This is a genomic window from Peloplasma aerotolerans (genome assembly GCF_030012175.1).
Lineage (GTDB): Bacteria > Bacillota_I > Bacilli_A > Acholeplasmatales > Acholeplasmataceae > Peloplasma > Peloplasma aerotolerans.
In genome coordinates, this window is sequence record NZ_JASCXW010000016.1 from 1 (window position 1) to 45,766 (window position 45,766).

General features: G+C 31.4%; 43 protein-coding genes and 2 pseudogenes. 39 read left to right on the forward strand and 6 right to left on the reverse strand.

The window, feature by feature from the left end; all coding sequences use genetic code 11:
* Positions 1 to 301 precede the first annotated feature (301 nt).
* Positions 302 to 592 (reverse strand): helix-turn-helix domain-containing protein, encoded by a 291-nt coding sequence (locus tag QJ521_RS05625; RefSeq protein WP_282839461.1) that lies wholly within the window; start codon positions 590 to 592, stop codon positions 302 to 304.
* 106 nt (positions 593 to 698) lie between these two features.
* Between QJ521_RS05625 and QJ521_RS05630 the strand changes: the two genes are divergently transcribed.
* The 3 genes and pseudogenes from QJ521_RS05630 (at position 699) to QJ521_RS05635 (ending at position 2,095) form a co-directional block, all read left to right on the forward strand.
* Positions 699 to 869, forward strand: coding sequence for a hypothetical protein (locus tag QJ521_RS05630; RefSeq protein WP_282839462.1), 171 nt, complete (start codon positions 699 to 701; stop codon positions 867 to 869).
* Between the two features lie 39 nt (positions 870 to 908).
* A pseudogene (locus tag QJ521_RS09705) lies at positions 909 to 1,049 on the forward strand (HepT-like ribonuclease domain-containing protein); the annotation flags it as partial.
* Between the two features lie 173 nt (positions 1,050 to 1,222).
* A complete protein-coding gene (locus QJ521_RS05635) occupies positions 1,223 to 2,095 on the forward strand; it encodes an alpha/beta hydrolase fold domain-containing protein (protein WP_282839463.1) in 873 nt (290 codons plus the stop codon).
* Between the two features lie 49 nt (positions 2,096 to 2,144).
* On the opposite strand, the pseudogene QJ521_RS09710 reads toward QJ521_RS05635, so the two are convergent.
* A pseudogene (locus QJ521_RS09710) lies at positions 2,145 to 2,285 on the reverse strand (IS3 family transposase); the annotation flags it as partial.
* 660 nt (positions 2,286 to 2,945) lie between these two features.
* On the opposite strand from QJ521_RS09710, the gene QJ521_RS05640 reads away from it, so the two are divergent.
* The 12 genes from QJ521_RS05640 (at position 2,946) to QJ521_RS05695 (ending at position 15,142) form a co-directional block, all read left to right on the forward strand.
* The gene (locus tag QJ521_RS05640) at positions 2,946 to 3,845 is read left to right on the forward strand and encodes an ABC transporter ATP-binding protein (RefSeq protein WP_282839464.1); all 900 of its coding nucleotides are present in this window, start codon (positions 2,946 to 2,948) and stop codon (positions 3,843 to 3,845) included.
* A complete protein-coding gene (locus tag QJ521_RS05645) occupies positions 3,842 to 4,744 on the forward strand; it encodes an ATP-binding cassette domain-containing protein (protein WP_282839465.1) in 903 nt (300 codons plus the stop codon). The genes QJ521_RS05640 and QJ521_RS05645 overlap by 4 nt, the downstream gene beginning before the upstream one ends.
* Positions 4,737 to 5,624 carry an ABC transporter permease subunit gene (locus QJ521_RS05650; protein WP_282839466.1) on the forward strand — a complete coding sequence of 296 codons (888 nt, stop codon included), beginning with the start codon at positions 4,737 to 4,739 and terminating at the stop codon, positions 5,622 to 5,624. The genes QJ521_RS05645 and QJ521_RS05650 overlap by 8 nt, the downstream gene beginning before the upstream one ends.
* Positions 5,625 to 5,667: 43 nt before the next feature.
* Positions 5,668 to 6,294, forward strand: coding sequence for an HAD-IA family hydrolase (locus tag QJ521_RS05655; protein WP_282839467.1), 627 nt, complete (start codon positions 5,668 to 5,670; stop codon positions 6,292 to 6,294).
* A gap of 53 nt (positions 6,295 to 6,347) precedes the next feature.
* Positions 6,348 to 7,235: a DegV family protein gene (locus QJ521_RS05660; RefSeq protein ID WP_282839468.1), complete on the forward strand. Its 888-nt coding sequence runs from the start codon at positions 6,348 to 6,350 to the stop codon at positions 7,233 to 7,235.
* Entirely contained in the window at positions 7,232 to 7,762 is a 531-nt protein-coding gene (locus QJ521_RS05665; RefSeq protein WP_282839469.1) for a TetR/AcrR family transcriptional regulator, read from the forward strand. The genes QJ521_RS05660 and QJ521_RS05665 overlap by 4 nt, the downstream gene beginning before the upstream one ends.
* A 307-nt stretch (positions 7,763 to 8,069) precedes the next feature.
* Positions 8,070 to 8,885: a patatin-like phospholipase family protein gene (locus QJ521_RS05670; RefSeq protein WP_282839470.1), complete on the forward strand. Its 816-nt coding sequence runs from the start codon at positions 8,070 to 8,072 to the stop codon at positions 8,883 to 8,885.
* 698 nt (positions 8,886 to 9,583) lie between these two features.
* Positions 9,584 to 11,146 (forward strand): LTA synthase family protein, encoded by a 1,563-nt coding sequence (locus QJ521_RS05675; protein ID WP_282839471.1) that lies wholly within the window; start codon positions 9,584 to 9,586, stop codon positions 11,144 to 11,146.
* A gap of 296 nt (positions 11,147 to 11,442) precedes the next feature.
* The gene (locus tag QJ521_RS05680) at positions 11,443 to 11,658 is read left to right on the forward strand and encodes a heavy-metal-associated domain-containing protein (protein WP_282839472.1); all 216 of its coding nucleotides are present in this window, start codon (positions 11,443 to 11,445) and stop codon (positions 11,656 to 11,658) included.
* Entirely contained in the window at positions 11,655 to 13,547 is a 1,893-nt protein-coding gene (locus QJ521_RS05685) for a heavy metal translocating P-type ATPase (protein ID WP_282839474.1), read from the forward strand. The genes QJ521_RS05680 and QJ521_RS05685 overlap by 4 nt, the downstream gene beginning before the upstream one ends.
* On the forward strand, positions 13,495 to 14,178 hold the full coding sequence (locus tag QJ521_RS05690; protein ID WP_282839475.1) for a Crp/Fnr family transcriptional regulator: 684 nt from the start codon (positions 13,495 to 13,497) through the stop codon (positions 14,176 to 14,178). The genes QJ521_RS05685 and QJ521_RS05690 overlap by 53 nt, the downstream gene beginning before the upstream one ends.
* An 85-nt stretch (positions 14,179 to 14,263) precedes the next feature.
* Positions 14,264 to 15,142: an ADP-ribosylglycohydrolase family protein gene (locus tag QJ521_RS05695; RefSeq protein WP_282839476.1), complete on the forward strand. Its 879-nt coding sequence runs from the start codon at positions 14,264 to 14,266 to the stop codon at positions 15,140 to 15,142.
* Here the strand turns inward: QJ521_RS05695 and QJ521_RS05700 are convergent.
* Complete coding sequence (locus QJ521_RS05700) at positions 15,120 to 16,460, reverse strand: FAD-dependent oxidoreductase (RefSeq protein WP_282839477.1); 1,341 nt, start codon at positions 16,458 to 16,460, stop codon at positions 15,120 to 15,122. The genes QJ521_RS05695 and QJ521_RS05700 overlap by 23 nt on opposite strands.
* A gap of 174 nt (positions 16,461 to 16,634) precedes the next feature.
* Here QJ521_RS05700 and QJ521_RS05705 point away from each other — a divergent pair, with 174 nt between their 5' ends.
* Positions 16,635 to 16,970: a hypothetical protein gene (locus tag QJ521_RS05705; RefSeq protein ID WP_282839478.1), complete on the forward strand. Its 336-nt coding sequence runs from the start codon at positions 16,635 to 16,637 to the stop codon at positions 16,968 to 16,970.
* A 10-nt stretch (positions 16,971 to 16,980) separates the two neighbouring features.
* Complete coding sequence (locus tag QJ521_RS05710; protein ID WP_282839479.1) at positions 16,981 to 17,511, forward strand: peroxidase-related enzyme; 531 nt, start codon at positions 16,981 to 16,983, stop codon at positions 17,509 to 17,511.
* A gap of 50 nt (positions 17,512 to 17,561) precedes the next feature.
* Here QJ521_RS05710 and QJ521_RS05715 read toward each other — a convergent pair whose 3' ends face one another.
* Both QJ521_RS05715 and QJ521_RS05720 read right to left on the reverse strand, forming a co-directional pair.
* On the reverse strand, positions 17,562 to 18,983 hold the full coding sequence (locus tag QJ521_RS05715) for a dihydrolipoyl dehydrogenase family protein (protein WP_282839480.1): 1,422 nt from the start codon (positions 18,981 to 18,983) through the stop codon (positions 17,562 to 17,564).
* Complete coding sequence (locus tag QJ521_RS05720) at positions 18,967 to 19,662, reverse strand: Crp/Fnr family transcriptional regulator (RefSeq protein WP_282839481.1); 696 nt, start codon at positions 19,660 to 19,662, stop codon at positions 18,967 to 18,969. Before QJ521_RS05720 ends, QJ521_RS05715 begins: the two co-directional genes overlap by 17 nt.
* Positions 19,663 to 19,817: 155 nt before the next feature.
* Here QJ521_RS05720 and QJ521_RS05725 point away from each other — a divergent pair, with 155 nt between their 5' ends.
* From QJ521_RS05725 to QJ521_RS05830, 22 genes are all read left to right on the forward strand, one after another.
* Positions 19,818 to 20,465 (forward strand): peroxiredoxin-like family protein, encoded by a 648-nt coding sequence (locus QJ521_RS05725; protein ID WP_282839482.1) that lies wholly within the window; start codon positions 19,818 to 19,820, stop codon positions 20,463 to 20,465.
* Positions 20,466 to 20,478: 13 nt separating this feature from the next.
* Positions 20,479 to 21,096: a CDP-alcohol phosphatidyltransferase family protein gene (locus QJ521_RS05730; protein WP_282839483.1), complete on the forward strand. Its 618-nt coding sequence runs from the start codon at positions 20,479 to 20,481 to the stop codon at positions 21,094 to 21,096.
* Positions 21,086 to 21,778 carry a TVP38/TMEM64 family protein gene (locus tag QJ521_RS05735; RefSeq protein WP_282839484.1) on the forward strand — a complete coding sequence of 231 codons (693 nt, stop codon included), beginning with the start codon at positions 21,086 to 21,088 and terminating at the stop codon, positions 21,776 to 21,778. The genes QJ521_RS05730 and QJ521_RS05735 overlap by 11 nt, the downstream gene beginning before the upstream one ends.
* On the forward strand, positions 21,765 to 23,006 hold the full coding sequence (locus QJ521_RS05740; RefSeq protein ID WP_282839485.1) for an ABC transporter substrate-binding protein: 1,242 nt from the start codon (positions 21,765 to 21,767) through the stop codon (positions 23,004 to 23,006). The genes QJ521_RS05735 and QJ521_RS05740 overlap by 14 nt, the downstream gene beginning before the upstream one ends.
* On the forward strand, positions 22,984 to 24,105 hold the full coding sequence (locus QJ521_RS05745) for an NAD(P)/FAD-dependent oxidoreductase (RefSeq protein ID WP_282839486.1): 1,122 nt from the start codon (positions 22,984 to 22,986) through the stop codon (positions 24,103 to 24,105). Before QJ521_RS05740 ends, QJ521_RS05745 begins: the two co-directional genes overlap by 23 nt.
* Positions 24,106 to 24,115: 10 nt before the next feature.
* Positions 24,116 to 25,012 carry an ABC transporter permease gene (locus tag QJ521_RS05750; RefSeq protein ID WP_282839487.1) on the forward strand — a complete coding sequence of 299 codons (897 nt, stop codon included), beginning with the start codon at positions 24,116 to 24,118 and terminating at the stop codon, positions 25,010 to 25,012.
* On the forward strand, positions 25,009 to 25,797 hold the full coding sequence (locus tag QJ521_RS05755; RefSeq protein ID WP_282839488.1) for an ABC transporter permease: 789 nt from the start codon (positions 25,009 to 25,011) through the stop codon (positions 25,795 to 25,797). The genes QJ521_RS05750 and QJ521_RS05755 overlap by 4 nt, the downstream gene beginning before the upstream one ends.
* Positions 25,798 to 25,809: 12 nt before the next feature.
* Positions 25,810 to 26,865 (forward strand): ABC transporter ATP-binding protein, encoded by a 1,056-nt coding sequence (locus tag QJ521_RS05760; protein WP_282839489.1) that lies wholly within the window; start codon positions 25,810 to 25,812, stop codon positions 26,863 to 26,865.
* The gene (locus QJ521_RS05765) at positions 26,862 to 27,578 is read left to right on the forward strand and encodes a TVP38/TMEM64 family protein (RefSeq protein WP_282839490.1); all 717 of its coding nucleotides are present in this window, start codon (positions 26,862 to 26,864) and stop codon (positions 27,576 to 27,578) included. The genes QJ521_RS05760 and QJ521_RS05765 overlap by 4 nt, the downstream gene beginning before the upstream one ends.
* Entirely contained in the window at positions 27,575 to 28,471 is an 897-nt protein-coding gene (gnd, locus tag QJ521_RS05770) for a phosphogluconate dehydrogenase (NAD(+)-dependent, decarboxylating) (RefSeq protein ID WP_282839491.1), read from the forward strand. Before QJ521_RS05765 ends, gnd begins: the two co-directional genes overlap by 4 nt.
* On the forward strand, positions 28,468 to 29,841 hold the full coding sequence (zwf, locus tag QJ521_RS05775; RefSeq protein WP_282839492.1) for a glucose-6-phosphate dehydrogenase: 1,374 nt from the start codon (positions 28,468 to 28,470) through the stop codon (positions 29,839 to 29,841). The genes gnd and zwf overlap by 4 nt, the downstream gene beginning before the upstream one ends.
* Before the next feature lie 16 nt (positions 29,842 to 29,857).
* Positions 29,858 to 30,508: a fructose-6-phosphate aldolase gene (fsa, locus tag QJ521_RS05780; RefSeq protein ID WP_282839493.1), complete on the forward strand. Its 651-nt coding sequence runs from the start codon at positions 29,858 to 29,860 to the stop codon at positions 30,506 to 30,508.
* A 3-nt stretch (positions 30,509 to 30,511) separates the two neighbouring features.
* Positions 30,512 to 30,922, forward strand: coding sequence for an Ohr family peroxiredoxin (locus tag QJ521_RS05785; RefSeq protein ID WP_282839494.1), 411 nt, complete (start codon positions 30,512 to 30,514; stop codon positions 30,920 to 30,922).
* A gap of 316 nt (positions 30,923 to 31,238) precedes the next feature.
* Positions 31,239 to 32,069, forward strand: coding sequence for an EFR1 family ferrodoxin (locus QJ521_RS05790; RefSeq protein WP_282839495.1), 831 nt, complete (start codon positions 31,239 to 31,241; stop codon positions 32,067 to 32,069).
* Positions 32,070 to 32,387: 318 nt separating this feature from the next.
* Positions 32,388 to 32,585, forward strand: coding sequence for a cold shock domain-containing protein (locus tag QJ521_RS05795; RefSeq protein ID WP_282839496.1), 198 nt, complete (start codon positions 32,388 to 32,390; stop codon positions 32,583 to 32,585).
* Positions 32,586 to 32,780: 195 nt separating this feature from the next.
* The gene (locus tag QJ521_RS05800) at positions 32,781 to 33,194 is read left to right on the forward strand and encodes an ice-binding family protein (RefSeq protein ID WP_282839497.1); all 414 of its coding nucleotides are present in this window, start codon (positions 32,781 to 32,783) and stop codon (positions 33,192 to 33,194) included.
* A gap of 699 nt (positions 33,195 to 33,893) precedes the next feature.
* On the forward strand, positions 33,894 to 35,600 hold the full coding sequence (locus QJ521_RS05805) for a DEAD/DEAH box helicase (protein ID WP_282839498.1): 1,707 nt from the start codon (positions 33,894 to 33,896) through the stop codon (positions 35,598 to 35,600).
* Positions 35,601 to 35,609: 9 nt separating this feature from the next.
* Complete coding sequence (locus tag QJ521_RS05810) at positions 35,610 to 37,376, forward strand: ATP-binding protein (RefSeq protein WP_282839499.1); 1,767 nt, start codon at positions 35,610 to 35,612, stop codon at positions 37,374 to 37,376.
* Positions 37,373 to 39,433: a DUF262 domain-containing protein gene (locus QJ521_RS05815; protein WP_282839500.1), complete on the forward strand. Its 2,061-nt coding sequence runs from the start codon at positions 37,373 to 37,375 to the stop codon at positions 39,431 to 39,433. Before QJ521_RS05810 ends, QJ521_RS05815 begins: the two co-directional genes overlap by 4 nt.
* Before the next feature lie 118 nt (positions 39,434 to 39,551).
* Positions 39,552 to 40,409 carry a DUF4007 family protein gene (locus QJ521_RS05820; RefSeq protein ID WP_282839501.1) on the forward strand — a complete coding sequence of 286 codons (858 nt, stop codon included), beginning with the start codon at positions 39,552 to 39,554 and terminating at the stop codon, positions 40,407 to 40,409.
* On the forward strand, positions 40,399 to 43,674 hold the full coding sequence (locus QJ521_RS05825; RefSeq protein WP_282839502.1) for a hypothetical protein: 3,276 nt from the start codon (positions 40,399 to 40,401) through the stop codon (positions 43,672 to 43,674). Before QJ521_RS05820 ends, QJ521_RS05825 begins: the two co-directional genes overlap by 11 nt.
* A gap of 13 nt (positions 43,675 to 43,687) precedes the next feature.
* On the forward strand, positions 43,688 to 44,503 hold the full coding sequence (locus QJ521_RS05830; RefSeq protein ID WP_282839503.1) for a hypothetical protein: 816 nt from the start codon (positions 43,688 to 43,690) through the stop codon (positions 44,501 to 44,503).
* A 193-nt stretch (positions 44,504 to 44,696) separates the two neighbouring features.
* Here QJ521_RS05830 and QJ521_RS05835 read toward each other — a convergent pair whose 3' ends face one another.
* Entirely contained in the window at positions 44,697 to 45,491 is a 795-nt protein-coding gene (locus QJ521_RS05835) for an IS1/IS1595 family N-terminal zinc-binding domain-containing protein (RefSeq protein WP_282839504.1), read from the reverse strand.
* Positions 45,492 to 45,766: the final 275 nt, after the last annotated feature.

Below are 45,766 nucleotides of genomic sequence, written 5' to 3' on the forward strand. Positions count from 1 at the left end.
GCATATAGAGACCCCAAAGTGTATAATCTAGACCAATTGCTTTTTCAAATGTTTTATCGCTCAAAGTCATATTTTCATATTCAACTCGTAGAGATACATAGTAATGCTTCCCATCTTTCTTGATTGTAGCTGCTTTAATCATAGAACATTGAGGTAAGGCTCTATGAAGTTTGATCTTAACCAGTCCTAGTTTAGGCAGTTTAAGATAAGAACCTTCTATACGAATATTATTATTGGTTGTATGCGTTGTATAAGACTGTCTGGGGTTATGTCTGGATTTATAATTGGGTTCATCATGAGATTAGTTAAAGAAGTGACTATAGGCTTGTTTCAGATGTAGCCATGCAGTAGTCAAACTTTGAGAGTCGACATCATACATATATGGAAATTGTTCCTTAATGGTTTTAGGATTCATATACTGATGACTGTTTAGTAGTTCTGGATACTTCCCGTAGAGTTCATAGATGGACTTTCGTTCTAAAAGGAGTAGATTCCACATTTTTCTAACACAGCCAAATGTTTGGTTGATGAGATTGATTTGTTTGGTTGTAGGTTTCAGTCTATAGACATAACCTTTCACGGTTTCATTCATCTCCCACTTAATCCTTTAAAGAGGGAGTTTTCTGAAACATATTAGATAAAATCATATTGTTTGGATCTTATGCAAAAGGTCAAGCTTATCCTTAAGTGATATTGACTTGGCAATTGATGGCTATTTCAAAGGTTTATCCTACTTTGGCCTTTTAGAAGAACTTAATGAGTTAATTGTTAAAGATATTGATTTAATATATATCAAGGAAGTTAATGAAGTTTCTGATACTTTAAGTGAGATTAACGCTGGGATTGTCTTTAGTCTTTTACAAATTTGAGAGTTATCGAATAATAAACCTACTGATGATTTCAAAAAAGCACACAAGCTTATACTTTGGAAACAAATATATGGCTTAAGAAATCGAATTGTACATGGATATGACTCCATTTATGCTCGTTTAGTTTGCCAAACAATTACAAAAACCTTTTCGAATTTGCAAAAGAAGTTGAATGCTTGATTAAATAATCATTCAAATCGTAAAACCAATGATTAAGACATGAACCATCAATCATTATACCTTTGAAGACATCGAGTGGTTTGAAATATATTTTAACGATATATTGGTGACCCATATTATTGTTTGATTTGATATAATAAGTTTAAGATCATAAAGGAAGATAAGGAGTTGCCATGCCAAGTAAGCAAGCCAAAATGGTTGAAAAAGTCATACGTCTTTTAAACTATAAAGAAAATCTAGCCAAAGCACTTTTGAGCCCGCCTTATCGAAATGATAAAGCAATGCCTAAAAAAAGCATGCTTAAATCCTATGATATCAAAACTAAAGGTATGCTCACACGTGAGATTTTAATCTTAAAACCCAAAGAAAACGTCAAAAACGTCGTCGTTTTATATCTTCATGGTGGTGCTTATTTACATGGATTTCAATCGATTCACTGGACATGGATCAATCATCTTTTAAAACAAACTCATGCAACCATTATCGCCCCTGATTACCCTTTAATTCCAAAGACAGTCAATGATGCCTATGATCTTTTAATACCCCTTTATGAATCTATTATAGAAGATTATCCCAATCATAAAATCATCATCATGGGTGATTCCGCTGGTGGCGGACTTGCGTTAGGACTTACTCAAGTTTTAGTTCAAAAGATCATTCAACTACCAGATCATATCATCTTGTTATCCCCATGGCTTGATGTGACACTTGAAGACCTCAGAGTTTTAGAGATTGACAAAAAAGATCCTATTTTAAACATCAACGCTTTAAAAAAAGCAGGCAAACTTTATCAAGGTACCCTAGATCTTAAAGATCCTAAACTCAGTCCAATTTATGGAAATTTCAAGAATTTTCCAGGAATCACTGTATTTTCAGGCACTCATGATTTATTATATCCTGATACATTAAGACTTATTGAGACACTAGGGGATAAAATCACGACCCATCTTTATGAAGAAATGATGCATGTATGGATGTTTTTTGGACTCCCTGAGTCTAAAAAAGCTTTAAAAGAAGTGATTGATATCATTCATAAAGCTCATTAAATAATACATATAATAATAAAGAATTTTGTTACCAAATGAACCGCTCTTGTCAAGTAGAGAGTAAAAATAATTGAATATTTAGTTGATTTAAGACTTGATTTCGATATTCAATCGGAGTTAAGTCTTTTAATTTCTCTTGATATCGTTGTTCATTGTAAAAAATGATGTATTTGTTGATAGCTTCTTTGAGTTAATCGATATCATGAAACTTATTCGAATACTACATCTCTGATTTGAGTGTATCCCAAATATTTTATTTCGGTCCTTTGTCAATACATTTACCCGTTCTAGATACGTTGAGTCTATCACACTGCTTTCATTAAAAAGCGCATAACAAAGCTATTCTTATTGTAGTAACAGAAGCATCTAATCCTCTGAAATGTGGTTAAATGCCTCTTTTTTACTTTATGTCCAATATGGAAACATCAATTTCTTAAAAAAATATATGATTGCAATCTAATGTTTCAACCTAGTTAAGCCATTTTTTGTGTGATATGTTCCCACAACGATTGATGCATTTTTTAAAAACTCTAAATGGCGTTCATTGAACTCTTTGTCGAAATAATTCTTGGGTTCCTGTGATACAATAAACAATCTCATTTGGCCTTACAGAGATTATTTTGTATATGATTGAACGCAAAATGTCTAGCTCTAATTCATCAATCACAAGATGCTTTTGTCCTAATATTTCATTGATCTTACCCATGGTTTACTTGAAGTCATAGTTTTTAACTGTTACAAATGTAAAAAGTGTTGCAAATGTAACATCTGAATGATATAATGCTAATAGAAACTTTACTGACTACAGTAGAGTTTCTGAAGATAAGATTATAATAGGAGAATTTAAAAAATGATAGAAGTGAAAAATCTAACAAAAGATTTTGGATTTAATAGAGGTGTTTTTGATATATCATTTGAAGTTAAGAAAGGCGAAGCATATGGTTTTCTTGGACCGAATGGAGCTGGGAAAACAACTACTATGCGAATGCTCATGGGCTTTTCTCAACCCGGAAAGGGTATTGCAACAATCAATAATAGCGATTGTTGGAAAAATTACTATGATATTTTAGGTGAAGTTGGATATATTCCTGGAGAAGTTGCTTTGCCTGAGGGATTGAGCGGACTAGAGTTCATAGAAATGATGAAAAAAATGAAACATGCAGATGATTCTCGAATCAGTTATTTGCTTGATATGTTTGAATTAAACCCGGATCAAAGTATGAAGAAAATGTCGATTGGTGACAAACGTAAATTAGCCATTGTTTCAGCGTTTATGTCAGATCCTAACATTTTAATCCTTGATGAACCCACAAGTGGGTTGGATCCAATCATGCAGAATAAATTTATTGAATTAATTAAAAGCGAGAAAAAAAGAGGAAAAACTATTTTACTTTCAACACATATATTCGAAGAAGTTGACGCGTGTTGTGATCGATTATCAATTATCAAGGATGGAAAAATCATTTCAACGACTGATACTGATACGATAAGAAATAACGAAAACAAGGTTTATAAAATTGAATTTTTGCAAGATGAAGATTTTAATCAATTTATGAAATCAAATATGAATATAGTTTACAGTAATAAAACCAAAAGAAAAGTAAGGGTTGCAATTAATGACAAAGAAATAAATCGGTTAATCAAGATTATTTCTACATATCAAATAAAATATTTCTCTGAATCACAATTTACTCTTGAAGACTATTTTCTAAAATACTATAAAGACAGAAAGGGTGAATCATCATTATGAGTATTATTGAAGTTCGGAACTTGACGAAAGATTATGGATTATCGAAAGGTATTTTTAATATTAATCTTGAAGTTAAACAGGGTGAAATATTTGGCTTTGTTGGGACAAATGGAAGTGGAAAAACAACAACAATCAGAAACTTGATGGGGTTTATCAGACCAAACTCTGGAAATGTATATATTTTAGACCAAGAAGTGAACTACAACACAACACAAATTATGAAGCATATAGGCTATGTCCCTGGAGAGATATCATTCCCTGATATCGGTGATGGTGATGTTTTTATAAAAAGTCAGGCCGAAATGATTGGGTTAAAAAATATGGATTATGCCAATTATTTGATCAAGAAATTCGGATTAGACACAACAGCAAATTTAAAACATATGAGTAAAGGTATGAAACAAAAAACAGCTATTGTATCTGCGTTTATGGCTAAACCAGATATTTTGATTCTTGATGAACCATCTACTGGACTTGATCCTTTGATGCGAGAGATTTTTGTTGAGGTGTTAATTGAAGCAAAGCAAAGAGGTTCAACCATTTTTATGAGTAGTCATGTATTCGAAGAAGTGGAGAAAACATGTGATCGCATAGCACTTTTACACAATGGTAGAATTGTTGATGTCGTTGACATGAAAAAGATCCGTCACAACGAGTTAAAGACATATAAAATAGGATTTGAAAATGAAATAGATTATCAAAAATACATGAATGAGAATATCTATTTGACTTCTAAAAATAATAAATATTTACAAACAACAGTTGATGTTAAGGATGAACAAATTAATGAATTTATGAAAGAATTATCTCAATATAAAGTGAAATACATCAAAGAGGTCAAATATACGCTTAAAAAATATTTTTTAAAAAAAATAAGTGAGGATAAAAAAAATGATTAGTATTCCATTATTAAAACAAACAATTAAATCAAATTGGGGGCTATGGTTAGCAACAACACTTACTTTAACCTTGCTCTATATCGTTATTAAAATTGCTATGGGATTGATAACTGTTTCAGGAGATACTGATCCAAATATTTTAATTCCATATATCATAGCGTTAAATGAAGCTGGATTAACGCTGGATGGGCTTTTTGTTGCAATCGGAATCAATCCTGATATCTTAACTGGATTTGCATCAATGGATTCAAATGTTTTGATTAGTTTCATTTTTTATCCAGTCGTATCGGTATTAATGCCTTTGGTCTATACGGTCATAGTTGGAAATAAATTGTTTGCAAATCAAATTGATAGAGGATCTATGGCGTTTGTTTTATCCACTTCGATTAAAAGATCAAAGATAGCATTGACGCAAATGTTCTTTTTGGTTATGTCATTGGTACTAATGTTTTTCGTTACTACCTTAGTAGATGTTACATTAGCATTAACCATTGAAAATTCTTTAGCCATTGATCAAGTTTTATTACTCAATGTGGGTTTATTATTATTCTCTGTTGCGATGGGATCTATTACGTTTATGTTTTCTGCGGTTTTCAACTACACCAAACACTCTATATCTTTAGGTGGAGGAGTTGCCTTAATATTCTTTATTTCAAAAATATTAGGATTGTTTGGCTCCGATCTTTTTATGAATATGGGCATTGGAATTGAACCGATGGGATACTTTAATAATATCACGATGATAACACTGTTTAACACGCAATCAATTCTTGATGGATCAACATCTTACTTGGTACAATTTGCAATATTGCTAATCATTTCAATAACCTGTTTCACAGTTGGCTCTATTTGGTTCACAAAGAAAGATATTCCGGTTTAGGTTTCTCTTGATTACTAGATTACATAAAAGAAGAAGGTAAAAAATGAAAAAAATAGTTATTTTCGATTTAGATGGGACATTGAGTAATAATGTAAATCAATCTGAAATTATATATCAACGCATTTCTGAACGCTATAATATGAAGAAACTATCAAAAGAAGAGATTCGTGAACTCAAGACGAACCCAGGATTAAAACGATTGTTTGAGCTGGGAATTCCAATCCATAAGTTACCTAAAATGTACAAAGAATCGCGTGAAATAGCTTCTGAGTTTGTCGATGAATGCAGCCTAATTCCTGGCATGAAGGAACTTTTAATTAATCTGAATGATAAAAAAATCAAATTAGCAATTGTTTCTTCAAATAGCGTTTCAAATATCAATAAAATTCTGGCTAATAATGAGATCAGCATATTTTCCTTCATAGAGGGGAAAGCTAAAATGAAAGGTAAAAAACGCAAGATAAAGAAGTTGTTAAAAAAGAGTGGGTATAAAACAAATGACGCCATCTACATCGGTGATGAAGTCCGCGATGTGTTAGCTTGTCAACCTATCCCCCTAGAAGTAGCAGCGGTAACATGGGGATTTGAAACGAAAACGAAATTAGAAGAATCAAATCCAAATTATATTGTAGAATCTATAGATGAACTTTCTCAATTGCTTTTGAATTAATGTCTGAAGTTGTAAAAATAAAATAAAAATGATACTAGAAAGGTTGATAAAATATGGAAAAAAGAATCGTAATTGACACATCAACTGGAGGATTAGATTATTATCCAGTTGAACATGGAATTGAAATTTTACGCATCAAAATTTATATTGATGGGAAAGAGTATGAAGATGGTTCGACACTTAAAGCTGATCAATTCTACGATATGTTAAAAAACGATAAAGATTTATTGCCTAAGACTAGTCAACCATCTGTTGGCGAAGTGATGGCATTATTTCAAAAATACTTAGATGAGGGTGTTGAAGAAATCTTGGTGGTTACGATTTCAGCAAAGATGAGCGGAACATACAATTCCTGCATCATGGCAGCTCAAGAATTTGAAGATAAGTTAAAAATTAAGGTGTTTGACTCAAAGACAGTTTGTTTTTCAGAAGGTATTTTTGCTTTGGAAGCAAAAAGAATGATTGATGAGGGATTTTCACTTGAAGCAGTTGAAAACAGGCTCAATAATATGATATACACCAACACAATCTATTTTGCTGTAAACTCTTTGAGCTATCTCGTTAAAAATGGTCGTTTGAGCAATGCGAAGGGATATATTGGCAAGCTCTTAGACATCAAGCCTGTTCTGCAAGTAAAAGAATCTGGAGAAATCGTTTCAATTGGGAATAGACGAACAATTAAGTCGGTTTTGTTATCAATAACAGCATTGGTAAAGGAGTATGTAAATAATCAGCCTTATCAAGCCTATTTAATTTATACAGGAAATCCTAATTTGAAACAGTATTTTGTGAGCATTATTAAAGATAATCTAGGATTAGAAAATTTATATGAGTCACCATCTACTCCAGTTGTAGGTGCACATGTAGGTCCAGATGTAATTGGAATTGGTATTTTTCTTAATGACGATGAGAATTTAAATATAAATGGGAGAAACGTATGAAAGAAAATATTCAAGTCACTAGAAGCAAAGAATGGCTATATAATGCATTGATATACTTGCTCAAAAAAAATGCGTTCAGAAAAATTTCAATTGAAGATATTACAAAAAGAGCGGGCGTCGCAAGACCAACATTTTATCGTAATTTTGGATCAAAAGAAGATATTTTGATTGATCAGGGACGAAAGATATATGAAAGATTGATGATTGATCTTGAATCAGGCATGAAAGAAGGTAACGTTACATATAATTCAATTAATAAAATGATTCAAGTTTTCGATGAGTACTCTGAATTATTCGAAGTGCTTATAAAGAACAATTTGGAATATCTTATCTTTCAATCTTTTGAAGTCGAGATTTCTCATTTGCTAAAAAAAATATTTGGTGTTGATAAAGAAGATAAATATAAAACCAAATTTTTTGAAGGAGCGCTTTTTTCTATAGTGGTTGAATGGATTAAAAACTCAAAGGCTGAATCCGTTGAAGAAATGACTGAAATCATTTATAATCTCGTCACATTCAATAAATAGTTCATAGAATTAAATCATGTGATAAGTATTGAAAATGTTATATGGGATTGAATCACTGAAAAAAAAGCGCGATCTTGACTTACCCGAATTATATTGTTCATACATGATCAACAATATCATCATTCTCGATTAGTGTAGCAAATACATTGTTGCAACTACTTATTTTATAGAGATAATAATGTGAATTTCGAAGTATTCTGAGTTAACAATCGTCATAACAATATTATACATATTTAGAGTTCTTCGTAGATATATAATAAATAATTTCGTAGGATGGTAAATCTGAGGTTTCTGAAAGGATATTATTATGAAAAAAATTGGAATTTGTTTATCGGGAGGCGGCGCAAGAGGTGCATATCAAATTGGTGCTCTTAAAGCGCTAGAAGAATTAGGTATATTGCAAAAAGCGAGTGCATTTTCTGGAACTTCAATTGGAGCGGCCAATGTTATTTTTGTGGCAACAGGTGCAATGGATGTTGCTAAAGAGATATGGTTTAATGTTCCAGAAAACCCTTTAGGTGATAATCCATCAATTGTTAAGACGCTAAGAGATCAAAAGCTAAAAGTAATTGACAGTGGATTGTTTTCAATTAAGAAATTGAATCAATTACTAGATGAAAATATTGATTTTGAATTGTTAAAAAATCAGGATGTTTTCATTGCAATAGCAGACAGCGGAGACTCTGACAAAGGAATAATTGATTTATTAAAGTCTACTTTTTCTCATTATATTCAAAAAGATTCTCAAGTCCAATATATTTCACTTAAAGAATTAAATAAGGATTTACAAATTGATACAGTGGTTGCGTCCTGTTCAATTCCAGTTTTTTTCCCTCCGGTAGTAACAAACAGCAGGAAGTATCGTGATGGAGGGTATTTTGACAATACACCCATTAAACCATTAATTGATTTTGGTTGCGACGAGATTATATGCATTACAATTTCAATGCTGTCATCAATACGATCTATAAAACAGAAATACAAAAACGTTAAGATTCATGAAATTAAAGCTACTAGAAGATTAGGGAAAGTACTTGATTTTTCATCAGAGCATTCAAAAAGAATCTATGAGTATGGATATAGAGACGCAATGAAGTATTTTGCTAAAATGAGTTTAGAGTAATTCAGGGTAATAAAGCAAGTCCGAAAATGAGATATATTGTTATAGTTCTAAATAAAAATATAACTGTATGATACAAAGAAATATAAACGTTTCGCATAATAGTTTAAGAAAAGACATTGATGTGAATTATTGAGAGGTATTTTATGAATCAAGATACTGTTTTATTGTATAGCCTTTATCTCGGGTTAAATCTATTTAACACATTTATAGTTTCTCATAAAGCATTGAACAAGTATATTGTTCCCTTTAAGCATACGCTAAAAGGAGAGTTAAACGCATTTTTGGGTAACCTATTTACACTAAATTTATTTGGATTTATAATCTTGTTTTTTGTTAATAACCTTTATTGGTATTCCATTGCGCTTGTAATACTTTCGGGAACTCTTAATTTATTGTTATTTGCACTTAACATCTTTAATTTATATTTTGGCAATGCATTCACTAGAGACAGTATCGATATATTCAAAAACCCTGTTAATGGAATTTCTAAAGGACTCTCAAAGGAGATATTTAATGAGCTTTTTGGCTATTATCGTATTATATTATTTATACCATCAATTATTCTAATCTTGTTCATTTCATTCATAGGTCAATCAAATTTGAATCAAGTGGTAATTCCGATTAATGACTTGTGGATATTCATTACGATTTTTGTTTCACTTTTCATAATATTTTTAGCATGGATTAATTATGAAAAAATGTATCTCAAAGATTTAACTATAAAAGCTGTCAAATCCACATACGGAATTCAAAACTTTGGAGTTTATCCGTTTTATTTGACCATACTATTTAAATTTACATCAATACCAGAATTGTTAGTTAAATCTAAAAAGAATAATTTTACTGAGCTATCAAAAGAATATATTTTATACAATAAGAACGCTTTACGCTATACAAATTTCATAAATAATAAAGAATATGGTAATGATTTGGTTTATAGCAAAATGCCTAAAAGTATTAGGATTGATTCGTCTCTTTTCAATGCCGATAAGTCACTTAACGGTATTTTTGCGGGCAAAAACCTTGTATTAGTTCAAATGGAATCAATGAGTCGTTTTTTATTAGACATACCTGCTCTTAAAAATGAATTTCCTTTTATCAGAGTTTTACTTGAAGAGAGTGTTGATTTTACTGAATTTTATTCTAGCGTTGGGTTGGGGGTAAGTTCAGACGCAGAAATAACTACTTTGACTGGACTCTATCCCACTGGGTATAATTCATTATATTGGTCGAATTTTAATTATTTTGAAAAACGCTATAAAATAAAAATGGATTTAGCAACATTGCCAAAGCACTTTAACAATCATGGATACAATACAAAAGCTATACATGGTGATTATAAGCGGTTTTATAATAGAGAATTTGCATATCCTGATATCATGGGATTTCAAAAATTCTTCGGATTAGAAGATTTTCCAGATAAGAAAGCAAGTAAGAGAGATGGAATAATTGAGATGTTTTCATATGAATATTCTTGTGATAAACATCATATAACTCCGTGGATTAGTGATTATCAACTTGCTGATAAAGTACGTAATGAAATTAATACTTTTAATAAACCAACCTTTCTTTTCCCTATTACAATGATGCCGCATACACCATTTGAATTTTATCCCAAAAAAGATAAAGCATACATTGAGGAGTATGATTTAAAAGAACTCACAAAAAAATATCTAAGGTTTTCTGATTATTATGATGAAGTCATAAAACGATTTTTTATTGATGAAAATGATAATTTAATGATTGATAGTAACACAGTTTACTTATTCTATGGGGATCATGGGTGTGGAATAAAAAATGGTGATATTTCTAAATTGTTTCAAAGAAAACTTTCATTAATTGAGGAAAGAAAAATATTACAGCAGTTGGTTTGTTTTTTATATGTGCCTGGAAGTAAAGAGATTATCAAAAATGGTACTATCATAAAAGAAGGACTAGTTAAGGGAAAGCAAAATCTTGTAAGAGGACATATGGATATTTACCGTAGTCTCATAGAACTTTTTGGTTTGATCACAAATAAAGATGCATATTTTGGAGTTCATCTTTTAAGTAATGAACCAACATTCGTATTGGATAACAAATTGCAAGATGTAATTATGGATCAGTCAATGTTCTCAATGAGAAATAGAAAAATAAAATTTCCTAAGTATAATGTGATTGATGATAAGATATTTGAAAACATCAAGAAATTTAAAATATTGAATGATATTTTGATTGAAGAGAATGGGGTTCAAAAGGAGCTTGATTCAACTTGTCAATAAGATTTTCTTTTCTTAATACGATGATGCTTAAAGCTGTAAGCTTATAGATCACAAATATAAATGCGAATATAAGAATACCCAATAGTGTGCAGATAAGAATCCCCAATTCTAATCGCTAAAGGTATTCTTTTTTATAGGCATATTGAAAAGAAAGTTTGAAATGAGGGACATAGGGTCTTTGAATTCCAAGTTCGTAAAAAAAGTGTCTTTTTGTTATAAATCGTATAGAAACTTGATTCATATCAAGGAAATTATCACGATTTCTTGATATATTTAGGTTAGAAAGGGTGATAAAAATGAAAAAAACAATGATACAACTAGAAACTTTAACATGTCCATCATGCATTAAAAGGATTGAAGGAACACTTGAGAAAACAAAAGGTGTAAATCGTGTAGAGGTTAAATTTAACTCATCAAAAGTTGAGATCGATTATGATGAAGAAAGTATTTCTGTAGATAATTTAAGTCATATTCTAGTTAAATTAGGGTACAAGGTGTTGAGTGCAAAATGAAATGGTTAAAGCATAATTACTATATCGTCATAATATCTATATTGTTCGTAATCTTAATTGTATCAAATGAAATAAATTCAACACATATTGTATCTATTTCATTAATGAGCTTATTAACAATATTAGCGGGCTTTCATATATTTAAGAAAGCATTCATGGATGTTAGATATAAGATTTTTGGCATTGATTTGTTAGTAACTATAGCAGTGGTTGCTGCATTCATTATTGGTGACTTATTTGAAGCAGCAGCTGTTACTTATTTATTTACATTAGGTCATGTCCTAGAAAAAAAATCTCTAGAAAAAACAAGAAGCGCTCTAAGTGCACTCATTGATCTAAAACCTACTTTTGCCAGAGTCATCAAGGGAAATAAAGAAGAAATGGTTGCTCTTGATAGGTTAAAACCAGAAGACATATTACTAGTTAAACCAGGCGAGAAAATTCCAACAGATGGCATTATTATTGAAGGCTCTGTGATGATTGATGAACAAATGATGACAGGTGAATCAATGCCTGTCCATAAAAAGATTCAAGATCAGGTTTTTGGTGCGACACTCCTACAATCAGGATACATAAAAATAAAAGTAACAAAAGTGGGTAGTGATACAAGGTTAAGCCAAATAATACACATGGTTGAAGAAGCTCAGGACAAAAAAGCGCACACACAAAAATTTATGGAAGTGTTTTCTAAATACTATACACCTTTAGTTGTTTTGTTTGCGATAGTAATTTTTATTGTTACATTAGATATTAGACTAGCAATTACGATGCTTGTTATCGCATGTCCAGGGGCTCTAGTAATTTCAACGCCTGTGTCCTTTGTTGCAGGTATAGGAAATGCTGCAAGAAAAGGTATATTATTTAAAGGTGGAGATGCCGTAGAAAATTTATCAAAAGGTAACATAGTATTTTTTGATAAGACAGGTACATTAACTTTAGGAAAACCTGTGTTAAGTGATATAAAAACATTTGGTATTGATGAATACGAGTTACTAAATATTGCTGCTATAGGAGAATCTTTTAGTGAACATCCATTATCAAACGCAATCATTGATGCTGCTAGAAAAAAAGACATTTTGATTGACGAAGAACCTAAAAATGTGAACATGGTAATTGGTAAAGGTATTATCTTTGAGTACAAAGATGTCAAGTACTCAATTGGAAATCAAAAGTTGTTATCTTTCAACGTATCAAAAGAAGTAGAAAAACATATATTACATATGGAAGAAAATGGAATGACTACTTTAATAATGGCAAATGAAGACAAAGTGTTGGGGCTTTTTGGTATCGAAGATGGTGTAAGAAGTGAATCCATGAATCTTATTAAGAGTTTAAAAAAAATAGGTATTAAAAAGACAATTATGCTTACAGGTGATCAAAAACGAGTCGCTAAACATATAAGCAATCAGTTAGACATCGATCAATACTATGCAGGTTTACTACCAGAAGATAAAGGATCCATTATAGAATCATATAATAAAGATTACCATACAATTTTTGTTGGAGATGGAATTAATGATGCCCTAGCACTATCAACTGCTAAATCATCAGTTGCAATTGGTGGGAAGGGTAAAGATATAGCCATGGAGACAGCTGATGTAGTTCTGCTTAGCGAAAACATAGGAAAATTGAAGGATGCAATTAAAATTAGCAAAAAGGTTAAACTCAATATGATACAAAATGTAACATTTTCGTTATTTGTGGTATTATTTCTAATAATAGGTGTAATATTTAGACAAGTAACGATGTCGATTGGTATGCTTGTTCATGAATTCTCTGTATTATTAGTGATTATGAATGCGATTAGATTATTAAGGTATCAATCTGGAGGTTTAAATGAAAAAAAATCTAGAACCAAGCAATTGCATAAAATCAGTCCCAATATTTAAAAATCTTAGTGAACAGGAACTAAATCAGATTATAATGATTTCTAGCCATCGAAAGTTAGAAAAAGGCCAATTCATTTTCACTGCTGGCGACTATATTCAAAATCTATATGTCATTCATCAAGGAAAAATAAAGATTACTAGATATACAGAATCAGGTAAAGAACAGGTTATTAGAATTCTTTCTCATGGAGATTTTTTAGGTGAACTTGCGTTGTTTAATGACTCTAAAGTTAATACTTACGCAGAAGTACTTGAGCCTGCTATAGTATGCTTAGTCGAACATAAAGATTTAAAAAGTCTAATGGCGAACAGCCCTACATTATCGTTTAAAATGTTGGATGAATTATCTAATAGACTAGAAAAAGCTGAAGCGCTAATTGAGCATAACAATTTATATTCTGCTATAGCTAAAGTCTCAAAACTTCTACTAGATTTACAAAAAAATGGTATAGTGAGATTCCATACAACAAAAGTAAACTTGTCCTCACAAATCGGGATAACACCTGAGACATTCAGTAGAAAACTTAAAGAGCTAGAAGAACAAGAATACATTGATATCATTAATAATAAACTCATCAGAATCAAGGATTCATATAGCCTTGAACTATTAATTAATCCTGATCATATTTAAAAATAACTGTATAGTAGTATTTATACAAATATTGATAAGATTATTTTGGCATTACCAACATAGAGAAAAATAAAGGAGAAAAAAATTGGAGAAATATATTTTACCTGCGCTAATTGCAAATGCTTCAACACTGGGTATACATTGGATATATGACCACAAATATATCGAAAAAATCGCATCAAAGCAATCCATACTATTTTTAACTCAAGACCCAAAACACTACGAAGAAGCAGAAAACGCTTATTATAGTTATCCTAACCATAATTTAGGTGATGTGACTGTCCAAGGACAAATATTGAAATGGCTATATCACGCGATGAAAGAAAAAAGAGGTTTTACACAACTTGATTATTCAAAACTTCTATATCAAAAATTCAAATTTGGTGGAACATACCAGGGCTATGTGGAAAGTTATGCCAAAAAACACGCATTAACAATATCAGCAAAGAGTTTGGATGTTGATATACCAGTATTGCCAGTTATGGATGATCACTTGGTAGGCTTTATGCCATATTTGGTTTGTAAAGAGCTAGAAATAGATACAAAAAAAGCTTGGGAATTGACACAAGTCTATTCCCAAGATGAAGATTATTATATTTATTTTAAAATGTTTGATCAATTATTTGAACTGCTACCTATAATAGGTCTTAAAAAAGCCATCGAAAAAGTTATCAATCTAGGTCCCCAAAAATATCAATTGCCACTCCATAAAGCAATAGAAATCAACGATCCAAATGTATTTATTCAAGATTATTCAGGAAGAGCTTGTGCGATCAAGTATTCGATACCTTTAGTTATTCACATATTATATCACACGAATTCTTACAGGGAAGCGATTTTATATAATGCCTTACTTGGAGGTGCTATTTCAGATAGAAATATGCTTATTGGCGCGGTATTTGCTCAAATAACTGAGGTTCCTAAAGATTGGAAAGACAAAGTTATTCACCAATTGATGCTTTAATCTGATTTGCTGCAACAAGTAATGGATCCCATACAGGTGAAAATGGTGGTGCATATGCAAAGTCTAGTTGTGAGAATTCACTTGCAGTTAGACTTTTTGTTATGGCTAAAGCCATAATATTGATTCTATCTGATACACCTTTTTCACCAACGAGTTGTGCACCTTTTAAAACCCCAGTTTTTTTCTCATAGACAATGCGCATGAAAAGATCAGTTGCACCAGGATAATATGACGTTTGATGTTTGGCAGTTACATCTACATAAGCGTAATCTAAGTTTAATTGCAATGCTTGATCAATACCAAGACCTGTCTTTGCAAACGCAAGATGCCCAACCTTAATGATATTTGATCCAACAATACCAGGAAAAGCGGTTTTTAATCCAGCGATATTTTCAGCAACAATTCTTCCTGTTTTATTCGCATGTGTACCGAGCGGTACATAGACATAATCTTTTGTAATCTGATGGTAATAAGCTGCACAATCACCAGCTGCATATATGCTTGGTAACGAAGTTTCACAAAACGAATTGATTAAAATTGCTCCATTTTTGAGCATCTTTAATCCGGTGTCCTGTAAAAACATTGTATTGGGTCTTACACCAATCGATTCAATTACAAAATCCACAGTAAATGTTTGCTTATCAGTTATTACAACAATTTGATCGCCTGATGTCTCATAAGCTTGCAGTTTTTCTTCTAAATGTACTAAGACACCCATGTTTTCTAATTCAACTCTGGCTTTTTTGGCAACATCATAATCATAAACACTTAACAGTTGGTTGCCACGTTGAATGATATGAACAACAAGACCTTGATGGATTAAGTTTTCAGCAACCTCGACTCCAATATATCCGCCGCCAATGATGGCTACTTGTCTACCTGATACAACTTCAGGCTTAATATGTCGCATATCGGGTAACTGATTGAGTACATAGATATGGGCTTGCTTACTCCCAAGAACATTGGTTTTGTTTGCAGTCGTTCCTGTTCCAATGACAAGGTAATCATATGAGTCAACAAAAGTTACTCCAGTCTTAAGGTTTAAGACAGTAACTTGCTTGCTTTTGGGATTCACTTTAGTCACTTCGTGAGACAAAAACACATCAATTCCTTGTTTTTTGAAATCACTTTGATATCTAGCGATGAGTTTACTTTCATCTGTGACTATATCTCCCAGAAAATAAGGCATACCGCAACCACTGTAACTTAAATCAGTGCCTTTTTCATAAACATGTATGATATGTTTGGGATCTAGTCTTTTTAACTTTGCTGCTGAAGTCATACCAGCAGCAACTCCACCAATAATTATTGTTTTCAATGTTTATACCTCCAATAATATAATATGATTATTATAACACATGGATGTCAAAGATAGAAAGATACACGATATGACGCATGAAAGTATTAATGTATACTCTCATCTTTTTTTCGATGAAAAAAATGACTCAAATAGTGTATAATAAAAATAGAAAACATGAAAAGGAGACAAAAGATGAAACATTTAGTTGTCCTATGGAAGACAAGTAATCTCACAGATATCAATGAACTTGTATTCCCATATATTTATAATTCAAAAATAAAAAAATGGTGGGATGAAGTAGAAGTCATTATATGGGGAGACTCACAAAGAGCCATTTATGAAAATGTAGTTGTGCAAAATAACATAAAAAAAATGATGGAAGCAGGCGTTATGTTCCATGCATGCAAGAAATGTGCTGAAGATCTTTGTCTTATTGATTTTTTAGAATCTCAAAACATTGATGTTCAATATACAGGTGTATTGTTAACAGAAAGATTACAAAGTGATGCGAAAGTCATCACATTTTAAGGAGAAAAACATGGCATGGATTAAAGAAGTTTCAAGAGAAGAAGATGAATTACTTAAAAGTATCTACGAGAGTGCAGAAAAAAGAACAGGTGAAAAGACAGCAAATGTATTAAAAGTGCATAGTCAAGATCCAAAAACATTAGAAATTCATATGAATTTATATGAAAGACTCATGTTTGAAGAAGGTGAGTTATCAAGAAAAGAACGAGAAATGATTGGTGTTGTTGTATCCAAATCAAATGAATGTTCTTATTGTGTCACACATCACGGGCAATCACTTGCTCATGTGACTGAAAACATTGAGCTTATGAAAAAGATTTCTGAGGACTACCATCTAGCAGAACTTAGTGACAAAGAATTAGAAATATGCAAGTATGCTGAAAAATTAACAAAATATCCATATCGCATGGAAGAAGAAGATATCATTGCATTAAGGTCATTTAATTTAAGCGATTTAGCTATTTTTCAGATCAATCAGATTTGTGCATACTTTAATTACGTTAATCGTATAGTTTTCGGACTTGGTGTAGAACTAGAATAAAAAAATGATTAACCCCTAACTTAGCAAAACTAAGTAAGGGGTTCTTTTTTTTATTTTTTAAATAGTATTTTCTTAAGTAAGTTAGCTTTCCAAGGCTTAAATGAATCACGAAGCAATTGCAATGAAGCTGTTTTAAATATTTCTGATTCTGTAGGATATGAAAAAATAATATTCATAAAAACGTTAGGCTTCAATTTTTGTTGAATAGCTAAAGATGCTATAGGAATCATTTCACCTGCTTTTTCACCTACAAGTGTCGCTCCAATGAGTGTGCCTTTTTTACCAATAATCAATTTTAAAAATCCAATGACATCATTTTCAGCCTTTGCACGATCATTACTTTCTAAAGGAACATGAATAGTTTTTTTGAAAAGGTTTAACTCTTTAGCTGTTTGCTCTGTATAACCGACATGCGCAACCTCTGGTTTTGTATAGGTTGTCCAAGGCACGTTATAATAGTTAACTTTCGAACCAAGGTGAAAGATAGCATTTCTAATGACTAGTCCAGCTTGATATCCAGCCATATGCGTAAACTGATATGGACCTACAACATCACCACAAGCATAGATGTTTTTCACATGAGTTTGTAGTTTTTTGTTTGTTTGAATATAACCTCTTGCATTTAGTTTAACACCAATTTCTTCTAATCCAAGATCTTGTGTATTGGGAATTCTACCTAAAGCAACTAATAACTCGTCACCAATAATCTCAATTCTGTTATTGTCTTTTTCAACGATAACTTTAATCGCTTCATTTTCTTTTATAATCTCAATGATTTTACTATTGAGTAACAATTGAACACCATCTTTTAGTAATACTTTTTCCATCAATGGACCGACCTCATTATCGTCTTTCGTGAATAAAGACTTACTTTGGTCTATCATCGTTACTTCAACACCAAGATGTCTAAAACCTTGACCCAGTTCTAAACCAATTGGGCCAGCGCCTAATACAATTAAGTGCTTTGGTGTGTGGTTCATCTCAAAAATATTGAGGTTTGTTAAATAAGAAACTTGATCTAGTCCTTTAATTTTTGGAATATATGGTTTTGATCCTGTGGACACAACAATGTTTTTAGCAGTTAGTGTTTTACTACCGACAACAACTTCATGTTTGCTTTTGATTTTTGCTTCACCTATTACAACCGATACACCCAATCCTTCATATCTTTCTATCGAATCATGTGGGGCAATTTGATCGATGACTCCATGCACACGATGCATGAGTTCACCTATTTCGATGGATTCAATCGTTGAATGTATGCCAAATTGATCAGCATCCTTCATTTCTTTAGCAAGATGAGCACCTTTAAGAAAGCTTTTACTAGGAACACATCCTGAGTTTAAACAATCGCCACCCATTTTTTCTTTTTCAATGAGCGTTACTCGCGCACCTAATGCCGCAGCACCTGATGCGACTACTAATCCACCGCTACCAGCACCAATTACAATTAAGTCATTTTGATATTTCATAGTTTTGTTCAAACTCCTTCAGTTCATTTTTCTTAATACTTATTTTCAGTCTTCCAGAAACGATGATACCTTCTCTAGCAAGTTCTTTAAGGGTAACTGAAACCGATTCTCTTGTTGCTCCTATCATATTTGCGAGTTCTTGATGACTTAAATGTAGGTCAATGGAAACATAATCTTTTTCATCCTGACCATAATCAACCGCAAGTTTTCTTAGCCAATAAATGATGCGATCTCTAATACTATATAAAGCAAGTTGCTCTAGCATTTTATTTTGTTCTTGTATTTTTTTACCTAAGTCTCGGAGTATCTTAACAAGCAAATCAGGTTTTGACATTAAAAATGTCTCAAGATTCTCTTGATCAAACCTGCAGATCAGTGTATCTTCTAAGGTTTCTATATAAACATCTTGTGTACCAAAAGATAAAAGCGAAGTGTTTCCAAAAGTATTGCCACTTCCAATAATGCCGAGTGTATACTGTTTTCCATCCTCACTCAATTGATAGAGTCTAAGTTTTCCTTCTTTGACTAAAAAAACACCTTGTGATTGGTTATAAGGAGTTTGAACAATTGTTTCTTTTGGGATGGTCGACATTTTTGTAATCTTATGGATATATTGCATATCCTTATGATCTAGACCATCAAACATCTTTACTCTAGATAAATACCATAGTTTTTGCATAATTCGCCTCAACTTTCACCAATTTTTTTATATGTACTTATTATATATCAAAAAAAACTGTTTCTTTGTGAAATACTTCACATAAATAAAAACTTTATTTTGATAGACTACATATAATCATCCTAAAATGATGGATAGAAAGTGGAGTGGATTAAATGAAGTCATTGAATGATAAAATAGAACAACTCAAAAATATTTCTAATAAAAAACTTGATCCAGAAAAAGAAAAACTCTTTTTACAAGCGATTAAAGAATTAGAAATGTCTGAGCAAGCCAAAGGCATTAAGGTTGGAGATAAAGCTAAAGATTTTATACTACCAGATCAAAATCAGAAACAGGTGCGTCTTTTTGATCTACTTAAAAACGGACCTATTGTTTTAACTTTTTATCGTGGAGGGTGGTGTCCTTATTGTAACCTTCAGCTAAGAGCATATCAGGAAATTCTAGATAAGATCCATGAGTTAGGTGCAAGTTTAGTTGCAGTTAGTCCGCAAAAACCAGATAGACATACCTATAAGAGTCTAATTGATGGGCTTACTTTTACGGTTTTAAGTGATGAGAATAATGAAGTTTCAAAGCTGTATCATGTACTCTATGAACTTCCTGAATATCTGGTTAAACCTTATCAAGAACTGGGTATCAATTTGGAACTTGAAAACATTAACCGCAAATGGATATTGCCATCACCAGCAACTTATATTATTGATCGAACAGGTTTAATTGTACATGCGAATATTCATTCTGACTTTAAAAAACGCATGGAACCAGAACATATATTATCAATACTAGAGATTTTGAATTAAGGAGTATTCATTTATGATTGATACTAAATTAAGAAAATATGTCCAACCAGTCTTTAATCAAGTGGGTAAAGGGTTTGTTAGATTGAAAATGACACCTAATATGATTACTGTAATGGCATTTATCATTGGTGTATCAGCTGGTGTTTTTATCGCATTTGGACACATTGTGATTCCTATTGTTTTATTATGGACATCGGGATTACTCGATGTTGTTGATGGAACAGTTGCTAGATTGACAAATAAACATTCTAAAATTGGAGCATACTTAGATCTTATCTTTGATCGCATGGTAGAAGCAGCAATCATTTTAGGCTTTTATTTCTTGTTTAAAGAATATGCACTTGCTTATTTATTATTCTTTATTTCCGTTATTTTTAATTTCACAACATTTTTGGTTGCTGCAAGTCTGTTTAAAAATGAGGGTGAAAAAAGTGTGCATTATGATATAGGCATCGCTGAACGAACCGAGACATTTATTGTTTTCACACTGATGATGGTATTTAGTCAGCATGTATTTATTATATTGATGGTATTTAATGTAATCATCTTTTTAACAGGTATTTTAAGATTTATACGCACAATAAGGTATGCTTCAAAATTAAACAAGCAGGTACAACTCCATGAAGCATAAAAATTTACTGATTTTTACAATCATTGTCTTTATTTTTATAGCTGTTTATTTTATTTGGAAAACAGAAATAATTCATCTTTATCATACACTTAATCAAGGTGAAGCATCAGATATTGTATCAATCATACAATCTTGGGGTATTTGGGCGCCAATTCTGAGCATTCTACTCATGATTTTACAAGCTATCATCGCTCCCATTCCTTCCTTTTTAATTACAGGAGCAAATGGTATTGTATTTGGTGTATTTTGGGGCATCATCATCTCATGGATAGGTGCAATGTTCGGTGCAGCTATTACATATTATTTAGCGAGATTGCTTGGTGAAGAATTTGTTAAGAAAAAAGAAAAAAATTCAAATCTCTTAAAAACGGTTAGTGAGATGAGCGACAAAAAAGGATTCAAAGTTGTATTTATAGCAAGATTACTACCTTTTATTTCATTTGATTTCATTAGTTATGCAGCTGGATTAAGTACCATGAAGGCATGGAAGTTTTTCATAGCAACAGCACTTGGTATGATACCAGGAACTATTTTATATGTATTTTTTGGTAGACAGATAGTTTTATTAAGCCAATATTCCCTACTTTTCACACTAATATTTATCGGGTTAATCATCATTTATATAGCCATATCATTTTATAAGAATCAAAAATTAAAGGAGAAAGAAAATGAAAATAAATAAAGTTTTAATCAGTGTAATAGTGGTATTAATTATAACTATTTTATCTGCATGTCAGAACAATGATGAAGTAATCGATATAAGTTCTCTTCAAGATTGGGACGAGGTCCTAGAATTTGGGAGGAATAAAGAAGTCAATATATTGATGTGGGGCGGTAATGAGAGCATCAATCAATATATGGATACGTATGTTTCTGACAATGTTATGGAACTATATGGTATCAAATTAGTAAGAACACCCATGAACGCACCAGAGTTTTTAACGAAATTAATTAATGAGAAAAAAGCAAATCAATCAAGAGGGACAGCAGATTTATTATGGATTAATGCTGAAAATTTTCTAACTGCAAAAGAAGGTAATCTTCTTGATGGACCATTTACTGATTTGTTACCTAATTTAAATACATATTACGATCTAGAAGCATCAGACTTAAATTATGATTCCGGTATACCTATCGATGGGTATGAAGGTATTTGGGGACGCGCTCAGCTTGTATTTAGTTATGATGAAGCTGTGATAACAAATCCACCTAAAACCTATGAAGAACTCAAAACATGGGTAATCGCAAATCCAGGTAAATTCACCTATCCAAGATTACCAGATGATTTTGTTGGTGCAGCATTCGTTCGTAATGCTTTTTATGAACTAACTGGTGATTCCAACATATTTCAAACTGATGTAAGTGAAGCTCAGAGATTTGCATTATCACAAAACGTTAAAGACTATTTCATATCTTTAAATCCATATCTTTGGAATCAGGGTACATCATTTCCAGCGACACAAGCTCAACTAGATGCTTTATTCAAAAACGGTGAAGTTACATTGACTATGGGATTTGAAATAGGAAAGACAGCTGGACTCATTCAATCGGGGGTTTATCCAAATACGGTCAAATCATATGTTTTTGATTCAGGTACAATTGGCAATTCTCATTATTTAGCTATCCCGTTTAATTCACCAAAAAAAGCTGCTGCGCTACTTGTCATGGATTTTCTTCAGAGTCCTGAAGCACAAATTGAGAAAATGAAAGCAAATGTTTGGGGAGATATGCCGGCTTTTGATGTCAGTCTTTTAACAGAAGCACAACAAATTGAGCTATCAGCAATTCAAAGTGTTTCAGGTATGATTTCGCTTGATGAACTAACTTCGAAAAGATTACCCGAAATGAATGCGCTATGGATTTCATGGATTAAAGAATTGTGGGTGAATGATATTGCAGGAAAGTCATAAGATAAAAACACTCGTTTTAGTCGGTGGTGGGCATGCTCATATTCACATATTAAATAAATATAATAAAAAAAGATATCAAAACATAAAAATCATATTAATCTCATCTGATACATATCAGTATTACTCTGGTATGGCTTCTGGGTATTTAGAAGGTATTTATCAACAAGATGATTTTAGGTTTAATCTTAAAGCAATATGTAACGAAAGGGGTATCGTTTTCATTGAGGACTCTGTCGTAAAAATTGATTATGAGAACCAAGTTTTGCACACAAAAGGTAATCAAAAAATAGAATATGACTTTCTTTCATTGAATACAGGATCAATTGTTAAAGTAAAAAAGAAAGAATTAGGACCAAATGTGTTTTCCGTCAAACCATTAAGTAACTTAAAAAAGATTAAAAATGCTATCGAAAGTCTAGTGAAATTGGATAAGTCAATCGTTATTATGGGTGGTGGAGCTGCTGGCATCGAAATTGCACTAGCACTTTCTATGTATCAACAAAATGATTCAAATATTCATTTGACATTAATTGATCGTCATAACACACTTTTGAACGGGAGTCCAAAACGAGTTCAAGAAATTGTGACATCTAGAATGAAAGAAGTGGGCATCGAAACATATTTAGGTGGTTTTGTAACAGATATAAATGAAAACTATGTATATTTAGAAAATGGACAAAAAATAGCGTTTGATGTTTTAGTTCTTGCATCTGGGGTTGCTCAAACCTCACTCTATAAGGACAGCAACTTTATTGTTGACGATTCTTCGAGTATGTTGGTTAATGACAATTTACAATCTTTATCAGCAGATAATGTATTTGGTGCTGGAGATTGTATTCAAATAAGGAATAATAACTTAGTTAAGAAAAATGGTGTATATGCAATTAGACAGGCACCAATCTTATGGAAAAACATACTTAAAGTCATTAAAGGAAAATCTTTAAAGCGTTTCAAAGCACAAAAAACATATCTTCAAATCATTTCACTTGGCCAAAAGAAGGGTATATTGATCTATGGAAAGCTAGTCATATCAGGTTATTTCGCATGGAAAATAAAAGATCTTATTGATACAAGTTATATGAAGAAAAATAAGAAATAAGGAGTTTGACATGAGTGATAAAAAGCATCATCTAAGAAAATATAATATCCACCCAATGTGGCTTTTATCACCAGTCATCATCCTTTACGCTATATTTATTTTTGGTGGGATTGTACTTACATGGATTGAAAGCCTAGGTCATATCCCAACACTTGGTCTTTACTATCAAGGATTTGCAGCATATATCCAAGTGTTTCAAATGAATGATATTTGGTTAAGTATTGTTTACTCAGTAGGTATAGCACTGATATCGACACTGATATCGACATTCATTGGAGTCAAACTTGCGTATGGTCTTGCTAATAACACGCACAAGTTTTCTATAATCATTCAAAAAAATATGCTTCGCCTAGGACTTATCTTACCCTACTTACTGATCTTGTTTATGATCATAATACTTGCATCAAGAACAGGGTTTCTCTCTAGACTGTTATTTCAATCACATTTCATTTCAAGCAGTCAACAATTTCCGCAACTTGTATATGACCGCTTGGGTATTGGTATCATGCTCACATTTATATTAAAAGGCATACCTTTTGTTGGACTATTTACTTATTATACGATGTCACAAATAACTGAAAATTTTAAAGATGTAGCAAAAACACTCGGAAGCAACGAAAAAGTCATTTATAGAAAACTATATATTCCATTGTCAGCAAATACTATTATTTGGACTTCTGTTATCATTTTCGCTTATTATCTTGGTTCATTTGAAATTCCATATTTATTAGGCAGTGTGGACCTTCAGACCATATCTTCTCGTGTTTATAGTCTTTATGTGCAAGCAGGTATTGATAAGATTCCTGTTTCAATGGCCATGCATATGGTTTTGCTTGTTATTGGGATGATAAGCGTAGGTATATATGCATATATTCTTAAGCGTTATTTGGTGGGGTATCAATCATGAAAACACTAAAAAACGGCATTGTCTTAGTCTTGTTGTTAATCCCTATAGTCATCATGGTGTTGCTTTCTCTTTTTAGTTACTATCGTTATCCAATTTTGTTTCCAAGATCTTTTAATTTGATTTACTGGGAAACACTATTCTTAAGAAATCAGTTATTTATTCAAGCAATCAAACAAACCTTAATTGTTTCAACATTAACTGCCTTTTTTTCAACCCTCGTTGGATTTACTTCTGCCAAAGCACTTGTCGATCAAAGGTTAAAAGCAAATAAAATTTTAATGGTCTTCATATCGTTACCTCTATTTATTCCCGCAATTGCTCTTTTCATCGGTGTTCATCACATTCTGATTCGTATGAATCTAGCAAATACGTATACAGGAGTTATTCTAGCACACGTTCTTATTTCGTTACCATATACTACAAGTATAGGTATAACATTTTTTAAAGGCATTGATCCCAATTATACAAAAATAGCGCAAACATTGGGGGCTAAACAATCTAGAATTATTACTAAAATCATGGTTCCACTTTTGTTGCCGGGATTAATCTTATCTTTTTCAATTGGGTTTTTATTGTCAACTTCAGAATATTTTTCAACCTTTATTATCGGTGGAGGTCGTGTGATTACCTTATCCACAATCTTATATCCCTATATTGAAAATGCTGATGATGGGAATGCAGCTGCAGTCAGTGTTGTATTTATCTTATTTAATATTTTGGTATTTGTTTTTGCTGATCGATTAAGTAGAAGATTAACAAAAGGTAGAAAATACTTATATGAGTAAAGGAGAAAGCCTATGATTTTAGAAATCAATCAAGTTTCACAATCATATGATCAACACTCGGTTTTAGATCATATCACTTTCGGAGTAGAAAAAGGTCAACTATTAACAGTGTTTGGACCATCAGGAAGCGGAAAAAGCACGTTGCTTAAATCAATTACAGGTTTACTAGAAGTCGATAAAGGTAGTATCTTGCTTAATGGAAAAGATATTACTGATCAAAAACCACATGAGCGAGGTATTGCATATGTCTTTCAATCACCTTTATTATTTCCTCACTTAACGGTCAAAAAAAATATAGCGTTTGGTCTTGAAGTTAAAAAGTTAAACAAAAAAGAGATTGACATGAAAGTCAATACATTATTAGGTTTACTCAAAATTGAAGATATCAAAGATCATTACCCCAATCAAATTTCAGGTGGACAGCAGCAACGTGCATCGATTGCACGCGCGCTTGCAGTTGATCCAGCGGTTATACTGATGGATGAACCGTTTTCCGCACTAGACTCAGCTTTAAGAACCAAAATGGGTGAGCTCATTAAATCTTTGCAGAAAAAACTTGGATTAACCATTGTATTTGTTACACATGATTTAAATGAGTGTTTATACTTATCAGATGAAATTGTTTTATTAAATCATGGAAAAATAGTAGATCAAGGCGCAACACATGATGTTTATTATCATCCGAAAACTATAGAAAGTGCAAAGCTTATGGGTGAAATGAATTGGATTCACGGGAAAAAAATAGATCAACAGTTTGTAACTCCGATTGGATCTTTTCCGTGTGATTTTCCATATGATCAAGAAGGTCTTTTATCATTTCGTCCTCAATCGATAAAAATAGTAAAAAATAAGGATGACAATATATTCAAAGTAATCTCAATCGATATAATCGGTAGAGAACACCGAGTTGTACTTCGCTATGACAATTTAGAAATCATTGTTTACACATATCCTGATCACTTTTTGCAAATAGGGGATGAGGTAAGTTTATTATTTCCTAAAGATTATTTGCATTATTGTGTTGATGACACAAATAAAACAAATAAGTTAGGAGAAAACTCAGGATGAAATTTAAATTTAAGATTTTAGTTATCTTATCTTTAATGATGTTGATTGTTCTTTATGTCATCAATTTAGAATCAGTTAAAATTTTTTTTCACACAATTTCAAATGCAAGTCTTGATGAGTTAACTTCAATCATCCGAGCATGGGGTATATGGGGTCCTATCTTGAGTATTATCCTTATGATTATTCAGTCATTTACAGCTTTTGTACCTTCATTTATTCTGACAGGAGCAAATGGCATCATATATGGTCTTTTCTGGGGTTCTGTTATTTCTTGGTCAGCAGCAATGATTGGTGCTACAATTACTTTTTCTATGACCAGACTCATTGGAGAATCTTTTATAAATCATCGTATCAAAGACTCAAAATTTAAAAAATACGTTGATGAAATTAGTCAAAAACAAGGATTTAAAGTCGTTTTGATTGCTAGATTATTACCTATTGTTTCTTTTGTGATGATTAGCTATGCATCAGGATTAAGTACGATTCGATTTAGAAAATACATATTAGCAACCGGTGTTGGTATGATTCCAGGGACCATAGCTTATGTGTATTTTGGGAGTCAGATTATTGAATTCACACGGTACTCACAGATTTTTAGTTATTTATTCTTAAGTTTTATAGCAGTCTACATTGGTTTATCCATAGTAAGAAAATACAAAAAAAATAAATTAGATAATACATTAATAATTAAAGAAAAAGGAGATTTATTATGAATATAGGATTGATTGGTCTTGGAAAAATGGGTTTAAATTTAGCTAGACATATGATTGATGATGGCTATGGAGTCGTAGGATACGATAAGTATTTAAAAGATGATGTTAAATCATTATATCCAGACATTACATTTATTGATCAACTCGAATCATTACTTATCAAATTAGAAAAGCCACGTGTGATTTGGTTAATGGTGCCATCTGGAGATGCGACTGAACAATTGATTAACGAGTTAAGTGCGATTTTAGAACCTGGCGATATCATGATTGATGGTGGTAATTCAAGATATACCGACACCACTAGAAGATTTAATGAACTTAAGAAAAGGGAAATTAACTTTATCGATTGTGGAACGAGTGGCGGCACAGAAGGTGCACGATATGGTGCATCACTGATGGTTGGTGGCGAAAAAACAGTCGTTGAAAGTATCAAACACTTGTTTGAAGCATTAGCAGTCAAAGATGGATATGCATACATGGGGAGTTCAGGTAGTGGACATTTTGTTAAGATGGTTCATAATGGCATTGAATATGGCATGATGCAAGCAATAGGTGAAGGATTTGACCTACTCAATGCCAGTCAATACGACCTTGATTATAAAAAAGTTGCTAGAGTATGGGCAAATGGTTCAATCATTAAAGGATTACTGATGGATACAGTTTTGAGTGCATTTACAAAAGATCAAACATTAGATGATATTGTCGGTAAAATAGATGACTCTGGAGAAGGTCAATGGACGATTGAAGAAGCACTGTTACTTAAAGTATCAATACCCGTCATTGCGCATGCTTTATTTACACGATATAAATCCAAAGATGATGATAAATTTTCAGAAAAGGTGGTTGCAGCGATGCGTAATGAGTTTGGTGGTCATAAGGTATATAAAAAATGATTAAGAAAATCATTACTATTTTTGGATCTACAGGAAATTTAATGTATAAAAAGCTTTTTCCTGCACTTGATGCACTCATCAAAAAAGGACTTATTAATCAAGATGTGAAAATATTATGTATTGCACGTAAGGATTGTACATTAGAAGATTATGTTGAAGAGGCTAAAAAGGAAGTTAAGGAAAACTTGGATTGGGATAGCATAATACCTTATTTGACTTATATTAAGATGGATTTATTTGAAATGACAGATTATATAATGTTAAAAGATATGATTCATGCTGAAGGAAAAGATTTGGATGTTATGTTTTACTTAGCAGTTCCTCCCACTTTATTTGAACCGATTGCTAAAGGGTTAAGCATATCGAAAATTATGACAAAAGCACAGGAAAACCGACGTATCTTATTTGAAAAACCATTTGGTTCAGATTTTGAGGATGCTAAACATATTAATCAAACACTACAAGAACTATTTGACGAGAAGCAAATCTATCGAATCGATCACTATTTAGGAAAAGAAATGATTCAGAACATATTCATCATGCGATTCGCAAATAGTTTATTTAAACATCAGTGGGATAATAAAAGAATTAAAAGTATTACTGTTTTAGCCAAAGAAAGTGAAACAGTAATGATGCGTGGTGGTTATTATGATGGTGTTGGGGCACTTAAAGATATGGTTCAAAGTCATCTTTTGCAAATGGTCTCACTGATCACGATGAACCAACCCATTGAAAATAAATCCAGTGCCATTAAAGATTCGAAAGTTGATATCTTAAATAAAGTAGAGTTTGATCTAAATTCAAGTATTTTTGGTCAATATGATGGCTATCTTGATGAAAGTGGAATTCAAAAAGATTCAAATACAGAAACATTTGTTTTTTTGAAAGCTCACATCAATCATAAAAATTGGAAAGGTGTTCCTATTTATTTCTTGACAGGCAAAAAGCTAAATGAGAAACGTTCTGAAATAATCATAGAGTTTGAATCTGATGATATCAATCAAAAAGGCTGGGAATTCAATAATTTAGATTATAATCAACTCATCATCAGAATTGCTCCAGAAGAAGGAGTCACTCTAAAGATGAATGTAAAAACACCAGGCTTAAATGCATCCATCATACCAGCAGAATTAACGTATTGTCATGCGTGTCAATCCGTTGGAAATACACCTGAAGCATACGAAAAACTGCTACTAGACTTACTTAATAAAGATGATACACTTTATACAAGGTGGGACGAGATTGTTGCTAGCTGGCAAACCATTGCAAAACTAAAAGATAAATCACACGAGTTAGTTAACTATCAGTCGTTTGAGGAGCTTAAACAGCTTATTTTGGAAACACATGTAGATGTGTATAAAAATATATAAAACATAGGAGGATCACATGAAATTATTTATAGATTCAGCAAATTTAGAAGATATTAAAAATGCAAGCAAATGGAAGATTATCGAAGGTGTAACAACCAATCCATCACTGATTGCAAAAGAAGGTAAAGACCTTGTTGATGTCATCAAAACTATAACCACACTAATCGATGGACCGATTAGTGCAGAAGTTAAAGAAGGTTTAGTAGATGATATGGTTGATGAAGCATTTGAATATGCCAAAATACATCATAATATTGTCATCAAAATACCTATGACATTTGAAGGACTTAAGGCAGTCTCAATTTTGAATGCCCATCGAATTAAAACCAATGTTACTTTGGTTTTTAGTGTTTCACAAGCCATGATGGCAGCAAAAGCTGGTGCTACTTATGTCTCTCCATTTATGGGACGCTTAGATGATTTTCATAATCAAGAAGATAAAGGGCATGAACTCATCAGTCATATTCGTAAAGGTTTCGACAATTATGGCATAAAAACAGAAATCATTGCTGCATCAATTCGTTCACCTCGCCATGTCGAACAAGCAATTTCAGCAGGTTCAGATATAGCAACAATCCCATACAAAATATTTTCAGAAATGATTAAACACCCACTGACAGATAAAGGGTTAGAGATTTTTAGAAATGCACAGTTAAAGGAGAAATAAAACATGAAAAAAATATTAGAACGCAGTGCAACAACATTCCATGGTAGAGATGGATTGATTAAAGATACAGATTCAGGATTAGAATTAAAGCTTAGTAAACCTAAAGAAATGGGTGGACTAGGTGAAAATGGAACAAACCCGGAGGAGTTGTTTGCTGCAGGTTATAGTTCATGTTTAGCAAGTTCAATGGAATATCTACTAAAAAATGACAAGATTGATTATAAAGATTTGCAGGTTAGTGCAGTTGCTAGTCTTGTTATGCATCAAGAAAAAGGGTTTTTGTTTCAATTAGTAGTTGATGCTCAGATTCAAGGAGTAACAAAAGAAGTAGAAAAAGAATACATTGAAAAGGCTTATAACTTTTGTCCGTATTCAAAAGCTATAAAGGGTAATGTAGAGGTAAGATTTATGTAGTTTTATTTTAAGTTTCATTGCAGATAGATTTTATCGTATGAATGGCATATAATTTGTATAATTGTAAGGGGATAATCGGTATCAACTGATAAAAGAAATTTACTTAGTATAGGGGTGCTAAAATTATTCTAAGGGTGCTAATTTGTATTAGATTAGGTAACATCACACAGTAAAGGATAAACAGGCTTCCAATTATTGGAAAATGGTATTATTAGTATACCTATTTTGATTGAAGGGAACTGTTTTTTTTCGTAATAACCATATTCATATAAATCGTGATAGAATAATTTTGAAGTAAACAGAAAGGAAAAAACACATGAAAATTGCAATCTTCTTATTTAGTGGTACAGGAAACACCTATTTTATAGGAAAGAAACTTCAAGATGGATTTAAAGAAAAAAGTATTTTCTGTGATCTTTTTACTATCGAAAAGAAACGTAATGATAATCAATTAATAGAGGATTATGATGTCATAGGTTTAGGTTATCCAATCTATGGATCTGATGTACCTTTATTGATTAAAAAGTGGATTGATGGATTGAAAATGCAAAATCATAAAAAGGCTTTTGTTTTTTGTACACAAATGATGTATTCTGGTGATAGCGCTGCTTATGGTGGAAGATTGCTGGAAAAGAAAGGCTTTATTATTCGACAGCAAGCTCATTTTAATATGCCTAATAACATTACAGATTACAAGATTTTAAGACCTTTCAATAAACATAACTTAAAAAAAATTGAACAAAGGAAAAACAAACAAGTCAATCGATTCGTAAAAAAAATTTTGATTGACAAAAAAAGTAGAAAAGGATCAAACTTGATATCTTTATGTCTTGGTCTTTTGCAAAGAATCCCATATCAGAAGATAGAAATGAAGTGGATATCTGACACAATCAAAATTGAGGATCAATGCATTTTATGTGAAAAATGTATTGAATTATGTCCTACAGAAAATTTTGAAATTAAGGATGGCATTCTCAAGACAAAAAATATGTGTATTGCATGCTATAGATGTATCAATCATTGCCCTGTTAATGCACTTCACAGCAGTAAAAATGCTCTTGTTAAATATCCTTATAAAGGTCCAGTTGAGAATTTCAACATCAAAGATGTGATGGAAGATTGCATAACAACCCATGAAATGAATTGAGTCGAAATAAAAATAATGGTTGATCTAAGTTTTAGATGCTTATACTAATTCTTGAAATATATAGATTATATAAGAATACATTAAGAGATATCTTGATTTTTCTTGTAATATGGTAAATAGTGGTGAGAATGACATCAAATCATTCATATTCACATATTTGGTGAAATATAGCGAATTATATAGTAATTCTAACCATGCGATGGCTTAATTGTCTCTATTATGCACAAATATTAGGGTTTTCACTAATAAAAGTGTATACTTATATATGGTTAAGTCAGCAATGACTATAGATCATAATAAAAAAAAGGAGTAATCGACATGACAGGAACAGTAAAATGGTTTAATTCAGACAAGGGATATGGATTTATCTCTACAGAAGAAGGCAAAGATGTATTCGTACACTTTAGCGCAATTCAAACTGATGGATACAAATCACTTGATGAAGGTAGTAAAGTTGAATTTGATGTTGTAAATAGCGATCGCGGCGAAACAGCTGCAAACGTTATTAAAATATAATATTCAATGAGTCTATAGGTAAGCTCTAAAAAAAGTGGTAAATCAACTTATTATGAATAGGCATATATATCTACTACTCAATTTTTAATTATCTATAAAAACATAAAAGCTCTTCTCATTCTGATATGATCCCCTTAAAGTAGACACTACAAATAATTAATTGTAGATGTTTATAGAAAGGGGATTTTTTCTTTTGTGGGAAGAAAACAAAAATATAGTAAAGAGATCAAATTATTAGCAATCCAGAAATATCAAGATGGGTTTAAATCGAAGTGCGAGTTAGCAATTGAACTTGAGTGTAGCATAAAATCGATAGATCAATGGATAAGAAATTATAAGTCGATAGGAGAGTCTGCATTCAATAATAAACCAAGAAACCAAGCCTATACAAAAGAGCTAAAGACTGAAGTTATTTTAACTGGTGGATTGTTAGCTGAAAATACATATTGGGTTGTTGCTGACACAGTGGCAATTGGAGTTGGTTCAACTTTCCAAGGTGTTATTCTAACAGCAATGAATGTAAGTATGAATACAGGATCATCAATTGTAGGGATGATTTATGCACAAACAAGTGTATCGTTTGATGCAACTACAGCAGCGAAGGCTTAATTAGAAGAAATAAATAGTAAGAAGTAAGAAAATAAGAAGATAATGTAATATTGAAAAGATACTATTTCTATTAGAAGTAGTGTTTTTTTAGTGTTTTGCTACACTTTTTTTGATGGATAGTGTGGTGGAATGAAAGACACGCATGTTTAAAGATACATGTGGCTGAATAGTAGTGTGAGTATAAATCACATAGACACACCAACTTTTTGTTGAATTAGATATCTCATGTAAATTTTTTTATGCTAGAAGAATTGCATAGGTCAATTTTGTAACTATTTAGACAATACATCATCTACAGGTTTTATGCAAGGAGGTGTTTTTCATTTGGTGAGTTGAAATCAATTCTGGTAGAGAACAACGGATTTTAGATGTTTTCAAGTGATTTGGTAATTTATACTATGTGCAATAATAAATACACATTCTTTTTCTTTTTTTATATGTGAACTGAAAAATTCCATAATAACTATTTTAATTTAGAAAAAATCTGGAATAAAAGCCTGAAGAAAGTGTTCATTGATCATCACCTCATCAATATATCTAATCCTAAAGTAGAAGTCTTGCTCTTTATGTCAACTAAACTATTTTTACATCGATTTTCTATCAAAAACAAAGATAAGCAATGAAACACTTCATTAATATGTTATAATTTTTTACATAGACAGTAATAAAAACGTTTTCTTATAGATAGGAGGGGCAGTTTTGATACATGATTACTTATCTAGATTAGATGATGATGTTTTTTTTGAGTTGTTTAATTCTGAGTTTAGCATAAAAGAATTATCAATCCTTGATATCGATGACTCGGCAAAATCAAAACTGCATGACAAGAAATTTATAATTAGCAATGCAGGGAACTATTTACAAGAGAAAATAATTAGTAATAACAAATACTTAACATTAATTTGTACTATACTAGATTCGAATGAACAATCTGATTTATCATTGAAACTATTTCAGCGAAATTTGACTGCACAACAATTTTTGGCAGATGTTTATAGTTTAGATTTAAATGATAAAAAAATTATAAATATACTTAACTCATTTTTTGGATTGCACCACAATCCAAAATCTGACTCTATTGAATATAAAACTCACTTTCAACATAATAAGGGTAATTTTTATGAACTACTAAATTACCAGTTTATTGCTAAAGAGCAGATAATATCAATATTAGACACTAACAAAATTTTACCTAGAATGATTTTACACATGCCAACTGGGACAGGGAAAACAAAAACAGCAGTACATACAGTTATACATGATTATGTTTTTAACAAACAAGGTAAAGGGATTATAATTTGGTTAGCTCATACACATGAGTTACTTAAACAGGCATATAAAGCATTTGAGAATGCATGGAATGTACTAGGCAAAAAAGATATTAATGTCCATTTTAATGATATAGATTCAATTGACACAGAATACAGTGTATATTTTATTAGTTATCAAAAACTAATATCAACACAAAAAAATAAAACTGATTATTTCAAAAATATCAGGAAAAATGCTGTTGCTATAGTAGCGGATGAGGCACACAAATGTTTAGCTGATGAAACTAGAAAATCTATTGAGCAGTTGATGAGGATGTTTGAGTTTGATAACAACAAATATCTGCTTGGATTGACCGCAACGCCTGGTAGACAACTTTTTAATTTTGATGAAAATATGGAGAATCAAATACTGTCAGAAATGTTCGAGAAACGTATTATTAGCATCAATCCTGAAAAGATTGAATCCATCAGAATTGATGAGAGTCTCTTGATAACAGACTCAATTAAAAATATTTTTGATAACGATACTAAAGTTATTCATTATTTTCAAAAAAATAGAATTCTTGCAAAAATAATCAGAGAAGAAATAGAGTATCGAGAGTCTGTTGTGGAAGTCGATAAAGCTAAATTAAAAAAGAGTGCATCTGGTGATTTCAGCCGTATAGTTTTAGATAAAATATCTAAATATTCATCTAGAAATAATACAATTATAAGAAGGCTTATTAAGTTACATAATGAAAAAGTTCCAACTATATTGTTTGCATGTTCTGTTCAACATGGACAATATTTGGAATTAATTATGTCATTATTAGGTATCTCTGCTGTAGGGGTATATGGACATACTTCACCAATTACAAGGGATAAAATAATTGATGGTTTTAATAATGGAGAGTTTAATATCCTTATTAACTGTGAAGTTTTGACTACAGGTTTTGATTCTCCAAGAATAAAATGTGTTTTTATAACTCGACCCACCAATTCAATTGTCCTTTATAGTCAAATGCTTGGAAGAGGACTAAGGGGACCGCGAATGGGTGGAAACGAGACATGTTTATTGATTGACATAAAAGATAATCTTGGCAAATTTTCTGATGAAAATCAAGCTTTTTCATATTTTGAGGAATACTGGAGGTAGTGTTTAAGAATGAATAACAAATCTAACAATAGAAAAGAAATTTATAATGTTAAAGGTATGGCTGAAAGTGCAAGGTACACAGAATACAAACACCTAGAGAGTGCTATTTCAGAAATAGTGGATAATTCAGTTGAAGCAACTGCAGATAGAATAATAATAATTATTTCAAATAAACTTAATCCATTGACTGGTAGGAAAGAAATTAGTGACATCGCTTTTCTTGATAATGGATTAGGAATGGATGTTGACACTTTACATGCATCGTTAGCATATGGAGAAGGTAGTAGAAAAGCTAGAAAAGGTATGGGAAGATTTGGAGTTGGACTTGCACAAGCATCACTTTTTGCTTGTCCTAGGGTTGAAGTTTACTCGTGGCAGCAACCAGATGAAGTTTATAGTGTATTTTTAGACAGTGATTTGATGAAAAGTGGTGAGCAAGAATACTTAGATGAACCTAAGCTAACCAATCTTCCTGTTGATTATACAACTTTTAAATCTCATTTTAGGTTTAATACAGGAACAATGGTTCTTTGGAAATCAGTTGATAAGTCCTCTGTAAAAACTGTTTCAGCATTAATGAATAGATTAGAGATTGAGTTGGGAAAGACTTATCGTTACTTCATAACAGGTGGGAGAGTTTCTATATCTATTGTTGATAATGAAAACAAGTCAAATATTAAGAAGATTAAACCGCGCGATCCACTTTTTCTTATGGAAGATGATTATGCTCTTGCAAACCCTAATAATCCAGGAGAACTATTTAAAGGTGGGAAAAAAGGTGAGCCAATATTCGAAAGATTCATACCAAAATATACTGCTAATAGTGTAATTGAAAAAGAAATCACTTACTTAAATAGTTATGGTACACAGCTAGAAGCAAAAGTTAAGGTTAAGTTTTCTATAGTAAAAGAAAAGTTTTATGTCCTAGGTAAGAGATTCAATAATCCTGGTGACAGTCCTATTGGTAAATACATAAAAGATTACACTGGGATATCTATAGTTAGGGCAGAACGAGAAGTGGATTGGGGAAAATTTGGATTTTTCGACATACAAAATAGTCCATATCATAGATGGTGGGGAGTAGAAATACAGTTTGAACCACTATTAGATGAAATATTTAAGATAAGCAATAATAAACAACATGTTGAGCTAAAAAAACCTAGTTCTTCTGAGATTGCTGAAGCAGAATCCAACCAAACAGAATTGTTATGGGTTGAGTTGAATAAAATTATACAACCAGGAATAACTGAAATGGTCAATCTAAATAAGGCTAGACAAAAGGGAACAAGACTAAGATTTGAAGAAGATAGTAAACAAGGTAGCTTAAATGAACCCAAAACAACATCTAATGAACTTAAGGAGAAGCAAATTGATGAAAAACCTACAGGATTGATTGATAGAGTAATTGATGATGTAATTGGTGAAAATCACAAAAATATTCATAGGAATAAGCTGTTAAGTATACTATCAGAATACACTAATGATTATGGGAAATATTTAGAGGTAGTTGAAGATAATAAATCGAAAGAACTTCTTAAAGTGTATTTTGAAACTGATCACTTCGTAATTCGAATCAATTCAAGTGTATTAACTGAAGTGGAATCAAAAAAAATGCTTGATATAAGATACACATCAGGTGTGTTGTTAAAATCCCTCTGTGAGACATATTCTCAACAGAGTGTACCTAAGGAAAGTTACATGTTTATTCGTGGATTCACAGAAATGATTAATAATGAGATGCAATTATCACAAAAAAAAGAAGGTGATTTAGATTGAAATCTTCAGCGTTTACAATAAATGAATATATAAGTAAAATAAAAAACAAAAAAATCATTATTCCAAATTTTCAAAGAGAATATGTTTGGAGTAATGATGATATAAAATTTTTAATTTCTTCATACTTTTATAAACTGCAAATTGGAGCTGTCCTTTTCTATAGAAATGAGAAACACAGTGGCGATTTGGATGAAAAAATCCTTCCTTATTTGACATTTGATAGTACTGAAATTAAGAATAGTATTGAAGGTTTACCTGATGGGATTAAACACACTTATTATGTGATTGATGGGCAACAAAGATTAACATCAACAATGATTTCATTTACTGACTATTTTGACGATAAAAGCACATTAGCAAGAAAATATAAGAGAAAGTATTTTCTGAGTATTCCTTATAAAACTGAAATGTTTGGTTTACGTAATCTTGAATTTAAACCTCTTTCTATAGGTGGGGATTATGACTATGAAGATTTCGCATTAAATAACATTGACTATATTTCGGCTAATGAAAAAAATTATCCTCAAAAACCGAATGCATACATTATACCATTAGAAGATCTTTATAATGATGAGGAGAAAATTAGAAACAACAACATTAGAAAACATGGAGTAAAATTGGCAACAGATTCATATTTCAATTTGATTCATGGACTTGATTCGAATGATCCCAAATTTACTGAATATACTGACAAATATGAGCAATGGAAAACAGAGTTTTTCGATTATCTTAGGGCTATATTAGAACATGAAATTACATATATCGAAGTGAACGACAATTTACTCGAGGCAATAAAAACTTATGAAATACTAAATAAAAGCGGGAAACCTTTGACAGATTTGGATATTTTAGCAGCAAGCTATTCGGGAGATTACACATCTAAAGCGTCAAAGGACATGAGACTTTATGACGTAATTCGAGCTGAGTTTAAGAAACCTATGGGAAAAGGTGAAATCGAAGGTGTTGATATCTATCGTATGTTGAAAAAAACATGCAATCAGCATAAGAATGAACTTGAGACCGAGCATGAAACAAAAGGGTGGGATTTTTATCGATTTATGATTGATGTAAAAGGTGAGAAAGATATTCCTGCAAGGGTTCTTGAACAGCTAATAAAACTTTTAAAATACATGAGTCTATCTGAAAAACATTCGAATTCCAGAGAGAAATTTAATATTTCAAAATATAAGTCAAATGAGATTTTGAAGTTAACTGGGAGTGAAATAGATCAATATATAAAGAAATCTATTGATAGTATAAGTTGGGCAGCTATGTTGCTTCAAATAAGATGTGGGTTAAAAGACATAAATAAACTCAATTATTTTTGGCAACTGTTCGTAATTGCTGCTTTAAAATTTGAAAAACCTAAAATGTCAAATGATGATATTGATACTATAATTGCTTGGTATTTTTTATCGAGATTTAGCGGTAGATATAGAATTGATCAAAACTCTAATGCCTTAAATGACCTTGAAGGTTTAATCTTACATATAAAAGAAAATACACCATATATAAAGTTAACTGAAATGTTAAAAGAGATTAGAATTAACACTAATAATATAGATTGCAGAGAATTAAGAAGAGAGATGTTAATTCCTAAAAGCGATTTAATTGAGCCTTATGATAAAATTGGTGACTTTATATGTGAGTATTCTATAAGAAATGGCTATGACAGCAAGATATTGATTCAAAACGGTATAGAAATGTTTGTGTCAACATTACTCTATCCTGTTACAAGTAATGAAAATTTTGCACTGAATATACATCATATTTTCCCGCTAGATCAGAATAAAACAATTGGTGAAAATACAGAATATTTGCGAAATGACAAGAAGAATATATACAATTCACCACTAAATAAAACTTATTTAACGTTTAGTGAGAACAATTATATTGGCACAAAAAAATTATCTGACTATTTTGGAAAACTGAGCAATACATTTATCAACGAATCAAGTATTTCTAACGGGTCTTTGTTAAATGATTGGTTGGATGAGAGATATTTGATGTTTTTTAACAAATTATATAATGAACTTAAACTTAATTTAAAAATATAGTACTGGAGATGTCTTCTCCAATAAAAAAATGTTATAATAGTGGTAATTAAAAATGTTGCTGCTATTTTTTTATAAAAAATGCATCATGGAGATTAGTTCTCCATAAGAAAGGTATGTTATGAGCTACGGAAGACATCAAAGTTTTTATTTGAAAAATCATTGGATCAACAAAGGACTGAAAGCATTAAAATTAGAAGAAAACTGGCAAGTTTTGATTGATAAGCATGGGTATAAGGATTTAGGGATTGGAAAAAACATGCAACAATCCTTGAGATATTGGCTTGAAGCAACAAAAATCATTGAACTATCGGATGATAAGAAGTCACATAAGTTAACTCACTTTGGAGAACAAGTCGATAAGTTTGATTCTGGATGCACATACTACTTCACACTATTATTGATACACTACTTTTTGACAACATCAGTTGAAAATAGTGGAGAACCTATATCTCACTGTTTCTATTGGTTTTTTATTGAAAACAAAGATCATTTCTTGACAAAAGAGAAAATCAAAGAGGGATTATTGAATTTTAGTAGTCACAATATAGCTGATAATACGATTAATAAAGATGTGGATTGTTTGATTCAAAGTTATACTAATAAAGAAAAAAATCATCCCGAGGACAAGAATGTATCACTATTAGCGGATTTAGGTCTTATTAAACGTGATAAAACATTTTATGTAAAGTCTAGAATTCATATAAATAGGCAAAGTGCTTATGCATTTTATTATGCATTAGTATTATCAAAAGATGATTTTATTTATACAGTTGATTTAGTCACACAAAATATAGGAAGTGTTTTTAATTTAAATCGTACAGAAGTTATCGAACTGATTGAAATACTTCTTGAAGAGTCTTTCCCGATAAATTTGACTCGAACTAATAATTTGGACACTGTACAAATTAAAGAAATTAGAAGTAACAAAGAGTTGTTACAATATATTTATGAAAGGGCTATAAAGCATGAGAACTAGTATAAATATTAAGTATGATATAGGGAATGCTGAATTAGTTAAAAGTTATTATGCAACAAATACTCACTCTGAGATTATATCAGGAGTTTTACAAGGTTTATTAGGTTCTAAAACAACTAAAGCGCACATCGCTTATGGTCCTTATGGAAGCGGAAAATCATATATAGCATCAATTTTAGCAAGCTTACTAAGTAAAAATTTCACTGCAGGCGATCTCAAAACGATAACCCAAAAATTTAGTCTTGTTGATGATTCCACAACTAAAAATTTCCAACAGTACTCAAGACACAATATCAAGTATCTCCCTGTCATATTAAATGGATATGAAGGAAATTTTAATGATGCAATAATTAAAGCATTAGAAAAAACGATTGTAAAATATAATACTAAAATACTATTACCAGGTATTCATAATTCAATTCTAAAAGTAATTAAAAGGTGGGAAAAAGAGTATCCTCACACATATTTTTTGTTTGAAAGAGAAATTAATGCTATAGATTTAAACCTCGAAGGGTTCTATAATTTAATAGAAGTACGAGATGAAAATATTGTAGATGTTTTCTATACCATTCACAGTAAACTCACAGCAGGAGCTGAGTTTTCATCCTATGAAGGATTGAATTTTATTGAAATCATTGAAAACGTTTCTACTCAGCTCTATAGCAAAAAAATGGGGTTATTCTTTATATATGATGAGTTTGGGAGAATGTTGCAAAACATAAATTCAGAAAACATAAATAATTTCATGCAATCATTACAAGATTTAGCGGAACTCGCTAACAATGGGAGTAAAAATTTGTCTGTTTTGTTTATCGCACACAGACCAATTAATTACTACTTTACTTTTGCGAGTAAAGAGTTAAGATCTGAATTTGCAAAAGTCGAAAAACGTTTCTCAGTTTATGAAATCAAGAGTGATTATATAACTTTTTTACAGATAACACACGGGTATATTGATTCTAAATTGAAAAATAAAAATGTTGTTTCACATGACTTGATTAATGCAACACTTAAATTCAATGTCTTTTATGGGATACTCTCTGATACTGAGGTGGAAAACATAATAATAAATAAGTTATATCCATTGCATCCCATTTCGACATATCTGTTACCAAGAGTATCAAGTGTTTTTGGTCAAAATGAACGAACACTATTCTCTTTTTTGTCGGATCAATCTTCATATGGGTTAGACAAATTCTTAATTAATAATAACGAACTTTATTATCCCGATTATTTAGTAGATTATTTTATCAATGGGATTGATGATTCATATGTTGAAGATGTAAAAGAATATGGAATATTTAGAAAAAACTATTCAAATATCTCCACATTAATAAATAGGAAATATGTGGATAGCGCAAAAAGAATATACAAGTTTCTCCTTATATGGAAGATAACAAAAAGCACGTCTGGAGTAAAATTGTCATCTGAATTTGTTGCCTATTCTCTAGGTATTGATATAGATAATGTTGAAGTTGCACTGCAAATGCTTTCGGATAAAAAAATTGCGCGATTTAATATTATACAAGATCAATGGGAGCTTTTTGAAGGAAGTTCTTTGGATATTAACAAAGAGATTAAGAAAAAGAAACAACTAGATGTATTTACAGAAAAAAATTTCATTGACATTCTAGAAAAATCAAACCCATATCATTATGTATTTCCAAATGAATACAACGCTCGGCATGAAATGACACGTTTCGCTACAATTCAATTCATAACTGAAGAGTATGCTGAAGAATTTCAAATTGTTGATAAAACGGATTATTCAATTGTTGTCTCATTAGGAGAAAATTGTCACGTTGAATGTGATAAAAATATAATTAAACCAAAAGAGTCCTTAAAGTTGAGAAGTCAAATTCATCGATTGAAAATAATAAACGAACTCCTTAAGGATAATGCTTTGCTGAGTGAATATCCAAATGTAGATATTGAGTTGGATTATGAGAAGAATAAAATCATTTTTAATTTAAACAAGTTTTACGAAAATCTTATTTTTTCTGAATTTAAAAGTCATAATCAATTATCACGGTTTTTAAGTGATGAAATGGAAAGAAAATATTATAGAACTTTACATATAGTTAATGATCAAATTAACATGTTTTATTTGACTTCAATCCAAGCAAATGCAGTAAACCTTGTTCTAGAAAAAATACTTGAAAATCTTTCAGTTGATTTAGGAAATTTATTTACAGGCACAAAACCCGCTGATTTAGTCTTTTATACTGTGATTGAGAAAATGCCTCGAATGAGTAAAAACAGAGTTTCATACGAAGACTTGAGTAAAGATTTAGATGATTTTTTATTAAAAAACACATCAGGTGATCTATCAGAGTTAATAGAAATAGCAATAAAAGAGCCTTACGGAATAAGACCTAGACTTGCTATTTTGGTTACTTTCATGATTATCATTGATAAATGGAAAGATGTATTATTATTCAACAAAGGTAACTTTATTCCTCGAATTAATACTGTAGAATTAGTAGATGGTATACTATATAACTCTGGAATGAGGTATGTATTCAGTAGATTTGATAACACACACAGAGAATACCTAGAGGGGTTAAATGACTTGTTCGGTGAATCTGGTGAAAATGTTAAAGCAAGGACCCTTTCTGTCAGAGTTTGCAGCAGCATGTATAACTGGTATCTTAATTTGCCTGTTATAACTCAGCAAATGCAAGATTTGAGTTTATCTGAGCAAAAGCTCTTAGGCATAATTGCTAAGGCAAGAATTAACCCAAAAGAATCCATAGATGATTTAATAGTTACTTTTGGTGAAATAAATGACATTGTGCAGTTTAAAAACAATCTAGAGAATCATTTTGAAGATTATAAAAATAGGTTCCTTAAGCTTACTTTTAAAAAAATTGGAATACATAATCCTATGGATTGGGCAAGAGAACAGCAAGAGATTCATAGAAAAAATAACAGATTAGTTAGAACTATTCTTGCAGGAAGAGACATCTATGATGAATATGCTACAGATGTAGAGAACATTGATATTTCAAGATGGACAGTAAGTAGCTTTAAGTCGTTGCAGAGTAGGATTACAGAGGATTTTAATAAGCTTGATAGAAATAACTCTTATCAAACTATTGTTGTCAACGGTATCAGCAAATTCGTACAGGATGTTGAGCTTTCGTTAAAAGCGGAAACAACCTTAAAAAATTTGGAAGCAACTATTGACGCTACAAAAAGATATTATAGTGATGAAGAATTGGAATATGTAATATTGAGTTTAATAGATAAGTATATAAAATAAAAGAGGAAACAATATGAAAAATAGAACAGATAAACATGTAATTATGTATAGTGGTGGTGCGTCAAGTGCATACGTAGCAAAATGGGTTGTAGACAAATATGGTAAGGAAAACTGCATATTGTTTTTCACAGACACTTTATGGGAAGATAAAGACAACTATCGGTTTCTCGAAGAATGTGCTGACTATATAGGTATTGAAATAACAAAACGGATTGATGGTAGAACACCAGAAGAAGTATTTTTTGAACAAAAATTTCTTGGTAATGCGAGGTTCGCTCAGTGTTCCGAAGAACTAAAAGTAAAACAAACATTAATATATATAGAAGACTTGAGGATGGAAGACTTTGAACCAATATTATATTTTGGTATTGATCCGAAAGAAAAACATCGGGCAGATAGTCTTACTAGGCATTATGAGCATTTTCCACTTGAACCAGTTGAATGTAGATTTCCAATGATAGATTCAATTAGTGGTGACATTAAAGCGAAACAAATAATAGAAAATGAATGGAAGATTAAATTGCCCAGAATGTATGAGCTTGGATTTCATCATGCTAACTGTTCTGGAAGATGTGTTAGAGCTGGATTTCACCATTATGCAAATCTATACTTGGTATGGCCAGAAACATATAAACTTCAAGAAGATATGGAAGAGAAATTCAGAACAGAGTTCAATATGGATGTTTCAATGATGAAAAAAGACGGAAAACCTTATACATTAAAAAGACACAGAGAAGATGTGTTAGAAAAGATGAGTAAGGAAGAACTTACAGAATACGCTAAAAAGAAAGATGATGATGGTATTCCATGTTTTTGTTCGTTTTCATAAAAAAGTTAACATAATATACAACATCACAGGTTTGCTCTCTCGTGATGTTTTTTTTCTGACGTTTGATGTTAAGTGTTGGAAACACTCTTCAGCGCTTCTCCAAAATGTCAGTGATACCTCGATCATTGAGGTAAGTTTTATAAGTAATTGATTTAGTTGTTTTCAGTACTCTTTTATATAAATCTAAGATCATTTAATTTTTTGCTTGAAGTTGTTCAGTTTTGTTTTTAGAGTCTGATAGTATAAGTTGATTATATCGATAAACAAAAAAATTTAGATAATGTTGTAGATATTTCAACCGAAATCCTGCATGTTTGAACAAATAGCGTTTGATGTTACTATGCAGCGAGTCAACGATGATGGTAGAATATTCCTCACTATCATTTCTACGCGCATTAATCTTTTCAATGTCAAACTGATTCATAAATTGTACTTGCTTGGGATTTCCATCATGTAGAAATTTGTTAACTGATCCTATGTTTTGATTGAACAATCTGATAAAATCACCAGGGCTTGCCATGCCTCTTGAAGACACTTTGGCTAAGCATAATCCTCTCAGGTTAATCATGGTGATTACACATAACTGATTAAAGGATAAACCTCTAATATCCTTTCCATCAAGCCGTAAAATCTTATATTTCTTTTCTCTTATACTCAAGAATGTCTCATCAATCATGATACTATCTGAGAGTTCAATCTCATCCTGATAGTTGAGAAGCGTGTGAAATACAATATAACGATAATAATGAGCTGTTTTGATATTGATTTCTAAGTTTCTTGCTGCGACATCTAGTGTAACATCATCAATCATATAACCAATAAACTTCTTAATTAGTTTTGAACTGTTCTTGAAGTGTTTGGTTGGTGATTGATCAGACATGAATGTTTTTAGGCATAATTGGCATCGATATCTTTGAACACCTGATTTAGTCTTTCCATTCTTATAGATATGATTCCCACATAAAGGGCATTTGATTCTATTTGACATATTGACGTTCCTAGATTACAAAAGCGAGCACTTTATCCCAAGGAACGTCGCCAAACAATTCAAGGATAAAATACTCGCTTTTGTAGTTCCTTTTACATTGTTTGGCAATATTATTATATCATAATTTGGGTATGCACTTTATGTTGAATTTATGAATGGTTTATTCTCAGCCTAAAAAAAGTGTAATTATATACTTTCACCAACACTTAACACCAAACGTCAGTTTTTTTTTACAAATAAGGAATATTTGGGTTATGATGTGAACAATGATATAA

Excerpts from the sequence above, each read along its gene's own strand:
- QJ521_RS05625 (WP_282839461.1), bottom strand. The coding sequence starts at position 592 with ATGAATGAAACCGTGAAAGGTTATGTCTATAGACTGAAACCTACAACC.
- QJ521_RS05635 (WP_282839463.1), top strand. The coding sequence starts at position 1,223 with ATGCCAAGTAAGCAAGCCAAAATGGTTGAAAAAGTCATACGTCTTTTA.
- QJ521_RS05640 (WP_282839464.1), top strand. The coding sequence starts at position 2,946 with ATGATAGAAGTGAAAAATCTAACAAAAGATTTTGGATTTAATAGAGGT.
- QJ521_RS05645 (WP_282839465.1), top strand. The coding sequence starts at position 3,842 with ATGAGTATTATTGAAGTTCGGAACTTGACGAAAGATTATGGATTATCG.
- QJ521_RS05650 (WP_282839466.1), top strand. The coding sequence starts at position 4,737 with ATGATTAGTATTCCATTATTAAAACAAACAATTAAATCAAATTGGGGG.
- QJ521_RS05655 (WP_282839467.1), top strand. The coding sequence starts at position 5,668 with ATGAAAAAAATAGTTATTTTCGATTTAGATGGGACATTGAGTAATAAT.
- QJ521_RS05660 (WP_282839468.1), top strand. The coding sequence starts at position 6,348 with ATGGAAAAAAGAATCGTAATTGACACATCAACTGGAGGATTAGATTAT.
- QJ521_RS05665 (WP_282839469.1), top strand. The coding sequence starts at position 7,232 with ATGAAAGAAAATATTCAAGTCACTAGAAGCAAAGAATGGCTATATAAT.
- QJ521_RS05670 (WP_282839470.1), top strand. The coding sequence starts at position 8,070 with ATGAAAAAAATTGGAATTTGTTTATCGGGAGGCGGCGCAAGAGGTGCA.
- QJ521_RS05675 (WP_282839471.1), top strand. The coding sequence starts at position 9,584 with ATGTATCTCAAAGATTTAACTATAAAAGCTGTCAAATCCACATACGGA.
- QJ521_RS05680 (WP_282839472.1), top strand. The coding sequence starts at position 11,443 with ATGAAAAAAACAATGATACAACTAGAAACTTTAACATGTCCATCATGC.
- QJ521_RS05685 (WP_282839474.1), top strand. The coding sequence starts at position 11,655 with ATGAAATGGTTAAAGCATAATTACTATATCGTCATAATATCTATATTG.
- QJ521_RS05690 (WP_282839475.1), top strand. The coding sequence starts at position 13,495 with ATGAAAAAAAATCTAGAACCAAGCAATTGCATAAAATCAGTCCCAATA.
- QJ521_RS05705 (WP_282839478.1), top strand. The coding sequence starts at position 16,635 with ATGAAACATTTAGTTGTCCTATGGAAGACAAGTAATCTCACAGATATC.
- QJ521_RS05710 (WP_282839479.1), top strand. The coding sequence starts at position 16,981 with ATGGCATGGATTAAAGAAGTTTCAAGAGAAGAAGATGAATTACTTAAA.
- QJ521_RS05715 (WP_282839480.1), bottom strand. The coding sequence starts at position 18,983 with ATGAAATATCAAAATGACTTAATTGTAATTGGTGCTGGTAGCGGTGGA.
- QJ521_RS05720 (WP_282839481.1), bottom strand. The coding sequence starts at position 19,662 with ATGCAAAAACTATGGTATTTATCTAGAGTAAAGATGTTTGATGGTCTA.
- QJ521_RS05725 (WP_282839482.1), top strand. The coding sequence starts at position 19,818 with ATGAAGTCATTGAATGATAAAATAGAACAACTCAAAAATATTTCTAAT.
- QJ521_RS05730 (WP_282839483.1), top strand. The coding sequence starts at position 20,479 with ATGATTGATACTAAATTAAGAAAATATGTCCAACCAGTCTTTAATCAA.
- QJ521_RS05735 (WP_282839484.1), top strand. The coding sequence starts at position 21,086 with ATGAAGCATAAAAATTTACTGATTTTTACAATCATTGTCTTTATTTTT.
- QJ521_RS05740 (WP_282839485.1), top strand. The coding sequence starts at position 21,765 with ATGAAAATAAATAAAGTTTTAATCAGTGTAATAGTGGTATTAATTATA.
- QJ521_RS05745 (WP_282839486.1), top strand. The coding sequence starts at position 22,984 with ATGATATTGCAGGAAAGTCATAAGATAAAAACACTCGTTTTAGTCGGT.
- QJ521_RS05750 (WP_282839487.1), top strand. The coding sequence starts at position 24,116 with ATGAGTGATAAAAAGCATCATCTAAGAAAATATAATATCCACCCAATG.
- QJ521_RS05755 (WP_282839488.1), top strand. The coding sequence starts at position 25,009 with ATGAAAACACTAAAAAACGGCATTGTCTTAGTCTTGTTGTTAATCCCT.
- QJ521_RS05760 (WP_282839489.1), top strand. The coding sequence starts at position 25,810 with ATGATTTTAGAAATCAATCAAGTTTCACAATCATATGATCAACACTCG.
- QJ521_RS05765 (WP_282839490.1), top strand. The coding sequence starts at position 26,862 with ATGAAATTTAAATTTAAGATTTTAGTTATCTTATCTTTAATGATGTTG.
- gnd (WP_282839491.1), top strand. The coding sequence starts at position 27,575 with ATGAATATAGGATTGATTGGTCTTGGAAAAATGGGTTTAAATTTAGCT.
- zwf (WP_282839492.1), top strand. The coding sequence starts at position 28,468 with ATGATTAAGAAAATCATTACTATTTTTGGATCTACAGGAAATTTAATG.
- fsa (WP_282839493.1), top strand. The coding sequence starts at position 29,858 with ATGAAATTATTTATAGATTCAGCAAATTTAGAAGATATTAAAAATGCA.
- QJ521_RS05785 (WP_282839494.1), top strand. The coding sequence starts at position 30,512 with ATGAAAAAAATATTAGAACGCAGTGCAACAACATTCCATGGTAGAGAT.
- QJ521_RS05790 (WP_282839495.1), top strand. The coding sequence starts at position 31,239 with ATGAAAATTGCAATCTTCTTATTTAGTGGTACAGGAAACACCTATTTT.
- QJ521_RS05795 (WP_282839496.1), top strand. The coding sequence starts at position 32,388 with ATGACAGGAACAGTAAAATGGTTTAATTCAGACAAGGGATATGGATTT.
- QJ521_RS05810 (WP_282839499.1), top strand. The coding sequence starts at position 35,610 with ATGAATAACAAATCTAACAATAGAAAAGAAATTTATAATGTTAAAGGT.
- QJ521_RS05820 (WP_282839501.1), top strand. The coding sequence starts at position 39,552 with ATGAGCTACGGAAGACATCAAAGTTTTTATTTGAAAAATCATTGGATC.
- QJ521_RS05825 (WP_282839502.1), top strand. The coding sequence starts at position 40,399 with ATGAGAACTAGTATAAATATTAAGTATGATATAGGGAATGCTGAATTA.
- QJ521_RS05830 (WP_282839503.1), top strand. The coding sequence starts at position 43,688 with ATGAAAAATAGAACAGATAAACATGTAATTATGTATAGTGGTGGTGCG.
- QJ521_RS05835 (WP_282839504.1), bottom strand. The coding sequence starts at position 45,491 with ATGTCAAATAGAATCAAATGCCCTTTATGTGGGAATCATATCTATAAG.